The 57,671-nt window shown below is 45.7% G+C and carries 52 protein-coding genes, 2 pseudogenes and 1 other annotated feature (2 of these 55 cut by a window edge); of the genes and pseudogenes, 16 read left to right on the forward strand and 38 right to left on the reverse strand.

Features of this window, described 5'->3' with window-relative positions:
* From AC6RGY_RS12960 to AC6RGY_RS13000, 9 genes and pseudogenes are all read left to right on the forward strand, one after another.
* Positions 1–573 (forward strand): annotated as a pseudogene (locus AC6RGY_RS12960) (S8 family peptidase) (its annotated part extends 585 nt beyond the left edge of the window); the annotation flags it as partial.
* Between the two features lie 147 nt (positions 574–720).
* Positions 721–1,305: pseudogene (locus AC6RGY_RS12965) on the forward strand (pre-peptidase C-terminal domain-containing protein); the annotation flags it as partial.
* A gap of 452 nt (positions 1,306–1,757) precedes the next feature.
* Positions 1,758–3,602 carry a S8 family serine peptidase gene (locus AC6RGY_RS12970; protein ID WP_499863545.1) on the forward strand — a complete coding sequence of 615 codons (1,845 nt, stop codon included), beginning with the start codon at positions 1,758–1,760 and terminating at the stop codon, positions 3,600–3,602.
* 759 nt (positions 3,603–4,361) lie between these two features.
* Positions 4,362–5,642 (forward strand): S8 family peptidase, encoded by a 1,281-nt coding sequence (locus AC6RGY_RS12975; RefSeq protein WP_499863547.1) that lies wholly within the window; start codon positions 4,362–4,364, stop codon positions 5,640–5,642.
* A 361-nt stretch (positions 5,643–6,003) separates the two neighbouring features.
* Positions 6,004–6,924, forward strand: coding sequence for an ABC transporter ATP-binding protein (locus AC6RGY_RS12980; protein ID WP_499863897.1), 921 nt, complete (start codon positions 6,004–6,006; stop codon positions 6,922–6,924).
* Complete coding sequence (locus AC6RGY_RS12985; RefSeq protein ID WP_499863549.1) at positions 6,917–7,900, forward strand: ABC transporter permease; 984 nt, start codon at positions 6,917–6,919, stop codon at positions 7,898–7,900. The genes AC6RGY_RS12980 and AC6RGY_RS12985 overlap by 8 nt, the downstream gene beginning before the upstream one ends.
* A 167-nt stretch (positions 7,901–8,067) precedes the next feature.
* Complete coding sequence (locus AC6RGY_RS12990) at positions 8,068–8,823, forward strand: sulfotransferase domain-containing protein (protein ID WP_499863551.1); 756 nt, start codon at positions 8,068–8,070, stop codon at positions 8,821–8,823.
* A 232-nt stretch (positions 8,824–9,055) separates the two neighbouring features.
* Positions 9,056–9,529 (forward strand): DUF4912 domain-containing protein, encoded by a 474-nt coding sequence (locus AC6RGY_RS12995; RefSeq protein WP_499863553.1) that lies wholly within the window; start codon positions 9,056–9,058, stop codon positions 9,527–9,529.
* A gap of 66 nt (positions 9,530–9,595) precedes the next feature.
* Positions 9,596–12,232, forward strand: coding sequence for a 1,4-alpha-glucan branching protein domain-containing protein (locus AC6RGY_RS13000; protein WP_499863555.1), 2,637 nt, complete (start codon positions 9,596–9,598; stop codon positions 12,230–12,232).
* Between the two features lie 315 nt (positions 12,233–12,547).
* On the opposite strand, the gene AC6RGY_RS13005 is transcribed toward AC6RGY_RS13000, so the two are convergent.
* Positions 12,548–13,243 carry a class I SAM-dependent methyltransferase gene (locus AC6RGY_RS13005; protein ID WP_499863557.1) on the reverse strand — a complete coding sequence of 232 codons (696 nt, stop codon included), beginning with the start codon at positions 13,241–13,243 and terminating at the stop codon, positions 12,548–12,550.
* Positions 13,244–13,544: 301 nt separating this feature from the next.
* Here AC6RGY_RS13005 and AC6RGY_RS13010 point away from each other — a divergent pair, with 301 nt between their 5' ends.
* The gene (locus tag AC6RGY_RS13010) at positions 13,545–15,119 is read left to right on the forward strand and encodes a thiamine pyrophosphate-dependent enzyme (RefSeq protein ID WP_499863559.1); all 1,575 of its coding nucleotides are present in this window, start codon (positions 13,545–13,547) and stop codon (positions 15,117–15,119) included.
* Between the two features lie 120 nt (positions 15,120–15,239).
* On the opposite strand, the gene AC6RGY_RS13015 is transcribed toward AC6RGY_RS13010, so the two are convergent.
* From AC6RGY_RS13015 to AC6RGY_RS13025, 3 genes are all read right to left on the reverse strand, one after another.
* Complete coding sequence (locus tag AC6RGY_RS13015; RefSeq protein ID WP_499863561.1) at positions 15,240–15,605, reverse strand: cupin domain-containing protein; 366 nt, start codon at positions 15,603–15,605, stop codon at positions 15,240–15,242.
* Positions 15,606–15,713: 108 nt separating this feature from the next.
* Positions 15,714–16,004, reverse strand: a complete 291-nt coding sequence (locus AC6RGY_RS13020; protein ID WP_499863563.1) for a hypothetical protein — start codon at positions 16,002–16,004, stop codon at positions 15,714–15,716.
* A 2-nt stretch (positions 16,005–16,006) separates the two neighbouring features.
* Positions 16,007–16,303, reverse strand: coding sequence for a DUF2089 family protein (locus AC6RGY_RS13025; protein WP_499863565.1), 297 nt, complete (start codon positions 16,301–16,303; stop codon positions 16,007–16,009).
* A 397-nt stretch (positions 16,304–16,700) separates the two neighbouring features.
* Between AC6RGY_RS13025 and AC6RGY_RS13030 the strand changes: the two genes are divergently transcribed.
* On the forward strand, positions 16,701–17,462 hold the full coding sequence (locus AC6RGY_RS13030; RefSeq protein WP_499863567.1) for a sulfotransferase domain-containing protein: 762 nt from the start codon (positions 16,701–16,703) through the stop codon (positions 17,460–17,462).
* A 98-nt stretch (positions 17,463–17,560) separates the two neighbouring features.
* Here AC6RGY_RS13030 and tuf read toward each other — a convergent pair whose 3' ends face one another.
* From tuf to AC6RGY_RS13155, 25 genes are all read right to left on the reverse strand, one after another.
* Positions 17,561–18,754 carry an elongation factor Tu gene (gene tuf, locus AC6RGY_RS13035; protein ID WP_499863569.1) on the reverse strand — a complete coding sequence of 398 codons (1,194 nt, stop codon included), beginning with the start codon at positions 18,752–18,754 and terminating at the stop codon, positions 17,561–17,563.
* 69 nt (positions 18,755–18,823) lie between these two features.
* Positions 18,824–20,899, reverse strand: a complete 2,076-nt coding sequence (gene fusA, locus AC6RGY_RS13040) for an elongation factor G (RefSeq protein WP_499863571.1) — start codon at positions 20,897–20,899, stop codon at positions 18,824–18,826.
* Positions 20,900–20,938: 39 nt separating this feature from the next.
* A complete protein-coding gene (gene rpsG / locus AC6RGY_RS13045; RefSeq protein ID WP_499863573.1) occupies positions 20,939–21,409 on the reverse strand; it encodes a 30S ribosomal protein S7 in 471 nt (156 codons plus the stop codon).
* A gap of 66 nt (positions 21,410–21,475) precedes the next feature.
* Positions 21,476–21,889 carry a 30S ribosomal protein S12 gene (gene rpsL, locus AC6RGY_RS13050; protein WP_499863575.1) on the reverse strand — a complete coding sequence of 138 codons (414 nt, stop codon included), beginning with the start codon at positions 21,887–21,889 and terminating at the stop codon, positions 21,476–21,478.
* 78 nt (positions 21,890–21,967) lie between these two features.
* Positions 21,968–22,219 carry a 50S ribosomal protein L7ae-like protein gene (locus AC6RGY_RS13055; RefSeq protein WP_499863577.1) on the reverse strand — a complete coding sequence of 84 codons (252 nt, stop codon included), beginning with the start codon at positions 22,217–22,219 and terminating at the stop codon, positions 21,968–21,970.
* Between the two features lie 224 nt (positions 22,220–22,443).
* Positions 22,444–26,061, reverse strand: coding sequence for a DNA-directed RNA polymerase subunit beta' (gene rpoC, locus AC6RGY_RS13060; RefSeq protein ID WP_499863579.1), 3,618 nt, complete (start codon positions 26,059–26,061; stop codon positions 22,444–22,446).
* Between the two features lie 59 nt (positions 26,062–26,120).
* Positions 26,121–29,651, reverse strand: a complete 3,531-nt coding sequence (rpoB, locus tag AC6RGY_RS13065) for a DNA-directed RNA polymerase subunit beta (protein ID WP_499863582.1) — start codon at positions 29,649–29,651, stop codon at positions 26,121–26,123.
* Positions 29,652–29,899: 248 nt separating this feature from the next.
* Complete coding sequence (locus AC6RGY_RS13070; protein WP_499863583.1) at positions 29,900–30,502, reverse strand: class I SAM-dependent methyltransferase; 603 nt, start codon at positions 30,500–30,502, stop codon at positions 29,900–29,902.
* A 66-nt stretch (positions 30,503–30,568) separates the two neighbouring features.
* Positions 30,569–30,934: a 50S ribosomal protein L7/L12 gene (gene rplL, locus AC6RGY_RS13075; RefSeq protein WP_499863584.1), complete on the reverse strand. Its 366-nt coding sequence runs from the start codon at positions 30,932–30,934 to the stop codon at positions 30,569–30,571.
* Positions 30,935–30,996: 62 nt separating this feature from the next.
* Complete coding sequence (rplJ, locus tag AC6RGY_RS13080; protein ID WP_499863586.1) at positions 30,997–31,497, reverse strand: 50S ribosomal protein L10; 501 nt, start codon at positions 31,495–31,497, stop codon at positions 30,997–30,999.
* A gap of 29 nt (positions 31,498–31,526) precedes the next feature.
* Positions 31,527–31,657 (reverse strand) — a sequence feature (ribosomal protein L10 leader region).
* Positions 31,658–31,708: 51 nt separating this feature from the next.
* Complete coding sequence (gene rplA / locus AC6RGY_RS13085) at positions 31,709–32,407, reverse strand: 50S ribosomal protein L1 (RefSeq protein WP_499863588.1); 699 nt, start codon at positions 32,405–32,407, stop codon at positions 31,709–31,711.
* Between the two features lie 84 nt (positions 32,408–32,491).
* Positions 32,492–32,917: a 50S ribosomal protein L11 gene (rplK, locus tag AC6RGY_RS13090; protein WP_499863589.1), complete on the reverse strand. Its 426-nt coding sequence runs from the start codon at positions 32,915–32,917 to the stop codon at positions 32,492–32,494.
* Between the two features lie 114 nt (positions 32,918–33,031).
* Positions 33,032–33,565, reverse strand: a complete 534-nt coding sequence (gene nusG, locus AC6RGY_RS13095; RefSeq protein WP_499863591.1) for a transcription termination/antitermination protein NusG — start codon at positions 33,563–33,565, stop codon at positions 33,032–33,034.
* A 46-nt stretch (positions 33,566–33,611) separates the two neighbouring features.
* Complete coding sequence (secE, locus tag AC6RGY_RS13100) at positions 33,612–33,824, reverse strand: preprotein translocase subunit SecE (protein ID WP_499863592.1); 213 nt, start codon at positions 33,822–33,824, stop codon at positions 33,612–33,614.
* A 32-nt stretch (positions 33,825–33,856) separates the two neighbouring features.
* Complete coding sequence (rpmG, locus tag AC6RGY_RS13105; RefSeq protein WP_499863594.1) at positions 33,857–34,006, reverse strand: 50S ribosomal protein L33; 150 nt, start codon at positions 34,004–34,006, stop codon at positions 33,857–33,859.
* Positions 34,007–34,462: 456 nt separating this feature from the next.
* Complete coding sequence (gene sigH / locus AC6RGY_RS13110; protein WP_499863596.1) at positions 34,463–35,149, reverse strand: RNA polymerase sporulation sigma factor SigH; 687 nt, start codon at positions 35,147–35,149, stop codon at positions 34,463–34,465.
* Positions 35,150–35,225: 76 nt separating this feature from the next.
* Positions 35,226–35,729, reverse strand: a complete 504-nt coding sequence (locus tag AC6RGY_RS13115) for an NYN domain-containing protein (protein WP_499863598.1) — start codon at positions 35,727–35,729, stop codon at positions 35,226–35,228.
* Between the two features lies 1 nt (position 35,730).
* The gene (gene rlmB / locus AC6RGY_RS13120; RefSeq protein WP_499863600.1) at positions 35,731–36,474 is read right to left on the reverse strand and encodes a 23S rRNA (guanosine(2251)-2'-O)-methyltransferase RlmB; all 744 of its coding nucleotides are present in this window, start codon (positions 36,472–36,474) and stop codon (positions 35,731–35,733) included.
* Positions 36,471–36,899, reverse strand: a complete 429-nt coding sequence (locus tag AC6RGY_RS13125) for a Mini-ribonuclease 3 (RefSeq protein WP_499863602.1) — start codon at positions 36,897–36,899, stop codon at positions 36,471–36,473. Before AC6RGY_RS13125 ends, rlmB begins: the two co-directional genes overlap by 4 nt.
* 3 nt (positions 36,900–36,902) lie before the next feature.
* The gene (gene cysS, locus AC6RGY_RS13130; protein WP_499863604.1) at positions 36,903–38,300 is read right to left on the reverse strand and encodes a cysteine--tRNA ligase; all 1,398 of its coding nucleotides are present in this window, start codon (positions 38,298–38,300) and stop codon (positions 36,903–36,905) included.
* Between the two features lie 14 nt (positions 38,301–38,314).
* The gene (cysE, locus tag AC6RGY_RS13135) at positions 38,315–38,977 is read right to left on the reverse strand and encodes a serine O-acetyltransferase (RefSeq protein ID WP_499863605.1); all 663 of its coding nucleotides are present in this window, start codon (positions 38,975–38,977) and stop codon (positions 38,315–38,317) included.
* Positions 38,978–39,343: 366 nt separating this feature from the next.
* A complete protein-coding gene (gltX, locus tag AC6RGY_RS13140; RefSeq protein WP_499863608.1) occupies positions 39,344–40,813 on the reverse strand; it encodes a glutamate--tRNA ligase in 1,470 nt (489 codons plus the stop codon).
* A gap of 56 nt (positions 40,814–40,869) precedes the next feature.
* A complete protein-coding gene (gene ispF, locus AC6RGY_RS13145; protein ID WP_499863609.1) occupies positions 40,870–41,346 on the reverse strand; it encodes a 2-C-methyl-D-erythritol 2,4-cyclodiphosphate synthase in 477 nt (158 codons plus the stop codon).
* Between the two features lie 176 nt (positions 41,347–41,522).
* The gene (locus tag AC6RGY_RS13150; protein ID WP_499863612.1) at positions 41,523–42,623 is read right to left on the reverse strand and encodes a PIN/TRAM domain-containing protein; all 1,101 of its coding nucleotides are present in this window, start codon (positions 42,621–42,623) and stop codon (positions 41,523–41,525) included.
* 96 nt (positions 42,624–42,719) lie between these two features.
* Complete coding sequence (locus tag AC6RGY_RS13155; RefSeq protein WP_499863899.1) at positions 42,720–43,232, reverse strand: CarD family transcriptional regulator; 513 nt, start codon at positions 43,230–43,232, stop codon at positions 42,720–42,722.
* A gap of 200 nt (positions 43,233–43,432) precedes the next feature.
* On the opposite strand from AC6RGY_RS13155, the gene AC6RGY_RS13160 reads away from it, so the two are divergent.
* Positions 43,433–43,846, forward strand: coding sequence for a DUF1573 domain-containing protein (locus tag AC6RGY_RS13160; RefSeq protein ID WP_499863614.1), 414 nt, complete (start codon positions 43,433–43,435; stop codon positions 43,844–43,846).
* Positions 43,847–44,216: 370 nt separating this feature from the next.
* Here the strand turns inward: AC6RGY_RS13160 and pssA are convergent, their stop codons facing one another.
* The 3 genes from pssA to radA form a co-directional block, all read right to left on the reverse strand.
* A complete protein-coding gene (gene pssA / locus AC6RGY_RS13165) occupies positions 44,217–44,921 on the reverse strand; it encodes a CDP-diacylglycerol--serine O-phosphatidyltransferase (protein ID WP_499863617.1) in 705 nt (234 codons plus the stop codon).
* A gap of 166 nt (positions 44,922–45,087) precedes the next feature.
* Positions 45,088–46,173 (reverse strand): DNA integrity scanning diadenylate cyclase DisA, encoded by a 1,086-nt coding sequence (disA, locus tag AC6RGY_RS13170; RefSeq protein WP_499863619.1) that lies wholly within the window; start codon positions 46,171–46,173, stop codon positions 45,088–45,090.
* A gap of 4 nt (positions 46,174–46,177) precedes the next feature.
* The gene (gene radA / locus AC6RGY_RS13175; RefSeq protein ID WP_499863621.1) at positions 46,178–47,551 is read right to left on the reverse strand and encodes a DNA repair protein RadA; all 1,374 of its coding nucleotides are present in this window, start codon (positions 47,549–47,551) and stop codon (positions 46,178–46,180) included.
* Between the two features lie 166 nt (positions 47,552–47,717).
* Between radA and AC6RGY_RS13180 the strand changes: the two genes are divergently transcribed.
* A complete protein-coding gene (locus AC6RGY_RS13180) occupies positions 47,718–48,236 on the forward strand; it encodes a YncE family protein (RefSeq protein ID WP_499863623.1) in 519 nt (172 codons plus the stop codon).
* Between the two features lie 47 nt (positions 48,237–48,283).
* Positions 48,284–48,967 carry a beta-propeller fold lactonase family protein gene (locus tag AC6RGY_RS13185; RefSeq protein ID WP_499863901.1) on the forward strand — a complete coding sequence of 228 codons (684 nt, stop codon included), beginning with the start codon at positions 48,284–48,286 and terminating at the stop codon, positions 48,965–48,967.
* Between the two features lie 150 nt (positions 48,968–49,117).
* Here AC6RGY_RS13185 and AC6RGY_RS13190 read toward each other — a convergent pair whose 3' ends face one another.
* A complete protein-coding gene (locus tag AC6RGY_RS13190) occupies positions 49,118–49,726 on the reverse strand; it encodes a PadR family transcriptional regulator (RefSeq protein ID WP_499863625.1) in 609 nt (202 codons plus the stop codon).
* A 400-nt stretch (positions 49,727–50,126) separates the two neighbouring features.
* Here AC6RGY_RS13190 and AC6RGY_RS13195 point away from each other — a divergent pair, with 400 nt between their 5' ends.
* Entirely contained in the window at positions 50,127–51,686 is a 1,560-nt protein-coding gene (locus AC6RGY_RS13195) for a hypothetical protein (RefSeq protein ID WP_499863627.1), read from the forward strand.
* Between the two features lie 183 nt (positions 51,687–51,869).
* Positions 51,870–52,397 (forward strand): lysozyme inhibitor LprI family protein, encoded by a 528-nt coding sequence (locus tag AC6RGY_RS13200; RefSeq protein WP_499863628.1) that lies wholly within the window; start codon positions 51,870–51,872, stop codon positions 52,395–52,397.
* Positions 52,398–52,502: 105 nt separating this feature from the next.
* Here AC6RGY_RS13200 and AC6RGY_RS13205 read toward each other — a convergent pair whose 3' ends face one another.
* From AC6RGY_RS13205 to AC6RGY_RS13225, 5 genes are all read right to left on the reverse strand, one after another.
* Positions 52,503–53,471, reverse strand: coding sequence for a DMT family transporter (locus AC6RGY_RS13205; protein WP_499863630.1), 969 nt, complete (start codon positions 53,469–53,471; stop codon positions 52,503–52,505).
* A gap of 211 nt (positions 53,472–53,682) precedes the next feature.
* Positions 53,683–54,954, reverse strand: a complete 1,272-nt coding sequence (locus tag AC6RGY_RS13210; RefSeq protein ID WP_499863633.1) for a M16 family metallopeptidase — start codon at positions 54,952–54,954, stop codon at positions 53,683–53,685.
* Between the two features lie 22 nt (positions 54,955–54,976).
* Positions 54,977–56,230, reverse strand: a complete 1,254-nt coding sequence (locus AC6RGY_RS13215) for a hypothetical protein (RefSeq protein ID WP_499863636.1) — start codon at positions 56,228–56,230, stop codon at positions 54,977–54,979.
* A 91-nt stretch (positions 56,231–56,321) separates the two neighbouring features.
* Positions 56,322–57,302, reverse strand: coding sequence for a hypothetical protein (locus AC6RGY_RS13220; RefSeq protein ID WP_499863638.1), 981 nt, complete (start codon positions 57,300–57,302; stop codon positions 56,322–56,324).
* A gap of 162 nt (positions 57,303–57,464) precedes the next feature.
* Positions 57,465–57,671, reverse strand: the 3' end of a protein-coding gene (locus tag AC6RGY_RS13225; RefSeq protein ID WP_499863640.1) for an arginase family protein. Its footprint extends 885 nt past the window's final position; the window shows 207 of its 1,092 coding nt (coding positions 886–1,092); its start codon lies beyond the right edge, outside the window; it ends in the stop codon at positions 57,465–57,467.

Here is a 57,671-nt window from a genome sequence, read left to right on the forward strand (position 1 = left end):
ATGGGTGTCGCTGGCGTTGCTCCCAACGTAACCATCATGCCCGTACGCGTGCTGGATGCAGATGGGAGTGGCACCAACGAATCCGTTGCTAATGGTATCGTCTATGCCGCTGACAATGGGGCTGACATTATCAACATGAGTCTTGGTGGCCCTTCTGCCTCGCAAGCGATCGAAGAAGCGGTTGAATATGCCTCTAGCAAAGGGGTTTTCATCGTAGCAGCAGCAGGTAATGAGTCAACATCCTCTCCTTCTTATCCTGCTTACTATGAAGAGGCTCTGTCTGTAGCAGCAATCGACTCCAATAATAATATTGCCTCCTTCTCTAACTATGGAAGCTGGGTTGATGTAGCCGCACCTGGGGTAGATATTATTTCAACCCAACTAGGCGGTGGATACGTCAAGTATAGTGGAACCTCTATGGCCACCCCTCATGTGGCTGGTGTCGCTGCCCTGCTCGCTTCGGAAGGAATGTCTAGCAGTGAAATCCGTACAGCCATTGAGAGCACGGCAGATGAAATCGCAGGAACAGGTACCTACTGGGAACACGGTAGTGTAAATGCCTTATCCGCCATTGGTGGTGAAAGTGATAGCGATAATGGAGAGGACAATAGTGGCAGTGATCCCTATGAATCAAATGACAGCTTCTCCAACGCTTATGGTCCGATCGAGTCCGGCCAAACGTACAATGGACAAATCGGTAGCGCTTCAGATGAAGATTATTTCTCATTTGAAAGTGGAGCTGATGGGGATATTTCAATCAGCTTAACCAACCTTCCAAAAGACTACGACCTCTATCTATATGATGCGGATGGGAAACAATTGGATAAATCCTGGAATGGGAACACATCGGATGAATCCATTGCCTATAGTGGATCTGCCGATACCTATTATGTAAAAGTGGTAGGGTATGATGGAGCGAAGAGCACCAGTGATTCTTACGCTCTTACCGCAACATACCCAACGAAATCTTCCGGGGAGGAAGAAGGAACGTTAGAGTGGCACTATGAGTCTAAATCCTACTCAACCTCCCATCCTTATGATAACTACACTGATCAGGAAGACACGTATACCAAAGCGGGGGCAACCAAAGTCGCTCTTCATTTCAGTAAGTTAGAGACAGAAGAGGGTTACGACTATGTCTACATTAAAGATGCCAATGGAGACATTCAAGAAACGTATGACGGCAATCAAGAAGATTTCTGGGTCATCGTCGAGGGTGAAACCATTACCGCTAATCTTATCTCCGATTATTCGGTAACCGGTTATGGCTATGAAATCGATAAAGTCGGATATTACTCCGAATAAGCCCTCGGGCATAGTACAAATATCAAATCATTGAAGAAAAACTTTCATCTTCAAGATGCGCTGTAGAGCCCGTCCGGCTTTACAGCGCATCTTTTTTTATATCAGATTTGAAAAATAGGTTGATTTTTTCATTAATTTAATGTCATAATTTATAATGAGAGGTGATTATTCCGATAGGAATCCTCTGCGAAAGATCAACACAAGCAGTTTTTGGAAATTTTTTTTGCAATAGTCCTATCGTAAATCATGCGAGAGCTAGTTATCGATTCATTCAGCTCAAGCAGTTTTCTACGTAATTCGTATCGTAATTCATACCCTAACATACCTAAAACAGATGCTTATTACATACTAATTTTTCAATAAATTGCTTATGTTGATTCAAATTCGCATGGCAGGAATCTTCTATTCATATCACAATACCTCTCACTAATTTACTGTTAAAGGAGAAAAAAATGAAAAAAGCAAAATCTATTCTCTCTATTTGTACCGCTTTGGGACTAGCTATATCTTTACCATTCGGACAGTGGCAACCTGTGCAAGCCGCAGACCAAAAAAGGGTGGCCGAACAAGAAATCATTGTTAAATTTAAAGAAGAAACAACAGCTTCTAGCAAAAAACAGCTTCATCAATCTGAAGAAGCGCAAGTCGTTTCTCAGAATAAATCCTTGGACTTTGATGTTGTTCAGGTAGAGGGAGAAACGGTCGAAGAAGCATTGGAAAGCTACGCGCAGATGGAGAATGTAGAATATGCCGAGCCTATCATCCAATATCAAGCCGATTGGTCCCCCAACGATCCAATCTATCATTCCGACCAATACGGACCACAAAATATGCAAGTCCCCGCTGCTTGGGAGATTACTCGTAGCAGTAATGATGTTGTAGTAGCCGTAATCGATAGCGGTGTCCAGTATGATCATCCTGACCTCGCTGGACAAGTCATTGAAGGGTATGACTACATCGACAATGATCCAGATCCATACGATGAACACGGGCATGGTACCCATGTAGCCGGTACCGTTGCTGCCTCCACTAATAACGGTGTCGGTGTGGCCGGTGTCGCACCTGAAGCGAAAATCATGCCTGTACGCGTCCTCGATAAAACAGGCTTTGGAACAAATGAACAGGTAGCGAACGGCATTACCTATGCAGTCGACAATGGTGCCGATGTGCTCAATATGAGCTTGGGTGATCCAGAACCTTCCCAGCTCATTGAAGATGCGGTTAACTATGCCTGGGAGAAAGGCGTTGTCGTAGTCGCTTCTGCCGGTAATAAATCAACGAATGCGCCCAATTACCCAGGAATCTATGAGAATTCAATTGCGGTCGCTGCCCTCGATGAAAACGATCGCAAAGCTTCCTTCTCCAACTATGGCGATTGGGTCGACGTGGCTGCACCCGGGGTCGACATTATTTCTACTACGATGAACGACAAATACGGTCGGAAGAGTGGAACCTCCATGGCCGCACCTCATGTTGCAGGAGTCGCAGCCCTCTTGGCTTCAGAAGGTCTCACCAACTCGGAAATTCGTGAAAAGATTGAAACCACAGCTGATCACATTTCCGGGACTGGTTCTTCCTGGATTCACGGGAAGGTAAATGCCTTCAAAGCTCTCGGCGGAGATCCTTATGAGCCGAACGATACAAGAACAGAAGCATATGCTCTAACCTTTGGGAAAGCCTATGATAGTTTCATCAGTAGCAATGTCGATCAAGATTGGTACAAATTTGACATAGATGACAAAGGAACTGTTACAGCTGACCTGACCAATTTAGCTGGCGACTTTGACCTCTATCTATACGACTCCAAAGGTAGAGCCATTGCGGAATCTGAGAACAACAATCAAAAGGATGAAAAGATTACTCATTCCGTTACCAGTGCAGGAACCTATTATCTAGAAGTCGATGGCTACAGAGGCGCTATGAGTACTTCAACTCCATATTCTTTATCTGTCGAGTATACCGATGAGGGATCAGACGGCGGAGAGGACGAATGGGTTTACATTGACAAGACATATGAATCCTCTCACCCTTACAAAAACTACAATGATACTGAGGATACGTATACCAAATCCGGGGCAAGTAAAGTAGCGTTTCATTTCACCCGCTTAGAAACGGAAAAAGACTATGATTTTGTCTACATCAAAGATGCTAATGGAGAAGTTCAAGAAAAATATGATGGGAGTCAAGAGGACTTCTGGGTCATTGTCGAAGGCGATACCATTACTGCAAACCTCGTGTCGGATTTATCGGTTACCGACTACGGATATCAGATTGATAAAGTAGGGTATGTTGAGTAAGAGGCTACTGTCTATCTGAGGATGAATGCTGCTTTTGTGGAAATACCTAGCAATACACCTTCTCCCTCATCCTAGGTACCCTGGGATGAGGGTTTTTTCATAGAAAACTGTCATCGTTTGTGCCACAAGCCCCGGATGAAAGCAGTCATCAATGAGAGCTTCAGTTTCTCCCGGAGCGTAGTTGATAGGCGAAGGCATCTTCTATCGCCGCCTGATTCTTAGCTCAGAGCCTACCAAAGAGAAAGCGCTCGCCCATCTTCCAGCCATTCTTAGGAAGGGCATTCACCCTTTCTTCAACGACAGTTTTTCCACTTTGTAAAATCAAGTTTCACTAAGTGGAAACTTTCATAGAAACCTGCATTCAATTAGGTTGTCATATTCTTATCATAAGACCAATAAAACATTAATCTAGGATGAACACACTCAATATTATCTTATATTTTCCACATTACCCTTACATAAGTTCAAAAGTTAGTAATAGCGTTTTCAATTGAAAATTCATATTTAAATATAAAAATTCGCGTTAAGTATGTTTACAAATTCAATTGAGTGTATTATCATATAAAACAAGTTGAGTAAGAAGGAATATCATCCATAAAAGGCTGGGGCTATTCCCCATCTATATTCAACAGGTATCGTTGGTCGTTTTTCATTGTTACTTATCGCCGTAACGAAAAAGCGAACCGCTAAGTGGACAAGCTTAGCACGTTATCGCATTACTCGTGAAAGCGGAAAAATTTGCACTAAAGGGGTTTTTTGATGAAAGGATCTACAAAAGCTTTTTCAGTTTTGACTGCTATGGGACTTGCTATATCGTTGCCAATATCCAATATACCGATGATTGGCACCGACTCGGCACACGCTGAAACTTCTTCTTCAAATGAAATTGTTGTAAAATTTGATAATAAGACGTCTCAGTCACAAAAGATGTCCATTCACAGTGCCGAGAAAGTAGATGTCGTTGAACAAAACGAAAGCATCGATTTTGATGTCATTGAAGTAAAAGAGCAGTCTGTTGAGGAAGCCATTGCAGAGTACAGCGAAATGGATAACGTCGAGTATGCCGAACCCATTATCGAGTACAAAGCAACCTGGACACCAAATGACCCCATGTATGAATCCGGTCAATATGGACCACAAAGCATGGATGTACCTGAAGCATGGGATACAACCAAAGGTAGTAGCGATATTGTCGTAGCTGTTGTCGACACCGGCGTGCAAACCGATCATCCTGATCTTTCTGGTAAAGTAACATCAGGTTATGATTTCGTCGATGACGATAACGATGCTTCTGACGAACAAGGACATGGAACCCATGTAGCTGGTACCATTGGAGCCGCTACAAACAACGGAATTGGCGTTGCGGGTGTTGCGCCCGACGTTCAAATCATGCCAGTACGCGTCTTGGATGCTCAAGGATCTGGAACCAACCAATCCGTTGCTAACGGAATCACCTATGCAGCCGACAATGGTGCGAAAGTGATTAACCTTAGCCTTGGTGGACCTACTTCCTCTCAGTTAATTGAGGATGCTGTCGAATACGCTGCGGATAAGGGCGTGTTAGTGGTTGCAGCTGCTGGGAATGAATCCACTTCTTCTCCTTCTTACCCCGCTTACTTTGAAGGCGCACTCGCTGTAGCAGCCGTTGATTCTAATGATCAAATTGCTTCCTTCTCTAACTACGGAAGCTGGGTAGATGTAGCCGCCCCTGGCGTTGACATTCTCTCCACCGAACTCGGAGGAGACTATGTGGAGTTGAGTGGAACATCCATGGCATCTCCTCATGTTGCTGGCGTTGCTGCTCTTCTCGCATCGCAAGGAATGTCCGCCACAGAAATCCGTGAGGCCATTGAAAACACAGCTGAAGAGATCTCAGGAACCGGAAGTAAGTGGGAGCACGGTCGCGTGAATGCCCTCCAAGCACTGGGTAACACTGATTCTGTCTCAGATGAACCGGCAGAAGAAGAACCCGTTGAAGAACCAGCTAACGAAGAAGGTAATAGTTGGTACGACTGGCTCTCTCGCTGGTTTGGCTGGTAAGCAACTCACTCCACTTGGTTCCCACTTGAATCAAGTACGGGTCTCTCTTTGAAAAAGTTGATATAAAAGCATCCTGTATTCATAGGATTCTATTTGAAGCATCCCCCATTCCTCTTCACGGAGAGAACGGGGGATGCTTCATTATACAAGAAAACAAGTAACAATATTAGATTATTTTTGCTACTAACATCATTATGATATTATGATACTATCCAATCAATCTCTTAGTGAGTAAGAGAGTTATCCGGTCCATTCCCCACTTAGAAAGGATTCGCAACCCCTTTCTTGCAAAGGATTTGATCATGAATCGCATCCATATGATTAAGCGACACATCTCTAGAAGGAGGACTGAGAAATGGCCTTGCAACCGGTCTTACAACTAATTAATTTAAGAAAAACAATCGGAAATAAAAGGATTATTCATGGCCTTACCATGGATATCTACCCCGGTGAAGTATTTGGTTTCTTGGGTCCTAATGGTGCGGGGAAAACAACAACCATCCGCATGATTGTCGGCTTAATGTCCATGACTGGTGGCAATGTGATCATCAATGGGACAAGCCTCAAAAAGGATTTTGAAAAGGCCATCTCTCATGTTGGTGCCATTGTAGAAAACCCAGAGCTTTATCCCTTTTTAACCGGCCATCAAAACCTTGTCCACTATTGGCGCATGTGTCACAACGTTAATCGCCGACAAATCAACCACGTCATTCGCCTCGTCGGTTTAGAAAAGCGTATTCATGATAAGGTGAAAACCTATTCACTTGGGATGCGTCAACGCCTTGGGCTGGCACAAGCTCTCCTCCATTCCCCATCTGTCCTTATCTTGGACGAGCCGACCAACGGTTTAGATCCGGCTGGCATACGAGAAATACGAGAATACTTGCGTAAGCTCGCACGAGAAGAAAACATCGCCGTTATTGTTTCGAGTCACTTGCTGTCTGAGATGGAACTCATGTGTGACCGCATCGGTATCATTCAGAACGGCCGACTGATCGATATTAAGCAAACAAAAGAGTTTGTCGGAGAAGATGCCGAAAAAACCATTACCTTGGAAGTAGAGCCCCTTCAAGAAGCCAAATATCTCATCCATTCCCACCTACCCGGTATCAAACCGGTGTTGACGGAGCAAGGGATTCAGCTCTCCCTTCCTCGAGAACAAATTCCTGATCTCATTGCGCTTCTCGTCTCGCAACAGATCGCCATCTTTGGAGTTCATCCAACCACGAAAACGTTGGAAGAGAAATTTTTAGAAGTGACAGGAGGAGAGGGGATTGGTTAATTTTATTCAGTTGATTCAAAATGAAAACATGAAAATTTACCGCCGTGTGGGCACGCTTGTTATGATCGGCTTGCTTATTCTCGCCTCACTCGCTTTAACCCTTATAAGTAAGCACCAAGCCACTGGCTCTCTTTTTGGTGACGCATCTGAAAGTACGGCATGGAAAGAATCTCTTCAGGAAGAGAATAAACAATTGGAAAGCAGCCTCAAACAAGAAGGAGAAGACGGCCCTCCACAAGAAATTATCGAAAAGTGGAAAGAGCAAGTGGCACTTAATAAGTATCGCTTAGAGCATGATATTCCACCTGCCGACTCTACCTTTTGGGGCTTTATGAATCAATCGGCAAATTTGGTCTCTCTCATTAGTTTATTTACGGTCATCATCACTTCCATTAGTGTAGCCGGTGAGTTTTCATGGGGAACGATCAAACTACTACTCATTCGTTCAGCTTCGAGGAGTAAAATTCTTCTTTCCAAGTATATGGCAGCCTGCCTTTTGTCACTCACCTTATTGGTCATACTTTTTCTCTCTTCTTTCCTCTTTGGCTCTCTCTTCTTCGGATTTGGTGAAGTAGGAATGCCCAACTTATCCTACGTAGATGGTAAAGTAGTGGAGGAGAGCATGATCGTAAACACAGTGAAGCAGTATGGTCTGGCAAGCGCTTCTCTCCTAATGATTGTTACTCTTGCTTTTATGATCTCTACTGTCTTTCGGAGTAGTGCGGTCGCGATTGGCGTCTCCATTTTCTTACTCTTTGCTAGTGGTCCGCTTCTGCTCGTCGCCTCCACACAAGACTTAACCTTTATGAAATATTATTTATTTGCTAACACCAGCCTTCAAACCTATGTCAGTGATCAGGAGCCACTATTTGAAGGGATGACCTTATCTTTCTCGCTAGCAGTCCTGGCTGCTTACTGGGTTCTCTTTATAGCTGTTTCCTGGTTCGTCTTTAATAAACGAGATGTAGCTTCTTAAAATATAGGCAATGAAAAAGGAGCGGTTCCCTAGATGGAACCGCTCCTTTTATTTTTCACAGACCAAGTGAGTAGAACACAACTCTTGCTCTTCAATTCATATAATATAGTAATATAGTAATATAGTAATATAGTAATATAGTAATATAGGAAAAGGAGGAAACAAAAGTGAGACGTACACCCGATTTCCTCATCATTGGCGCAATGAAATGTGGGACAACGGCATTCTATCATCAACTCATCGAACATCCCTTTATTCAACCGGCTAGTACAAAAGAGCTTCATTTCTTTGATAAAAGATATAGGAAAGGGATGGAGTGGTATCTAACTCAATTTCCGCAGAGGAAACCACCGATTCTCTCTGGGGAAGCCTCTCCTCTTTATTTATTCGAGCCGTCTGTTCCTGCTAAAGTTCACTTCCATTTACCAGCTATCAAGCTCATTGTCCTCATGCGAAACCCTATAAATCGCGCCTATTCCCACTACCACTACTGGAAACGTAATTGGATGAAGGAAGCTTCATTTGAAGAGGCGCTAAACGTAGAGGAGAATACTTGGCGAGAGAAATGGGAGGCAAAGGGGGACAATCAATCTCTTACCAATGATGAACGAATTTTTTCCTGCCTTACTCGCGGAGCTTATGCAAAGCAACTTAATAGATGGATGCAATACTTCCCTAAAAAGCAATTTCTCTTTATTCGCAGCGAAGATTATTTCGATGATTCGCAAAGAATCTTAAATGAAGCATTTGACTTTCTGGATCTGCCTCCACATCTCTTATCACCTTCTTCGATTAGCCATAAAAGAAATGCCCAGAAATATCCTCCAATAAAGCCTTGTACCCGCAATCGACTAGCAGAGCATTTTACCCCCTACAATCATCAACTGAATAAACTTCTCCACCGTAATTTCAACTGGTCTTAAATGCTTTTATTTCATTTGCCTCTGGAAGGAACATTCAGCTTTGTTTGTGGGGACACATTTTGTCTTCAGCCAAAAAACCTTCATACGTCCTCCCTTCTCCATAAAAGAGGCCCCTTCCTTGTCTCATCATTCATCGGCATATAGAGAAGATAGAGACATATATTAAAACCACCATATAGTTTTTGCAACTAGCAGTAGAAAGCCGAATTAGGATGAGAAAGGAGCTGGATGAATGAAGAAGGGTGAGCAACTTCAACCGAAGAAAAAAGAAGATTGGCCATGGCTATTACCAAAGGATTATGGGACCAATCGATTACTCCTATGGCCACAAAGCCCTTCTTCCTTATATGCTTATTGGGAGTGGAACGCCTCTCGCTGGAGAATAATCCAATCATTTCTGAACAAACACCAGCGCCAAGCGGAATGGGCCGTTCGTTTGTATGAAGTGACCGAACAAGTAGAAGAGACGCCAGCTGTTCCCGTTCATGAGGACATCGTCGGTCTGACCATAAATGAATATGAATTTCAAGTAGAGCCTGCCCATCTTTATATCGCTTTTGTCGGACTCTATTATAAGGAACAGTTGATTCCAAAGTTTTCACCCTTTCTTGCTTCGCACCCAGTAAGCACACCACAAAGAGCATCGACGAAAACCCTCTCGCTTTCTGCAGATACGTACCAAAACATAAAATTAAATATTCAGTAGATTGCTCGCCTCATCTTAGCGACACTGTGAATCACCTACTACCCATCACTTGTGAGGTGACCAGATGTGAACAGCCATTTGCTTTCGTTTATCCTACATGCCCACTTGCCTTATTACTTTCCCGCGTCCCATCAACCCTATTCTGCTCTTGAGAAACAGATTTACGACACCGTCATCGACGCTCACCTTCCAATGCTGATGACATTGTCGTCGCTCCTCGAGAAAAACAACGATCTGCAGATAACCCTCTCACTTTCGCCCATGTATCTTCATTTAATAGAAAACCCTCTTTTTATACAAGAATGTAAACGAAGACTATTAAAACGTATCCAAGAGCGACAGGGGAAAAACACCGGTACGGTAACCTCCGATTCTCTCGCACGTTGGTTTGAACTTCATGCTTTTTTGAACAACCATGACTACCAACTTCTTCTCATTTATCGGTCATTGCAACAAAGCGGGCAAGTCGAATTTCTGTCATCAGCAGCCACAAATCCGTATCTCCCCTACATACAAACAGACGAAATGCTGCAAATACAGATTCATGAGGCTCTGCAAACCCACCAGCGAATTTGGAAGGAAGCACCGCGAGGCTTCCGTCTCTCTTCCTGTGGCTACAAACAAGGAATAGACGATCTTCTCCTCCAGGAAGGATTTCATTATATCGTTGGGGATCAAGCAGGAATATTAGGTATTTTTCCTGAGCCATCCTCCGCTAGGTACGCGCCTCTGGAGTTTGGTGGCTCCTTGCCTATTCTCATGGAGCAAGAAGAGATCCTGCAAGCAAGAGATCCCTGCGAGGAGAAAGATACACAGAGGAAAAAAGATAGCCATGTCCATCAACAGTGGAAAAGCCTTATCCAAGACTATATAAAAAAACAACCATCAGGAGTGAAGGATCAATACAGCCGTAATGCTTTTGCACTCCTGCCACTTGACATGAATCATAAGGATGCTCCTTTGATTCTAGAGGAAGTAAGTATAGCGCTTCAGAAAAGCAATCATTGTCTCTCCACCATTACCCCATCCAAATACGTCGCAGACCACTCCATGCAGGAAAAAGTTTGCCTCTCTCCTTCTATCAATATCCCGATAGCCGAAGAGAATATCTATCTAAATAAGCAAAACCGCTGGATTTATCCTCATCTCTATCTAGCGGAAGAACGAATGATACATTTGCTAAAATATCGATCGCAGGCGGATCAATTGGAGCAGAGGGCAATCAAGCAAGCCATGCGCGAGTTGCTTTTGGTCCAGAGTAAGGATTGGGCACTAATGATGAACAACACCGCCTTACAAGAAACAGCAAAAAGACAAGTACATGATCAGCTAGTCCGCTTTCATCAGTTGTTTGATAACATTCGTCTTCATCTGATTGATACAGATGAGCTAAGTAATTTCGAAAAGGCTACCCCACTCTTTCCAGAGATGTCCTTCACCCCAACTTATCCTTCCGAAGAAGAGCATCCTACTCCATTATTACCTATCAATAGAAACGAACCGGTTAATAATCGAAGTGTATTGATTTTATGCTGGGAGTTTCCGCCCAGAATCATCGGAGGCATGGGAACGTCTGTCTATCAATTGGCACGCCACTTAGTAAAGCAAGGGATAGAGGTTCATCTGGTCACGCACATGAGCGATGAATCTCCTTATGATGAACAAATGGAAGGCATCCATGTTTACAGGGTATCGACCATCGGAGCAGATCAAACCTTTGTTGAACATCCAGACCTCTTTTTTCATTGGGTCCTCCAACTAAATATTGCTTTACTGGAGAAGGTAGAGCAGTTACTAGCAGAGGGAAGAAAGTTTCATGTGGTACATGCAAATGAATGGATTACTTTTTTTGCAGCAGAGGAGCTCACAACACGATTTCAACTCCCGCTCGTCTATACACTCCATGGTATTCAGCACGTATATGATCGGCAAATGGGGCATCCCGTCGTCCAACATATCCAGAATATTGAGCGAGTCATCTGCCAAAAATCCACTTTAATTATGGTTTGTAGTCACTATATGAAACAAGAAGCTATGAAGGGGTTTCATGTTCCGGACCAAAGAGTACGAGTCGTCCCCAATGGGGTGATTTTACCCGACGCCTCCACTCAAGAAGAGGAGAAAAAGTGGAAGGCTTGTAAGCAGAAGTATGCACTTCCTCATGAAAAAATCATCTATTATGTAGGGAGAATTACCCCTCATAAAGGGCTTCATGTCTTAATGGAGTCTATGCCATATATTATAAATGAGTATCCAGATACTAAATTTATCCTAGTGGGCGAGGGTTCCCTAACTCCAAGCTTGAAACAGCGAGCGAAAGAACTGGGTGTAGAAAAGAACGTGTTATTCTTAGGGTTTGTAGAAAACGAAGAAAAAGAGCTCTTGTATCGACTAGCGGATGCCTTCGTACTCCCCAGTATTTATGAACCCTTTGGTATTGTCGCCTTAGAGGCCATGTCTTTTGGCGTGCCGATCATTGCTTCACATACGGGTGGGTTAAAAGAGATCGTCAGGCATGCTGAGACTGGACGAACGGTTATTACGGGACATGCGAAATCACTGGTTGATCAAATTGGCTGGGTGCTCAGTCATCCTAACGAAGCAAAAAAATTGGCGAAAGCCGCTTATGAGAATTTAGAAAACAAGTATAGCTGGGATCAAATCGCTCAACAAGTTAAAACTATGTACGAAGGAATCACCTAATGGTTTAAGCGATCCAAGTAACGGACTCAATCAGATCAAACTCGTTTCAAGTCCATGCTGAAACAGCAGGAGGAACATCTCCACCCCCATTCCATTGAAAAGGTCCGTATATAAATGTGGGGGCAAAACGATATAAAAAGATAAAGCCTGTGGTCGCTGAAGTAGATAAATCACTCACCGACCACAGGCTCTTTTTCTTTACAGACAGGAATCCTCTCTACTTACTAACATAAGGAAAGAAAAGTCTGTCTTCTTTCTCTCTGCCTCCAGTTTATTTGATTAAGACAGTTGGCTTTGTTAGAGGAAGGATAATCCTTAATCCATATTGGTACAGGTGATCGTAACAATATCAACGTCATCTAATTCAGGTATATCACTTTGAAGCTCCATTTCCTCTATGATGAATGTGCTACTCAATTCCTTTTTTAGTCCTTGAAGATTTCCATGCTGGTTCCTATCCTCTAAGCAGATATCAAGAAAATAATTGTGCAAGAGCTCTGTGTCCTTTATTACGTCAACGGTAAGTAATAGTTTTCCACCGGGCTTTAACCAACGGTGTGCATTTTCCCAAATTCTTCTTCTGCTTGTGGCTGGGATATGTTCAACAGAGCTAATCGAGTATATACAATCGAATTCATTCTCTTCAAAGTGAAGATGATTTACATCAGCGAAGTAGGATATGATGTTTGGATGCAGGGGTTGGTAATCGATAAAACCCCATTCATACCAATTTGATCGATCCTTCCCCCACTCACGCTTCTCCTCCTTAAAAAAATCAACCGTATAAACCAGTGCTCCTTGTTGAGCGAGGTAGATTGGAAGTGGAGACAGACCGGTTCCTATATCCAATACTTTCTGCTTTTCCAATGCGCCTGCCTGATGAATCAACCACACATACTCAAAGGCACGGGACGAGTGTTTGACAAAAAAGGCAAAGTAATGTCGTGATAAGAAAACCAGTTGGTCGAGTAAATGAACATCTTTCGATTGACTACGTAACCGTTCCAGCAAGGGTTCAGAAATATCTTGTCTGCCACGTGGTATAAGCCAGCACTCCCTCCAAAGGCATAATGGCTTTCTCTTTATATGCTATATATTTTTTCACTCCCATCATTATGCTTTTCTTTCGAGAGGCCTCCTCCCTGAAGCAATGGGTATGTCATCGCCTTTTTAAAGAAGATGAGGTGTCAGAACGATTCTCGCTCACATATAACATAGTATAATTCAACCTTTCTTTTAAAAATAAGATGTATATAGTATGTAAGAGCCTAACGTTATATGAATAAGAAGCAGTGAAGGACGTGAGGATATTGTGCAGATCGATGGAATACAAATAGCTGCATGGGGACTACTGGACGCTGATATTCACTCAGCATACGGCGTATATGGTTTTCCAGCGACCGCTTTGGGAGAAAGGCTTCGCAAGATGATGACCCCATTTCACTGGAATATTAATGAAAAAATTTCATTTGAGTTGGCACTAGGGGTATCTGCTGGAGGACAGCGATCCGCCGTCATTATCAAGCAAGCTGGCATGAACATCTTTTATGACTCTTTAGTAAATGCGGTTGTCCATGGCATTGGAGGTGGTTTAATTATCCTCGCTACCGATGATATTGGTTGTAAAGCCTCTACTGTAGAACAGGATTCTCGGCAATTAGCTAAAATAGCGGGCATACCCGTCTTTGATCCCAATACAGCCAAAGAAGTTCGCTCTCTTCTCCCCCAAGTTTTCACTCTATCTGAAGCGACCTCAGTCCCCGTTCTCGTACGTCTAAGCTCCCGGTTATTAGAAGACTCGCACGAGGTAAAACCGATAATACCTCCTTCAGACATTCCAGACACAAATGGAAAAAGAAAAACTTACCGTGTAAATAAAGAAATTGCCAGAGATCTTTCCAAGCTAGGCCGTATGCACCACTACGAAGTCCATACTCTCCCACAGATGGCATCGTTCATGCAACAATATCCGGTCATTACTAGCGATCAGTCAACCGTTCAGCAACAGGAGATCGGTCTCATTTCCTGTGGGGGATGTGCTCATCTTGCCGAGGAGAGTGGTCTGCCTCTCTTGCAATTAAGAGCAATCTGGCCACTCCCCACTCAGAAAATACACTCTTTTATTACTAGATATAAGAAAGTAGTAGTATTAGAGGAACCACACGCGTTCCTGGAAGATGAGTTATGTAAATGGGTGTATCAGGAACGCATGGATGTACAAATCATCGGGAGAAACAACGGGGTATTTTCAAGAAGCGGTCCTCTCCATCAAAAGCGCGTAGCAGAAGTTCTGCAGCTGTTAAAAGAAGGAAAGCATCCAGCAATAGATCTGCCGATACCTGCCTCTCGGGGCAATAAGCCTCCAGAAAACGATCCATCACGGGTTCGTGTCTATCGTGCTTTATCTGACTGGGCAAGAGAAGAGTCGATCAACGTGGTTGTTGATGTCGGTTCGTCGATGGCCCTTAGTTATCAACCATATGATGTCGCAGAATGGAGTTATGGATTAGGCTCCCCCATCGCGGTTGCTACCGGTCTCGCCTGTGTGGAAAAAGAAGTTGTTGCCGTCATTGGAGACTTTGCTTTTCTTCATTCAGGCATCGCCTCATTAATGGAAGCTGTCACAAAAGGAAGTAACCTAAAAGTCGTTATTATCCATGACTTTATTTCGCGCAGGACAGGTGGGCAAGAGAACGCGTTCGCTCTTAAGAGGAAAGGTAAAAATCCTTTATCCCTGAAAACGATTCTTTCCGCTTGTGGGATAGAGCATCTCTATCCACTTGATGTCCACTCAACTACATCAGTGAAAAAAATCAGACAAGTTTATTCATCTTTACAAGAAGGGAGCGGAGTAAGCGTCGCGCTATTTACATTGTATGATAAATAACCCGTATAATCAGGGTGATATCTCATGAAACTCACGATCCGAACTCCTCAATGACATATCTTAAGAACATGTTATTCAACTGGCCTTCGGAAAGATAACTTTTTCTATCGGCACATCATCTCAGACCTCTTCTTTCTCTCTCATGTATTTCTCCGGCTCTATATTTGGCCCTTCCATGATAATTGCCATCATCCCCGTGTCAGAGCGAGATTCATGTTGCTCTCCTTCTTGCCAAAAAACCGCCTCCCCTGCCTGTATGCGTTGCCATTCACGTTCTTTTCCCATCACCCATCCATCACCTGTCACCACAAGCAAGAGTTGCGGAACTCCTGCAGGATGATCCCCCACTCGACCTCCTGCCTCTATGTGCAAGCAACCACTCTGCATAAATCCTTCCATACGTAATACGCGTGACAACTTCGCCTTTTCGCTCTCAAATTGAGTAATGGATATACCCACTTCTTTGTCAAAACGAAATAATCTCATATTTATGACCTCCTTAAGTAATAGCAAAATTTTATGTAATAATGTAACAAATATTCCCACATTAGCAATTCAACTGCTTTTGCTCCGATCGAGATGACCGATACCGTCTTATAAATCGTGCGCTTTCATTTTTTCCAGTTCTTTATCTCTTTTTTTGGATAAAGCTTTTCTTCCTTCTTCCCATTTTGCAAAAAGAAATATAGTCCCTAAAGACCACGCCAAAAACATCCAACCACCGGAGTTTTCTTTAAACAAATCAGTCAGTATCCCATAGATAAAAAAACCCGTATAGAAGAGCGGTAAGATAGCGCCTATCAGTAGTGACCAACCTCTTCTTCCTATAAAATATTGCACCCCTAGAATAAGAATACCCAGCACAAAATGAATCCAATGTTCCACAATTATCCTTCCTTTTCTTTTTTGTATTTATCAATAATTACTTTTGCAACATCTAAACTTAAACGCTCATCAATAACGAAGTGCTTGATCATATTGATAAACTCCACATCCTCCTCGCTTTGATCCATTTGTATTTTTTCAATTAGCCGATCTAACTTCGTTCGTACAGTGGGGTAGGATACTTCATATTCCTGCGCCATTCTTTTTAATGAACCTGAGTTTAATACAAATCTCTTTATAAACTCTAGCGATTCCTTATCCAGTGATAAAACCCATGATGGTATATCATCTCTTTCCATAACACCCACCCCTTATATAACTATATTAATATACAATTTAACTTAACGCAAATAAATACTCAATATTATTTAGATATATTTAAATAATATTAAAGAAGGCTATATCCTGACCATTTGGAAGTCCTATTTAGATACCCTTGTCTTAGTATCTTCCGCCTCATTTCTAACTCTCATGGCTGGTGTCGCACACTCCTGCATTGGAGAATTAGGTTTTATCAGTACAAAGGGGAAGTCTCCATTGAATCCTCTTTGATGCTTTTTAAACGTGGATTCAATGGAATAGGAGTAGTTCGCTGAACCGCTCCTTTTTATTTTTGACAGACCAAGTTAGTAGAACAATCCTCCCACACTTTAAATTCACATAATATTACAGTCTAGCAAAAAGGAGGAAGAATAATTGCTTCGCCCACCAGAATTTTTAGTCATTGGCACAATGAAATGTGGTACTTCTGCTTTCTATCGTCATCTCACCGCTCACCCTCTCATTCAACCTGCTAGGCAGAAAGAGGTTCATTTCTTCGATGTTCAATATGAAAAAGGGTGGAAATGGTATTTAAATCGATTTCCAAAGAGAAATCACTCTATTCTCTCTGGGGAAGCTTCCCCTCTCTATCTATTCCAGCCGTCTGTACCCATAAGAATTCATCGCCATTTACCTAGTATCAAATTGATTGTCCTCATGCGAAACCCTATAGATCGAGCCTACTCCCAATATCAACATTTTAAAAACTTTGACTGGATGAAAGGCATCTCATTTAAAGAGGCGCTGGAGCTAGAGAAAAAAACGTGGTGTAAGGAATGGATAGAAAAAAAGAACAATCAATCTCTCACAGTAAATGAGCGAAGATTTTCCTATCTAACTCGTGGCTCCTATGCAATTCAATTAAAGAGATGGATGAAATATTTCCCCAAAAAGCAATTTCTCTTTATTCGTAGCGAAGATTACTTTGGTCGTTCGCAAAAGATACTAAATGAGACATTCGACTTTTTAGAGATTCCTCATCATCGCTTACCACCTAACTCCATTAAGAATGGACAAAAACAGAGGCGCTATAACCCGATGGAACCATCGATGCGCAAACAACTCGCTCAACACTTTCTTCCTTCCAACCTTCAGCTTAACAAATTATTAAAGCGCGACTTCTCTTGGGATAAGTAAGTGATATCTACACGAACAAGTGTATATCACTATTCTTGTTTTTTAATGAAAAACCCTCAAGCCGAATCGGCTTGAGGGTTTATTCACACGAGAAATGATTACTCGGTGATTTTGGTTACGGCACCAGCACCTACGGTGCGGCCACCTTCGCGGATTGCGAAGCGGGTACCATCTTCGATCGCGATGGGGTTGATCAATTCAACCGTCATTTCGATGTTGTCACCAGGCATAACCATTTCGGTACCTTCTGGCAAGTGGATTACGCCCGTTACGTCCGTCGTACGGAAGTAGAACTGTGGACGGTAACCGTTGAAGAACGGGGTGTGACGTCCACCTTCGTCTTTACCCAATACGTATACTTGTGCTTCAAACTTCGTGTGTGGGTTAACGGATCCTGGCTTGGACAATACTTGCCCACGCTGGATTTGTTCACGATCTACACCACGAAGGAGTGCGCCGATGTTGTCGCCTGCTTCAGCAGAATCCAACAACTTACGGAACATCTCAACACCGGTAACGGTGGTTTTCTTGGTTTCTTCGTTGATCCCTACGATTTCGATTTCATCACCAACTGCGATGGTACCACGCTCAACACGACCGGTTGCAACGGTACCACGACCGGTAATGGTGAATACGTCCTCAACAGGCATCAAGAATGGCTTGTCGTTGTCACGTTCTGGCGTTGGAACGTACTCGTCCACTGCTGCCATCAGTTCCAAGATTTTGTCGCCATATTCACCTTCTGGATCTTCCAATGCTTTTAGAGCAGAACCAGAAACTACTGGGATATCGTCGCCTGGGAAGTCGTATTCGGAAAGAAGTTCACGCACTTCCATCTCAACGAGTTCCAACAACTCTTCATCGTCTACCATGTCTACTTTGTTCAAGAAGACAACGATGTGTTCTACGCCTACTTGGCTGGAGAGCAGGATATGCTCACGGGTTTGTGGCATTGGACCATCTGCTGCGGATACAACCAAGATGGAACCGTCCATTTGTGCCGCACCGGTGATCATGTTTTTAACATAGTCGGCGTGACCTGGGCAGTCCACGTGTGCATAGTGACGGTTATCGGTTTCATACTCAACGTGAGAGGTTGCAATCGTGATCCCACGCTCTCTTTCTTCTGGCGCGTTATCAATGGTATCAAACGCACGTGCTTCACCTGCACCGCTACGTACAGCCAATACAGTGGTAATCGCTGCGGTCAACGTGGTTTTCCCGTGGTCAACGTGTCCGATGGTTCCTACATTCACGTGAGGCTTGGAGCGCTCAAACTTTTCTCTTGCCATAGTTAAAATCCTCCTTTAGTAGATAAAAATAGTTTTGCTCTTTATAGTAAAGGGTAAGAGCCAACAAAATCAAGATCCATTTGCAATGATCTCTTCAGAAATGCTCTTCGGCACTTCTTCATAGTGATCAAATTGCATGGAGTAGTTCCCGCGACCTTGAGTCCGCGAACGCAAGGTCGTTGCATAACCAAACATCTCAGACAGTGGCACCATTGCGTTGATGATTTGTGCACCCGCACGGGTACTCATTCCTTCAACACGACCACGACGAGAGTTCACATCTCCCATAATGTCACCCATATATTCTTCTGGTACCGTCACTTCTACTTTCATGATCGGTTCGAGAATCACCGGGTTACACTTGGATTTAGCAGCTTTAAGTGCCATCGAACCGGCAATCTTAAAGGCCATCTCCGAGGAATCCACATCATGATAAGAACCATCAACGAGTTTAGCACGGATATCTACCAATGGGTAGCCTGCGAGTACCCCGTTTTGCATGGATTCTTCAATTCCATTTTGTACAGCTGGGATGTATTCACGAGGAACAACCCCACCCACGATCTTATTGACGAATTCGAAACCGCCTTCTTCTTCTTCCGTCATCGGTTCGAATTCAACCCACACATGACCGTATTGTCCACGGCCACCGGATTGGCGTACAAACTTCCCTTCCACTTTTGCTGCAGAGCGGAAAGTTTCTCTGTATGCCACTTGTGGTTGACCAACATTGGCATCCACTTTAAACTCACGTCTCAACCGATCCACGATAATATCAAGGTGAAGTTCACCCATTCCCTTAATAATCGTTTGTCCGGTTTCTTCGTTCGTCATCGTTTTGAAGGTCGGATCTTCTTCCGCCAACTTCGCCAAGGCCATTGCCATCTTATCTTGGTCACTCTTCGTCTTCGGTTCGATCGCGATCTCAATTACGGGATCAGGGAAGATCATGGACTCCAAGATAATAGGACTTTTTTCGTCACACAAGGTATCGCCCGTACCGGTGTCTTTGAGACCAACCGCTGCAGCGATATCTCCTGCATATACCGTCTTGATCTCTTCACGAGAGTTCGCGTGCATCTGTAGGATCCGTCCCACACGTTCACGCTTCTCTTTGGTGGAGTTCAAGACATAAGAACCTGAATCTAAGGTTCCAGAGTAGACACGGAAGAAGGTAAGCTTCCCTACATAAGGATCTGTCATGATCTTAAAGGCGAGCGCCGCAAACGGTTGATCATCACCTGATTCGCGTGTTTGCTCAGTGCCATCTGGAAGTAATCCTTGGATAGCTGGTACGTCCAGCGGTGATGGCATATAATCCACAACCGCATCCAACAGAAGTTGAACGCCTTTGTTTTTGTAAGAAGAACCGCATAGAACCGGAATGATTTCCACGTTACATACGCCTTTGCGTAGAGCCGCTTTCATCTCATCAACGGTTAGCTCTTCTCCTTCCAAGTACTTCTCCATCAGCTCTTCTTGCAATTCAGCGATCGCTTCGATGAGCTGTGTGCGGTGCTCTGCTGCTAGTTCTTGATACTCTGCAGGAATCTCACGACGTTCCGTACGTGTTCCGAGATCATCCTGATAGTAGAAAGCACAGTTCTCAATGAGGTCGATAATGCCTTCGAACTCATCTTCTTTCCCGATCGGCAATTGAATTGGTACGGCATTCGCACCCAATTGATCCTTCATCTGCTCGACCGCGCCCAAGAAGTTCGCTCCGATGATATCCATCTTATTAACATAAGCGATCCGTGGGACTTGATACTTATCTGCTTGACGCCAGACAGTTTCCGATTGCGGTTCTACGCCACCTTTGGCACAGAAAACACCAACGGATCCATCCAACACACGGAGGGAACGCTCCACCTCAACAGTAAAGTCAACGTGACCAGGGGTATCAATAATGTTCACACGATGGTCTTTCCACTGAGCTGTGGTTGCCGCAGAGGTAATGGTGATCCCCCGCTCTTGCTCTTGATCCATCCAGTCCATCGTTGCGGCACCTTCGTGTACCTCACCGATTTTATGAACACGACCAGTATAGAACAATACACGCTCAGTCGTTGTTGTCTTTCCTGCATCGATGTGCGCCATGATCCCAATATTTCGTGTATCCTTCAAGGAGAAATCACGTGCCATCGAAAAATGCTCCTTTCGTCATTCACACCAGAAGTTCGCCTACCAGCGATAGTGTGCAAATGCTCGGTTTGCTTCTGCCATACGGTGTACGTCTTCTCTCTTCTTCACAGCGGAACCCGCGTTGTTAGCCGCATCCAGGATTTCTCCTGCAAGGCGTTCTTGCATGGTTTTCTCTCCACGCAGACGCGCATAGCTAACCAACCAACGAAGTCCCAAGCTGGTACGACGCTCCGGTTTCACTTCGATCGGTACTTGGTAGTTCGCACCACCTACCCGACGAGCTTTTACTTCCAAAACTGGCATAATGTTTTTCAGTGCTTGTTCAAATACTTCCATTGGATCTTGTCCGGAACGAGCACGAATCAAATCAAATGCATCATATAGAATACGCTGGGCTTTCCCTTTCTTCCCTTCCAACATCAAGCGGTTGATCAAACGGGTAACCAACTTGCTATTGTAGATTGGATCAGGTAGTACTTCCCGGCGAGGTACTGGACCTTTACGAGGCATGATTTTCCCTCCTTTTCTTTTGTATAATTATTTTTTTGCACTTGTAGGCAATAAAAAAAGCTTAACTTACTTCTTTGGACGTTTCGCACCGTACTTGGAGCGTCCTTGCATCCGGTCTTTCACACCCGAGGTATCCAAAGCACCACGTACAATGTGATAACGTACACCAGGCAAGTCTTTTACACGTCCACCACGAACCAAGACAACAGAGTGCTCTTGTAGGTTGTGACCAATCCCTGGGATATAAGCCGTTACTTCAATCCCGTTGCTCAAGCGTACACGCGCATACTTCCGCAACGCGGAGTTCGGTTTCTTCGGCGTCATCGTACCTACACGGGTGCAGACACCCCGTTTTTGTGGCGAGCTTTGATTGGTAAACTCTTTACGGTAGCTGTTGTAACCGTATTGCAATGCTGGCGCGTCCGACTTGGTCGACTTGCTTTTGCGTCCTTTACGAACCAATTGGTTAATTGTTGGCATCTTGTTCGCACCTCCCTTTTCGTTAATATATAAGTCCACAGATCCAGGCGTTTTATAAAAAAGCAGGGCAAAGATCGATCATGAATCCATAATGGCAACGGTGGCTGCTCCCACCTCAATGCCACAAGCCTTCCCTAACTTTTTCATAGAATCCACATACTCAAACTGAACCTGATGATTTTCGCACATCGAAGTGATGGCTTGCATGATATGAGCATCCGCATCTCGAGCTACGAATACTTCTTGTGCTTTCCCTTGTTCGATGGCTTTCTTGGTCTGCTTGGTTCCGATCATACGCTTCTTTGCTTGTTTCACTTTTTCATAAGACATTGAATCGCCCTCCAAAGTGGCACATCCCAAGCACACGAAGCCATATTACCACCTTGCTCAGCGGTTGTCAATAGGGAGCATAAAAACTGGAGTTTAGAGGCAGGAGGCTCGAAGTCATCCTCTAGCTTCTCACTTCCTACCTCTTGCCTCAGCATGAAGAGGGTGACAGTCTGATAAAAATCCCTCATCCATCAAGGCTCCAGCCATCATTCCTTCTAACGGAATTACTCTACACTCACCGTCTCCAGCTCAGAAACTTCTTCTGTATCCAGTTCACCCTCAACATTTAAAGCGACACTGCGGTAACGCTGCATCCCGGTACCTGCCGGAATCAGCTTCCCGATAATAACGTTCTCTTTCAGTCCCAGCAATGGATCCACTTTTCCTTTGATCGCCGCATCTGTCAAGACACGTGTCGTCTCTTGGAAAGAAGCAGCCGACAAGAAGGATTCCGTTTCCAAGGAGGCTTTGGTAATCCCCAATAGCACAGGACGACCAATCGCTGGTTCGCCTCCTGCTGTAAAGACCTTGCGATTCGCCATTTCGAACTCATACAAGTCCATGATTTGTCCAGGCAAGAGATCGGTATCACCTGCATCGGTAATACGCACCTTGCGCATCATTTGACGAATCATCACCTCGACGTGCTTATCGCTAATCTCCACCCCTTGCAGACGGTACACCTTTTGCACCTCTTGCAGGATGTATCCCTGAACGCCGTGAACACCTTTAACGCGTAAGAGTTCTTTCGGATCGACGGAGCCTTCTGTCAGCTCATCGCCCGCTTCCACCAAGTCTCCCTCTGCTACCCGTAAACGGGAACCAAATGGAACAACATAGGTACGGGTCTCCACGTCACCCTTGATCTCGATTTCACGACGATCTTTCACTTCGCGAATCTCTTCGACAACACCGGGGACTTCACTGACAGGCGCTTGCCCTTTTGGATTACGCGCTTCGAATAGCTCCTGAATACGCGGCAAACCTTGGGTGATATCGTCTCCAGCAACCCCACCGGTATGGAAGGTACGCATCGTCAGCTGCGTTCCGGGTTCCCCGATCGATTGCGCAGCGATAATACCGACAGCTTCGCCCACTTCCACCGGGGTGCCCAATGCCAAGTTGCGGCCGTAGCATTTGATACATACACCATGATGCGTCCGACACGATAGCACGGAACGGATCACCACTTCTTCGACGCCCGCATCGATGATTTGCTGTGCTTTATCTTCATCGATCAACTCGTTAGGGCCAACGATCACGTCACCCGTTTCTGGATGGCGCGTGGTCGCAAAGGCATAGCGTCCCACAATACGATCGTACAGCTCTTCAATCACTTCATTCCCATCCGAAATACGACGAACCAGCTCTCCGCGATCCGTGCCACAATCATCTTCGCGCACGACCACATCTTGCGCAACGTCAACGAGACGACGGGTTAGATAACCGGAGTCTGCTGTCCGTAGCGCCGTATCAGCCAACCCTTTACGCGCACCGTGGGTGGAAATAAAGTATTCCAATACCGTGAGTCCCTCACGGAAATTCGATTTAATTGGGAGCTCCATGATCTTACCAGACGGACTGGCCATCAGACCGCGCATCCCTGCTAACTGGGTAATCTGCGAAACGTTCCCGCGCGCACCCGAGTTCGCCATCATATAGATTGGGTTGTTCCGACCCATTTTGCCCATCAAGATATCAGTGATATCGTCTTTCACTTGACTCCAGATAGAGATGACGCGATCATACCGCTCATCATCTGTAATCAATCCACGACGATACTGCTTCAAGACGTTCTCCACGTCTTGTTCTGCCTGAACGAGCATTTCTGGTTTTTCTTCCGGCACGATAACGTCAGAAACCGACATCGTCAAACCGGCTTTTGTCGAGTAAGTGAAACCGAGTTGCTTAATCGCATCCATAATGACGGAGGTCTTCGTCGTTCCATAACGACGGAAACACTCTGCAATCACCATGCCCAAGTACTTCTTCTTCACTGCTTCTTGTAGCGGTTGTGCTTGAATCTTCTCGCGTAAGTTGGTTCCTTTTTCGTGAACGAAGTACTTATCTGGAGTACCTTCTGCCAGGTTGTACTTGCTTGGTTCGTTGATATAAGGGAACTCTTTCGGGAAGATCTCGTTGAAGATCAGTTTACCTGGAGTAGTAAGCAAGAAGGACTCTCTCTGCTTTTCGGTAAAGCAGGTTTTGTCCAGCGATTTGACCGGCACAGCCACACGCGCATGCAAGGTAGCCAACCCTTGTTGGTAGGCACTGATGGCCTCATTGGGATCTGCAAAGATAAATCCTTCGCCTGTATCCTTCTCTTTTTCAAACGTGAGATAGTAACAGCCCAATACCATATCCTGCGATGGTGTAACAACCGGCTTCCCATCTTTCGGATTCAAAATGTTTTGCGCCGCTAACATCAACAGGCGTGCTTCTGCCTGCGCTTCTGCAGACAAGGGTACGTGTACCGCCATTTGGTCCCCGTCAAAGTCGGCATTATACGCCGTACAGACGAGCGGGTGCAATTTAATCGCACGTCCTTCAACCAAGATCGGTTCAAATGCCTGGATACCCAAGCGGTGCAAGGTAGGGGCACGGTTTAGGAGCACAGGGTGCTCTTTGATAACCTCTTCCAGCACATCCCATACTTCAGGATGAACCCGCTCTACTTTGCGCTTCGCACTCTTGATATTGTGTGCTAGATCTTTTTTGACAAGCTCCCGCATCACAAACGGCTTAAACAATTCCAATGCCATTTCTTTCGGCAGACCGCATTGGTACATCTTCAAATTGGGCCCGACCACGATAACGGAACGACCGGAATAGTCCACCCGTTTCCCCAGCAGGTTTTGCCGGAAGCGGCCTTGCTTCCCTTTTAGCATATGAGAAAGCGACTTCAGCGGACGGTTGCCTGGTCCGGTAACGGGACGACCACGTCGACCATTATCAATCAGGGCATCCACCGCTTCTTGCAACATCCGCTTCTCATTTTGCACGATAATGTCCGGAGCACCCAAATCCAAGAGACGCTTCAAACGGTTGTTACGGTTAATCACCCGACGATAGAGGTCATTCAAATCGGAGGTAGCAAACCGTCCACCATCCAGTTGCACCATCGGACGAAGCTCAGGTGGAATAACCGGTAGCACATCGAGAATCATCCAATCGGGATCATTTCCCGAATGACGGAAAGCTTCTACCACTTCCAAACGCTTGATTGCGCGGTTACGGCGTTGTCCCTGTGCTGTTAATAGATCTTCACGCAACATCTCCACTTCACGCTCTAAATCAATTTCAGCAAGCAGACGCTTGATCGCTTCCGCACCCATCATCGCTGAGAAAGCCGTTCCATATTTCTCGCGGTGACTACGGTACTCTTTTTCTGAGAGCAACTGCTTTTTCTCCAGTGGTGTTTCCCCTGGATCGATCACTACATAGGAAGCGAAGTAGATCACTTCCTCAAGCGAGCGAGGAGACATATCCAGCATTAAACCCATACGGCTGGGAATCCCTTTAAAGTACCAAATGTGTGAAACCGGAGCGGCCAATTCAATATGACCCATGCGCTCACGGCGCACCTTGGCACGTGTTACTTCCACGCCACAACGATCACAGACGACGCCTTTATACCGAACACGCTTATACTTGCCACAATGACACTCCCAATCCTTGGTAGGGCCAAAGATCTTTTCGCAGAATAAGCCTTCTTTCTCCGGTTTTAAGGTACGATAGTTAATCGTTTCTGGCTTTTTCACTTCTCCCCGCGACCACGAGCGAATCTTGTTGGGGGAAGACAATCCAATCTTCATGTATTCAAAGTTATTGACGTCCAGCACAGGGCATCCCTCCCTTACGGATCAACCTGCCATCAGGAAACCGATGAAGAGATTCACCTTTAGTGACTCTCCTCATAATCGGCACCATCCTTTGGATTTGACGGCTCATCGTCTTCATCCAGTTCCTTCATTTCGATCTCCTGCTCGTCTGCCGAGAGGATTTTCACATCCATCCCTAAGCTTTGCAGTTCCTTGATCAATACCTTAAACGACTCGGGTACACCCGGTTCCGGTACATTTTCACCTTTGACAATCGACTCATACGTTTTCACACGACCAATGACATCATCCGATTTCACCGTCAGAATCTCTTGTAGTGTATAGGCGGCTCCGTAGGCTTTGAGAGCCCACACCTCCATCTCACCAAAACGCTGTCCACCAAACTGCGCTTTCCCGCCCAGTGGTTGCTGGGTTACTAGCGAGTAAGGTCCGGTGGAACGAGCATGGATCTTGTCGTCAACCATATGAGCCAGCTTGATCATATACATGACCCCGACCGTCACGCGGTTCTCAAATTCTTCACCTGTCCGCCCATCAAAGAGGTGAGTTTTCCCATCTTCAGAAAGACCCGCTTCTTTCAGCGTCGAAAAGACGTCTTCCTCCGTTGCCCCATCAAAAACAGGCGTCGCCACATGGATTCCTAGCTGTTTCGCTGCCATCCCGAGGTGTACTTCTAACACCTGTCCGATGTTCATCCGCGATGGTACCCCAAGTGGATTGAGGACAACTTGTACAGGCGTACCATCTGGCAAGAATGGCATATCCTCTTCTGGAAGGACACGAGCGATAACCCCTTTGTTACCATGACGCCCCGCCATCTTATCACCCTCAGAGATCTTCCGCTTTTGGGCGATATAACAGCGTACCAATTGATTGACGCCAGGTGGGAGTTCATCCCCGTTCTCTCTAGTAAAGACTTTGACATCTACCACAATTCCATCGGTTCCGTGTGGAACACGTAAAGAAGTGTCGCGTACTTCACGCGCTTTTTCACCAAAGATCGCATGCAAAAGACGTTCTTCTGCGGTCAATTCGGTTACGCCCTTTGGCGTTACTTTACCGACGAGAATATCGCCCGACTTGATCTCGGCACCTACGCGGATAATCCCACGCTCATCCAAGTTTTTCAGCGCATCTTCCCCTACATTCGGGATATCACGCGTGATTTCTTCTGGACCCAACTTGGTGTCGCGTGCTTCACTTTCATACTCTTCGATGTGAATCGAGGTATAAACGTCTTCTTTGACTAGTTTTTCACTTAAGAGAATCGCATCCTCGTAGTTGTACCCTTCCCACGTCATAAAGGCAACAAGGACGTTTTGACCGAGCGCCATCTCGCCCAGTTCTGTCGATGGGCCATCAGCGATAATCTCGCCTTTTTGCACCCGTTCACCCGCCCGCGCAATCGGGCGCTGATTCACACACGTCCCTTGGTTGGAGCGAATAAACTTCTGTAAACGGTATACGTCAAGATCCCCTTGCACCAATTGCCCGTCTACTTCTTCTTCATGGCGAATCCATACTTCATCCGCAACCACACGCTCAACCAATCCTGGGCGCTTGGCTAGCACACATACACCCGAATCTTTCGCGGATACATGCTCCATTCCTGTCCCGATAAATGGCGAACGCGGAATAAGGAGTGGTACGGCTTGCCGTTGCATGTTGGAGCCCATCAATGCGCGGTTGGAGTCATCATTCTCCAAGAAGGGAATACAGGCGGTTGCAACCGAAACCACTTGTTTCGGCGAAACGTCCATAAAGTCCACTTCTTCCCGAGCAATCGGCAAGTTCTCCTCTTTATAGCGAGAAATCACTTGCTCATTGATGAACTGACCCTCATCGCCTAGCATTTCATTTGCTTGGGCAATGTAATAGTTATCTTCCTCGTCCGCTGTCAGGTAGACAATCTCTTCCGTTACACGGTTCGTATCTGGATCCACCTTACGATAAGGTGTTTCGATAAATCCAAACTCATTGATCCGTGCATAAGAGGAGAGGGAGTTAATCAAGCCGATATTGGGACCCTCTGGGGTTTCAATCGGACACATACGACCGTAGTGAGAGTGGTGAACGTCACGCACTTCAAAGCCTGCGCGCTCACGCGTCAGCCCCCCAGGACCGAGTGCAGACAACCGCCGTTTATGGGTCAACTCTGCTAGCGGGTTCGTTTGATCCATAAATTGCGATAGCTGACTACTACCAAAAAACTCTTTAATGGAGGCAATAACAGGACGAATGTTAATCAGCGCTTGCGGTGTAATCGCATTTGCATCTTGAATCGACATCCGCTCACGAACCACCCGTTCCATACGCGACAACCCGATCCGGAACTGATTTTGTAGGAGCTCTCCTACGGACCGGAGGCGACGGTTTCCTAAGTGGTCGATATCATCCGTACTACCTACCCCATGTAAAAGATTAATAAAGTAGTTGATTGAAGAGATAATATCGGTTGCGGTGATATTTTTAACCGAAGAGTCAACGCCTCCATTGGAGAGCACTTTGATGACATGCCCTTCTTGTTGCGGAGATACGATCTTCACCGATTGTAGGTGAATCGCTTCAGCCTCTGTTACCCCACCACGAATATTTTTCTCTTCCCAGCCATAACCATTGTCTTCTGCTAAGTGTGGCAAGAGCTTATCTAGCACACGGCGCTCCAACACATCTCCTGCGGCGGCAATGATTTCACCGGTACTCGGATCAACAATCGATTCCGCGAGCGTCTGACCGAGAAGACGGTTTTTGATGTGCAATTTCTTGTTCATTTTATAGCGACCGACATTGGCCAAGTCATAACGTTTGGGATCGAAGAAGCGTGAGTATAAGAGACTGCGTGCATTATCTGCTGTCGGAGGTTCTCCCGGACGCAGACGCTCATAGATCTCAATCAGCGCTTTTTCCGTGTTGCCTGTGTTGTCCTTATCCAGCGTATTATGGATGTATTCGTCTTCCCCGAGCAAATCCAAGATCTCTGCATCAGAACTGAAACCTAAGGCACGTAAAAGAACCGTCACCGGTATTTTCCGTGTACGATCGATACGCACATAGATAATATCCTTGGCGTCGGTTTCATATTCGAGCCAGGCTCCACGGTTCGGGATAACGGTTGCTGTATAAGCATTCTTCCCATTCTTATCAACTTTAGCGTTGTAGTAGACGCTTGGCGAACGAACCAACTGGCTGACAATCACCCGTTCCGCCCCGTTAATAACAAATGTCCCTGTCTCGGTCATCAATGGGAAATCTCCCATGAAAACTTCTTGTTCTTTTACTTCGCCTGTTTCCTTGTTGATCAAACGCACCTTCACACGAAGCGGTGCAGAATATGTGACATCCCGTTCTTTCGATTCTTCGACCGAATACTTAGGCTCACCTAAACTATAATCGATAAACTCCAGAATCAAGTTCCCGGTAAAATCTTCAATCGGTGAAATGTCCTGAAACATTTCTCTTAAGCCTTTCTCGAGGAACCATTCGTACGACTTCTGTTGAATCTCAATCAAATTGGGCAGATCCAACACTTCATCAATTCTTGAATAGCTTCTCCGCTGGCGCCGACCATACTGGACCAGTTTACCTACCAAACAAGTTCCCCCCTCGTACCCAGTCGATTCAGAGCAATGGGTTCCTGCAAAAAAAGAAAATGGGCTATTTTTAACCACATTTTTCCGCAATAAACAACCTATTGACCTAGTCTTACCCAATGTCTGGTCGTTTATTCATTTTTCCCAAATCAGTCATGGAAAAATATCGGGATAGCAAGAAAGTTCCGAACCCCGATAGGTACCGACATTTTGGCATTATCTAAGATTAGCATAGATGGTTCTGGATGTCAACGTTTTTTCGCGCATAAAATCCAGTACCCTTTTTCCTTCGTAACAACTTCTACCTCAAGCTGCAGTCGTTCTAACTCCACCACAGCAGAAGCCGCTCCTTGCTGCTTACGAATTACAATCCATAGCTCTCCACCTGTCTTCAAGTGATCCTTCGCTTGTCGGAACAAGTCATATACCACTTGCTTGCCCGTTCGAATGGGCGGATTGGTCAAAATCACGTCGTAGTCCTTCTCTGCCACTTCAGCGAAACCATCGCTTGCAAGCACTTCTACTCGCTCAGCAACCCCATTGAGATTCGCATTTTCTGTGGCCAGTTCCACTGCTCGTTCATTGACATCCACCATCGTAACCTGGCATTGCGGACGAAAGGCCGCACAAGCAATCCCTACCGCTCCATACCCGCATCCGAGATCCAGCAAATCACCCTCACTTGGTAGATCACATGTCTCAATCAATAAGCGGCTACCATAATCCACTCCTTGTTTGGAGAAGACACCGGCACCTGCATAAAAACGAAAGACGCGCTCACCCAAGCGAGCCTCTAACAAATGCTGTTTCTTTTCTGATTCTGGTTGTTGCGAGAAATAGTGATCGCCCACGATCCATCCTCCTTATAAAACAGACCCGCCGGCACTTAAGCGACGGGTCCGACCGGCTTTGATGGACTACTTCACTTCCACTTTTGCGCCGACTTCTTCTAATTGGGATTTGATATCTTCGGCATCTTCTTTGGAAACGCCTTCTTTTACTGGGCTTGGAGCACCGTCTACCATTGCTTTTGCCTCTTTGAGACCCAAGCCGGTGATGCCACGAACCACTTTGATTACTTTGATTTTGGAAGCACCTGCGTCTGCCAAGATCACGTCGAATTCGGTTTGCTCTACTGCTGCACCTGCTTCTCCGCCGCCTCCGGCAACAGCTACTGGTGCTGCTGCGGTTACACCAAACTCTTCTTCAATTGCTTTAACTAAGTCGTTCAATTCCAAAACAGTCATGCCTTTGATCGCTTCAATGATCTCTTGATGGGACATGATGAAACCTCCTTGTTTATCATTATGATTATGCATTTAATAGAGAGCCACTAAGGTCTATCCTAAGCGGACTCTTCTTCATTTTTGTCAGCCACTGCTTGAACAGCCAACGCCATATTGCGCATCGGTGCTTGCAAGACGCTAAGCAACATGGACAAGAGCCCTTCGCGTGAAGGCATCTTCGCGAGTTCTTGAATCGCTTCTTTGCTTACCACGCGGCCTTCCACGACACCGCCTTTAATTTCTAGCGCTTCGTGTTCTTTAGCGAAGTTGTAGATGATCTTTGCTGGAGCAACCACATCTTCCGTGCTGAATGCAATTGCAGTCGGCCCGTTTAGATGCTCATCCAAGTCAGTCAACTCAAGCTTCGCCGTCGCACGACGTGTCATCGTGTTTTTCAACACCTTGTACTCCACGCCTGCTTCACGCAATTGCTTACGCAACTCGTTCGATTCCGTTACATCCAGACCGCGATAGTCGGTCAGAATGGTCGCTTGACTCGCTTCCAAAAGCGCGACAATCTCTTCGACGACTTTTTTCTTCTGCTCGATAATCTGAGACACAGGTTCCACCTCCTCGACAGTACCTTTCAATCAACATAAAAAGAGCCTTCGCAGACAGACGAAGGCCGGGAATAAATCTCTAAGGATTATCCTCCACCTCGGTAGGATATTAAGCGCGCTCTGGCACACCTACTGTCTGCGGTAGCATTCATTTTATCCGATTGTCATCAGCTTTCCTATCATACTTAATTTCTCGCATGATTGTCAAGCATTAACGAGTGACGTAACCACCCGTGTTCACTCCTACCCCAGGACCCATGGTTGAGGAAACAGAGAGATTTTTCATATACTTCCCTTTGGCTGCAGCTGGCTTCGCTTTGAGTAAAGCATCTACCAGAGCTTGCAAGTTGGCTTCCAATTGTTCGTTGTCAAAGGACACTTTTCCAATTGGGCAGTGAATGTTCCCTGCTTTATCAGCGCGGTACTCAATTTTACCCGCTTTGATTTCACCAACCGCTTTTTCTACTTCAAACGTAACGGTGCCGGTTTTCGGGTTAGGCATAAGTCCCTTTGGACCCAAAGTACGGCCCAATTTCCCTACTTGACCCATCATGTCTGGAGTAGCAACAACGACATCGAAGTCGAGCCAGCCCTGAAGTACTTTATTGACGAGATCTTCATCGCCGACGAAGTCTGCTCCTGCATTTTCTGCTTCTTTCGCTTTTTCCCCTTTTGCAAAAACCAATACACGTTTGGTTTTACCGGTTCCATGCGGAAGAACGACAGCTCCACGCACTTGCTGGTCAGCACGTTTTACATTGATGCCGAGACGAAAAGCAGCTTCCACTGTTTCGTCAAACTTCGCCGGGGCGATCTCTTTCACCAATGCCAATGCATCCGCCGGTTCATATGCTTTTTCCCGGTCTACTTTTTTCGTAACCTCTTGATACTTTTTACCTTTTTTCGCCACGTTTCTTCACTCCCTTCGTGGTCATAACGGATTTTTCCTCCCACTCGCTCGCGCTACCCGTGGCGGAAGCGGAGCGACGTACCTTTAGTCTTCGATAACGATCCCCATGCTACGAGCGGTACCTTCTACCATACGCATTGCCGCTTCCACATCTGCCGCATTCAAATCAGGCATTTTGGTTTCAGCGATTTCACGCACTTTGTCCCGCTTAACGGTCGCTACTTTATTTCGATTTGGTTCTCCAGAACCAGACTCAATCCCAGCTGCTTTCTTCAAAAGAATGGCTGCTGGTGGGGTCTTGGTGATGAAGTCAAATGAACGATCTTCAAAAACCGTGATTTCCACCGGAATAATCATCCCGGCTTGATCTGACGTGCGGGCATTAAATTCCTTACAAAAGCCCATGATATTGACCCCAGCTTGCCCGAGCGCCGGACCTACAGGCGGTGCCGGGTTGGCTTTACCGGCAGGGATCTGCAATTTGACAACTTTCATTACTTTCTTGGCCACGCCGACCAACCTCCTTCAAAAATGTGGTTCTCGCGGGTTGCACCCTCCCACTTCACGCACAAAACACTTCTTACTTTATCACAAACCTCATGCAAAAGAAAGGGACGGATTGCATCATAATTTTTCCGCTTGCTCAAAATCCAGTTCAACCGGTGTCTCGCGTCCAAACATATCGACGAGTACCTTTAGTTTTTGTCGGTCCACATCCACTTCTTCGACCTTTCCGACAAAGTCGGCAAACGGTCCCTCTTTCACTTTTACGGTTTCATTTACTGCAAAGTCAACCTTTGTTAGTGCATCTGTCAATCCCATTTGACGCAAGATGGCTTCCGCTTCATACGGCATAAGGGGAGTTGGTTTCGATCCAGCTCCAGAAGAACCAACAAAACCCGTCACACCCGGTGTATTCCGTACGACATACCATGAGTCGTCCGTCATGACCATTTCTACCAGAACATAACCCGGAAAGGTTTTTTTCATCACCGATTTTCGTTTTCCATCTTTGTGCTCCACTTCTTCTTCCATGGGCACAAGGACACGAAAGATTTTATCTTCCATTTCCATCGAGTAAACCCGCTTTTCCAGGTTGGCCTTCACTTTGTTCTCGTAGCCCGAATATGTGTGAACTACATACCAATTCTTCTCCATGAACTCAGGGCAACTGTCGCCCTGTCCCCCCTTATGACAGATTTGATCAACCCGTCACCAGCTTGGTCAATTGACTAACTCCAAGATCGATGACAGCAAAAAACAATGTAAGAAAGAGGACCGTGACGATTACAACAATGGTATAACTCGTTAATTCTTTACGAGACGGCCAGCGAACTTTTTTCAGTTCGGTTACACTTCCACTGAAAAAATTGGCTGTCCCAGTGAAGCTTTTTTTAATTCGACCGAGAATGCCCATGCTCGTCACCCCCATAACGCCTTGCGGCGAAATTATTTTGTCTCACGGTGAACCTTGTGCCCGTTGCACCGGGGGCAGAATTTTTTAAACTCCATCCGGTCCGGATGCTTCCGCTTATTCTTCTCTGTCGTATAGTTACGTTCCTTACAGTCCGTACAAGCCATCGTAACAATAACCCGCATGCGAACACCTCCTTTAGACCTCGCAAATCGCTTATTCTCATATAGAAAATACCCAAATCACTTTATCACAACGAGGAAGCAGTGTCAATGAAAGAGAGCCCGACACATCCGTCCTCTCAACTATTATGGACGAATCCTACCAGGCTCTAAACTGGCAATCTGTAAGTAGTATACACGTTTTACTTGCATCCTTAAACAACCCACTAGATTCAGGAAATCCTCCGCTTCATGCAATCGCTAATATTCTATTAATTTTCTTCGCTACAAAAGAAACAGATGTCTCATATTGCCCGTTTGTTCTAAACATCCTGTCTCAAAGGGACTAACCAGTTAGATAAAATTTTTGTACTGAGAAAAAGGAATTCTCTCTGAAGCCGTCGAAAAGTATTTTATGGTAAATGATAATGCTTTTGTGGATTTCACTTCGCGAGAGGGACCTTCCCCTTGTCTATCCCCTCACGGAGTGACTCCACGTCCTTCTAAGAAGCGTTCTACTTTCCGTTTCACGCGTTGCAGAGCGTTATCGATAGATTTGACGTGGCGTTTCAAGTCAACGGCAATCTCTTGATAGGATCGACCATCAAGATAAAGCATTAAAACTTGTCGTTCCAATTCACTTAAAATCTCGGTCATCTTGTCTTCTATATCTGCAAATTCTTCCTGGTGAATATACAAGACTTCCGGATCAGAGATGCGCCCCCCTGTTAGTACGTCCATCAGGGTTCGATCAGAATCTTCATCATAAATAGGCTTGTCCAACGATACATAGGAATTAAGTGGAATATGCTTCTGACGTGTGGCCGTTTTAATAGCGGTAATGATTTGTCTGGTAATACACAATTCAGCGAATGCTTTGAATGATGTTAATTTTTCGTCTCGATAATCTCGAATCGCTTTGTATAAACCTATCATGCCCTCTTGGATAATGTCTTCATGATCGGCCCCGATGAGAAAGTAGGAGCGAGCTTTCGCACGGACGAAGTTTCTGTATTTATGAATCAAGAATTCCAGCGCTCCAGTATCCCCTGTTCGCACACCCGCTACCAACATTTCATCGGCCATTTCCTTGTATACAGCATACTCGACTCTAGGTTCCCTTGGTGCTTGGCTTACTTGAACTTGAACGTTAACGCTCACCCTCATCCCCCCAGCCATGTATATTGGTAGCCCAAGTTAACTCTATTATATCCGAGTTGCAACAAAACCGTCAAATTTCCGCCTATTTTCTTCTTCGCCAATTCTCAAAAGTTCGGAGAATATCCTCTTCTAGGCGGTGCCCCAGCGTTCCCGGCTGTTCTCTGCGCTTTTCAATCTGCTCACTCACCTTTTTACTACTATTTTCGAGTATCTCTACCAATTCTCTCGCCGAAATACGATAGGCACCATGACCCAGAATCATCCGCTGTTCGAGGTAATCTGAAGTAGCCACATAAATCTCTTTCTTTTTATCGCGCTGTTGTCGCACCCATCGCTCGATCCATTCATCTGCTGTTTCGTGTTGTTTGGTATAGAAAATCGTCACTTGCTGCTGCTCTTCCTTTGCCTCTCCTCCTTCAGCAAGATGAGCATCAAAGACCACAATGACATGCCTGCCGGACACCGCCTGATATTCAGATAACTGTTCGATCAGGCGGTAGCGGGCTTCCTCTAAGGAAGGGCCAAAAGCCTTCTGCCCGCTGGCACCAATCACATTATATCCATCCACCACCAGCCATTCTTCCATTTCATTCACCCAGCTGGCGGCTACGTAACACTTCGTACATCAATAGCGCACCTGCCACTGATGCATTGAATGACGAACCTTTTCCTTTCATGGTAAGCCGCACCATCTGATCGCACTTCTCCTGTAGCAATCGACTGATGCCTTTCCCTTCATTACCGATCACCATCGCCACGGGCATGCGGTAATCCAACTCCTCTAAACGGCTTGGTGCATCGGCTGCGCTACCAATCAACCAAACTCCCCGCTCTTTCAGCTCGTCCGCTGTACGGTTAAGGTTTGTCACACGTGCCACCGGAACATGCTCGACTGCTCCAGCGGAAGTTTTCGCCACAGTCGGAGTCACATGGGCTGCCCGTCGCTTCGGAATAATCACACCATGTGCACCGACAGCGTCTGCCGTGCGGATCATCGAACCCAAATTGTGAGGATCCTCCACGCCATCTAAGATGAGAAAGAAAGGCTCTTCTCCTCGTTCTTCTGCAACGGCAAACAGCTCCTCTACATCCGCGTAGACAAACTCACTTGCTTCAGCTACCACCCCTTGATGGTTTTCTCCTTCTGTCAACTGATCCAAACGTTTACGCGGAACCCATTGCCAAGTGACGCCTCGCTGGCGGGCAAGCTGAAATAGTTCCTCCAGCTTCCCTTTGCCCACGCCTTCAGCGAGAAGGATCTTTTCTAATTTCCGTTCTGCCCGGAGTGCTTCTAAAACGGGTCCACGTCCAAGTATCAGGTTCTCTTTCATGTTGTCTCGCCTTCCTTCATTGCATGTAGTAAATAGTGCATCATCTCACTGAGGCGCTCGCTTTTCCCATTAAGATACCAATAACCAACCAATGCTTCTAAACCGGTACTCAAGCGATAATCGGCAACCTTCGTATTTTTAGGCGTACTGCCTGATTTGGCATTGCGCCCTCGCCGTACCACGTCTTGCTCTTTCTCTGTAAGCCTTGCTTCCAGTAGGTGTAAGCCACGTGCTTGAGCAGTAGCAGATACGTACTTCACAGCCATCCGTTGCACATCTTGCGGACGTACGACACCTAGGGCGAGCAAATGATAACGCACGTAAACTTCATATACGGCATCCCCCAAATACGCCAACAACAGCGGAGACATCTCATTCGTCGATTTCCCTACAAAAGGTTCTGTTTGTCCAATCAGACTTTCCATCACTTACCCTCGCTTCCAACGTACACCTTGCGGCGTATCTTCCAAAATAATATCGGCTTCCTTCAGCTCATCACGAATCGCATCTGCACGCTGAAAATCGCGCTTCTTGCGCGCAGCTTCCCGCTCCGCAATCTTCGTTTCCACCCATGTATCCAACTGCTCTTCTTCTTCTTTCAGAAGTCCCAGCAACTCGATCCCATAAGTGATGAAAAATGCTTCTGCCACTTCCAAAGTACCCTGCGTCACGACATCTTGGGATACCCATTCATTCGCATAACGCGCCGCTTCAAACAATACCGTGATGGCATTGGTTACGTTAAAGTCATCATCCATAGCTTCTTCGAATTCTTGCTGTAGGCGATGAAACACTTCACTCGCTTCCGCAGAAGCCACGCCAGGGATTGCCGTTTGCTTACGGTGCCGTAAGTTATAAAAAGCGGTATCCAAACGTTCCAAGCTCTGTTGTGCCTGTTCCAACGCTTCTGTGGTAAATGCGATCGGGTTACGGTAATGAGAAGAGAACAGGAAAGCACGTAAGACGCGCGGATCGTACTGTTGCCGTAGATGGTGGACCGTTTTCACATTGCCCAGCGATTTGGACATCTTCTCACTACCCATATTAATATACCCATTGTGCATCCAGTAACGGGCAAACGGCTCGCCTGTCCATGCTTCACTCTGTGCAATCTCGTTTTCATGGTGGGGAAAGCACAAGTCCAACCCACCTGCATGAATATCGATGGAGTCTCCCAGGTAGGCACGTGCCATCGCAGAGCATTCAATATGCCAACCGGGTCTACCCGCTCCCCAGGGGCTAGGCCATGCGACTTCACCGGGCTTTTCTTTTTTCCATAAAGCAAAGTCCAATGGCGTCTCTTTCCGTCTATCTACTTCGATGCGCGCACCAGACTGTAAATCGTCGAGCGATTGATGACTCAGCTTCCCGTAGTCCGCTTTACGTAGCGCACGGTAGTACACATCCCCTTCCTGTTCATAAGCAAACCCTTTATCAATCAGGACCTGAATCGCCTCAATCATACCCTCGATATGTTGCGTAGCCCGCGGATGAATATCTGCACGTTTTACTCCCAGCGCATCCATATCAGCATAGAAAGCTTCCATATAGCGCGCAGCAATAGCAGAAACCGTCGTCCCTTCGGCTGCAGCCGCTTCGATCATGCGGTCATCTACATCTGTGAAATTTTGCACATAGGTTACTTCATATCCTTTATGCTCCAAGTAACGACGGACCAGATCAAAGAAAGTAAAAGCCCGTGCATTCCCAATATGAATATAGTTGTAAACCGTCGGTCCGCACACATACATCTTCACCTTGCCTGGTGTTAAGGGGCTTAAGTCCTCTTTCTCTCGACTCATCGTGTTGTATAACTTAACCGTCATCGCTTTTCCTCCATTCATTGAACTTGTTTTTTGAGAGTAGCTACCTCTTCTCGCAACTTCTTTAGCTCCTCGCGTAGCGCATCACATGTTTCTTCTACTGGATCTGAAATATTCCCGTGTTCCAAGTCTGGCACACGCACACCATCTTGCACGACCACTCTTCCTGGAACCCCCACCACGGTAGAATTAGGAGGAATTTCCTTCAAAACCACTGAACCTGCACCAATTTTGGCATTTTCACCAATGGTCATCGAGCCCAGCACTTTCGCCCCCGAAGCAATCATCACATGATTTTTCAAAGTGGGATGACGCTTTCCCTTCTCTTTTCCTGTCCCACCTAAGGTCACTCCTTGGAATATTGTTACATAATCACCAATTTCACATGTTTCTCCAATAACGACACCCATGCCGTGGTCGATGAAGAACCCCTTACCGATTCTGGCTCCGGGATGAATTTCAATTCCTGTTAAAAAGCGCATAAACTGTGATAGCATACGTGCTAAGAGCCGGAGGTTTTTCCGGTAAAAGTAATGAGCCACTCGATGTCCCCAAATCGCATGTAGACCAGAGTAGGTAAGCACCACTTCAAAAGTGTGGCGAGCAGCTGGATCCCGGTCAAATACTGCTTGAATATCGGAACGAATCACATCCATCGCTTGACGAATTCGTCTATTCATCTGTGGTCACCCTCCTTACTTACATTAATCAAAAACGGTACAAAAAAAGTCCCTGCAGCGCATGAGCTACAGAGACGGTGATTCCCGCGGTTCCACTCTGTTTGAACCAATCCGCAAAAAGAAACATCCCATTCTCTTGGGCATCTCTTTCGCTCGGTTCCACTTTAACGCCCAGTAACAGCGGGCACTGGTTGCGCCTACGACCACCCATCAGGCGGGCTCGGGCAACATGCTCACGGGGGCATTTCCGAGAACATGAGCATACAGACACTTCCAGCCATCGGTGTCTTTCTCTGGTTGAAGCTCACATTTCGTACTCTCCCGATCAACGCACAGGGTATATTTCATTCCTTCGTCTCTTCTATTTTACCCTCTCTTGTCAAGGCAATAAATAAGGCGATCGCGTACGCGCTCTTTTCCTAAGAGAGAGATGGTTTCCCGCAAATCAGGACCATGTACTTCGCCCGTCACAGCAACACGAACAGGCATAAACAATTTCTTTCCTTTATGACCCGTCGCCTTTTGCACTTGTTTCAATGCCGTTTTAATCGTATCTGGTAAGAGGGGTTCCTCTAAGCTTTCCAACTGCTCCTTAAAGGCATGTAAGACTTCAGGCACTTGCTCTTCAGCCAATACTTCTTCTGCCTCCGCCGAATACACCGCTTCTGTGCGGAAGAACATTTCCGTCAGATCAGCAATTTGAGCGATATAATCCAATTGCTCTTGATAAAGAGCAACGACCCGAGTTACCCACTCTCTCGCTTTATCTTCCAACGGCAACTGAATGTAACCCCGTTCCTCCAGAAAAGGGAGGGATAACTCCACGATCCGTTCCAGCGAGGATTGCTTAATGTAATAATTGTTCATGTATTTCAACTTGCCCGTATCAAAAACAGCAGGGGCTTTCGATACGCGCTCCAACGAAAAGCGTTCCACTATCTCCTCTTTGGAAAATAGTTCTTCTTCTCCTTCGGGAGACCAACCCAACAGGACAATAAAGTTGATCAACGCCTCCGGTAGATAACCCAAATCGCGGTATTGATCGATAAACTGAATAATCGATTCATCCCGCTTACTCATCTTTTTGCCATCAGGGTTTAAAATCAAGGAAGCATGAGCAAACTTCGGAGGTTCCCAGTCGAGTGCCTGGTAAAGTAGAATTTGCCGAGGGGTATTGGAAAGGTGCTCTTCTCCCCGTACCACATGGCTAATCTCCATCAATGCATCATCAATGGTCACGGCAAAATTATAGGTCGGCCGGCCATCGGGACGTTGCAAGATAAAGTCACCAATCCCATCCGACTCAAAGTTTACGTGTCCACGTACCTCATCCTCTACGACAATCGTTCTTCCCTTGGGAACACGAAAACGAATGGAAGCCTGCTTTCCTTCCTGTTCGAGCTCCACTCGCTCCTCCGGTGTAAGACTGCGACACCGCTCACTATACTTCGGCGCCACACCATCGGCCAATTGCCGCTCACGGTCTTGCTCCAGCTCTTTTGCTGTACAATAGCATGGATAAGCTTGTCCTGTCTCTAGGAGTTTGTCGATATATTGCTGATAAATATCCACCCGCTCCATTGAGCGATAAGGTCCAAACGCCCCTTCACGATCAATCGACTCATCCCACTCCAGTCCCAACCAATCCAGTGCCGCCATTTGCTTTTCTGCTGCTTGTTCAACATTCCGCACTTGATCCGTATCTTCGATACGAACAACAAAATCCCCATCAAATTTTCGTGCCCATAAATAACTAAATAATGCCGTGCGTGCGCCTCCAATATGTAAGTGGCCTGTTGGACTGGGTGCATACCTCGTCCGTACTCTTTTCGTCAATCCAATCCTCTCCTTTCTATGAATCGTACGATATGGCGCGTCCATATAATTTAGGACTAATTCGCTTGCAAACAGACAACAGCCATGGCCGCAATTCCCTCTTCTCTTCCCGTAAAGCCTAACTTCTCTGATGTCGTCGCTTTCACATTAATGGCATCCGTAGAGGATGCGAGCAATTGGGCAATTCGTCCCTTCATCTCTTCAATATAAGGAGCCATCTTGGGTGCTTGTGCAATGATCGTCGCATCTAAATTGCCTAACTCCAACCCACGTGCGCGGACCATCTCCCACACAACCTCTAATAACTTTCCACTATCAGCACCTTTATACTTGGGATCGGTATCCGGAAAGTGTTTTCCAATATCTCCTTCACCCATCGCACCTAAAATCGCATCCGTAATCGCATGCAACAAAACATCCGCATCCGAGTGGCCCACTAAGCCTTGATGATGTGGAATCTTGACGCCACCTATGATCAGCGGACGCTCCTCAGAAAATTGATGTACATCAAACCCTTGTCCGATGCGAATCACTTGGAACCCACCTCTCTTCCCTAACAGATCATCGTAAAAACCTTTTTAACAAGAAGGACGCCCGGCAGGAAATTTCCCCGACACGGGCGATCACATTCACTATCCTTTTCAACTACCCAGCTAAAAATCCTAAGGGTATTATACTGCTCCTTGTTCCATTCTCGCAAGTGAATCCATCAAAGCGCTCGCTCTAATAGCTTCGGTTTGGCAAAAATCATCCGCCCTGCTGAGGTTTGCAACACACTGGTTACCAATACATCGATATCTTCACCGATGTAGTCCCGACCGCCCTCAATAACGATCATCGTGCCATCATCCAGGTATGCTACTCCTTGCCCATGTTCCTTGCCGTCTTTGATCACTTGCACGCGGATTTCTTCTCCCGGCAGAACGACAGGCTTCACGGCATTGGCGAGGTCATTAATGTTTAATACCTTGACCCCTTGTAATTCACACACCTTATTTAAGTTAAAGTCGTTGGTAACCACTTTCCCCGACAGCACCTTAGCCAGCTTGACTAGTTTACTATCCACTTCCGAAATCTCTTCAAAATCCCCTTCATAAATGAGAACCTTCGTCTCCAATTCCTTCTGGATTTTGTTCAGAATATCTAAGCCACGGCGACCACGGTTTCGCTTCAGAACATCGGAGGAGTCTGCGATATGTTGCAATTCCTCTAGCACAAAAGCGGGAATAACCAGTGTTCCTTCCAAGAAACCGGTGCGGCAGATATCGGCAATGCGACCATCGATAATCACACTGGTATCCAGAATTTTGGGTTCAACCTCTCTACTACGCGTATCCTTCTCTTTCTTCGAGCGATCCCGCGCTTGCTTCCCGATTGTAAAAACGGAGAGCAACTCATCTCGCTTACTATAGCCAACCCGAAAACCGAGATATCCAAGGATCCCTGAGATGAGTAGGGGCAACACCACATCAAACCCTGGGATTGGAATACGGGTAAGCGAAGACTCCAAAAGAGAGGCTACAATAAGACCAAATATTAATCCGAAAGCACCAAATAATATATCTGTAGCCGGAATCTTAACGAGTCGCTCTTCGCTCCAACGAATCCATCGAACTACGTAATTGGACAGGCGCAGGGTCACGAAATAAAAGAGGATCGCCCCGATGACGACACCAACATATTCAGGTGCAGGAACTTCGCCAAAATTGAGCGGGGTATCTCTTAAAATCTGAAACAATGATGGACCCAATGTATAACCGAGCATCGCACCGACTAGGGCAAAAGCTAACTGGACAAATCGTTTCAACATTGGGGGCCTCACCTCCTCTTACCCTTCATTATAGACAACCTCTCTATAGAAAAAACCACATTTGTATATTTTTTTACCAATACCCACACCTTGCTTCTATTTCTTGCTGGTGGGTTCTGTATTAGCCGAAAAGGATTCATCCAATAGATGAAAGGCTTCTTCTTCTTCAATCTCTTTCGCCAAGACGAGCTCACTAATCAAGATTTGACGTGCGTTCTCTAACATTTTACGCTCCCCGGTCGAGAGCCCTTTTTCTCGATCACGCAACATCAATCCACGAACCACCTCAGCCAAATCATAGAGCTCCCCGCTCTTCATTTTATCTAAATTGGCACGATAGCGGCGATTCCAGTTTGTGGTGATATCGCTCTCTTGTTGTTTTAAACGCTCAAAGACTTCCCCAACGGTTTCTTCGTCTACGACCTCTCGCAATCCGATGCTATCTACATTAGCCATCGGAATCATCACCTTCATCTCCCCAACGGGAAGACGCATGACATAATACTTCTTTCGCTCACCCAAGATTTCTTTTTCCTCGATGGACTCAATGACTCCGGCTCCATGCATAGGATAGACGACTCGATCACCGACATTAAACAAGAAACCCACCTCCATTAGGGGCAATATCTCATTTCCATTTTATCACAAGCGAAGATCGGTTGTCAATTTTTAAATAAACAATATTAGCATAGGTCATAAGGTAGCGTCAACCATTATTTTAACCTACATGTGAAAAATTGACACCCAATAGCCTGACCGCTATAATAAATTTGTAGAGAATTTTCTGCTCTTAGGAAAGGACGGTCGGAATGGATAGTAAGCAAATAGAGACGGAACAGGTCATCGATCAGTTCCAACATCAAGTCTCCGATCTGTTACTTCGCCATCGCAGTCTCCTCGATGTCGTCTCCAAGTACCAAGAAACGAATGCGCGTACAAACCGTGCCGTCATGAAGGCGGTCACTGACTGTGGATGCATCCAAATCCAAGCCGAACGTCAACCTTATAGCCAAGATGCCACTGTGCAGGAGTGTAAAGAGGGTTTCACTTCTCACTTGTCTGGTGAATTGTGCGCCCATTGCCGTGACATTCTTAAGTCAGAAATGGGTAAGAACTTGTTCTATTTAGTTGCCATGTGCAATTTATTCGAGCTCTCATTAAGCGAAGTCATAGCTGATGAGCAGGAAAGCTTAAATACCTTAGGTGTATTTCACCTTCGCTAAGCCTCCTCACCTTTATAAACGTTGTTTTTAAAAAAATGTTCGATTGAAAAAAATCCCAGGAGATAGCTCCTGGGATTTTCTTTGTGAAAACTGTTTCTATTCGGTTGCTCTATCAGCTTCCACTGATTTGTTGATTAAATTTTCATCCGTCTTCCGTTAATGAAAATGGATTGTCTACACACCTCGAGAGGAAAACAACCCGCCCAGGAGCGATTGATTCTCTCGACACATAGGTTGTTAGGCGGTGGCCTCTCTCATCGCTGCCTGATCCACGGCTCAGAGTCTCTCAGAAAGAAACCGCTCGCCCATCTTCCATTAACCCTGCGAGGTGTCTTTCACCTTTTCACCAGTAGAGGACTTCTCCCTCTATCTATCCCTCTTCAACAGCCTTTTCTTTACGACGCCTTCTTCTTTTCATGGAGTGTCTCACACCATATACAGCATAGAGAGCCAGAGGAACAAATATCAACTTCGGTAGCAACTCCGGAAAGCGCGCAGCTAACGCCGCAAATAGTAGGATGACCAAAGGAGCAATCCAATACGTTTTTTTAGGGATACCAAGCCGTTTAAAGTTTGGGTACTTAATGTTACTAATCATAAGAAAAGATAAAAACAATGTCCCCATCACCAACACTGCGGGGGAAGCAACCGTATCTTTGTACAACGCCATCGTTGCCAATATTCCACCAGCCGCCGTGATCGGTAGCCCGATAAAGTAACCGGGTATACCTGGATGTACGTTAAATCGAGCAAGACGTAGTGCTCCACAAATCGGAAAAATCGCCGTCAAGATCCATCCAAAGGATCCCAGTTCTTGAAAAGCAGCAAGGTACATAATGATAGCAGGGGCAATGCCAAATGAGACAATATCAGATAATGAGTCCAGCTCTTTCCCAAATTCACTCTGGGTATTTAGTAACCTCGCTACCCTGCCATCCAGTCCATCCAAGAACATGCCAATGATAACCATAATCGCTCCATAGCGCCATTCTCCTTGGCACGCCAGGATCATGGCCATCACCCCTAAGAACAGATTCCCAACGGTAAGGATGCTCGGTAACGCTCGCGCCAACATGATTGTAAGCCTCCTAAAATAAAATAGGGCGTATCCAAACGGGGGATCAGCCCTTGACGATCGTCATTTATGCAGAGAATATAAAGTAGTAGTCAAATTGAAATACAAAGTGAAACGATCGTACAGAGTTACCGTCAGAATATCAATGTTTATATTCTAGGTTATTTTAGATATGTCTGTCAATGAATACTTGCTCTTGAATACGCTTTAATCCCTCTTTTATTGTACGGGCACGCACTTCTCCAATTCCATCTACTTCATCCAATTCTTCAATCGTCGCCATCATGATTCGTGGCAACGTTTCAAAGCGATCAATCAAATTATGAATGATGTTGTGTGGAAGCCGCGGGATCTTGTTTAGGATCCGGTACCCACGCGGAGAGACCGTTTCCTCCGGGATGTTGGTCCCAAAGGGAAAGCCCAATGCTCTCACAATTTGCCCATGGTCTAAGAGTTCATCCTGTGAGAGTTGCTTCAATCGACTCAATACACCGCCCGGAGTCGGTTCTCCTGGTTCAAAACAGTAGTCATGGATTAAGTACACCGTCTCTTCTTCCATATTGGCTACCAATTCGTCCAGCTGCATTTTGATCAAGCGGCCCTCCGTCCCTAACTCATGAATATAGCTTTCAATCTCTCCTTTAATACGTAAGACCATCTCAATTCGTTGAATGACCATCGCTACTTCATTTAATGTCACCAATTCCTCAAATTCAAGTGCACTTAAATTGGTTGTAGATTGATCTAGTACTGATTTGTACTTATCAAGGGTTTGAATCGCTTGATTCGCTTTGGTAAGAATAACGCCAATATCTTTTAGTGTGTAGCGGAAATTCCCTTGATAAAGGGTAATGATACTACGCCGTTGAGAGATGGATATGACCAGCTTTTCCGTCTGCCTAGCCGTACGCTGAGCTGTGCGGTGACGAATACCCGTCTCAGTAGAAGGTATGGAAGAGTTGGGAACCAGCTGTGCATTCGCATACAAAATTCGCCGCCCATCGTTACTGAGGATAATGGCTCCATCCATCTTCGCCAACTCATACAGATGAGCTGGAGTAAAGGGAGAGTCGATATGAAAGCCACCATCCACCAGCTCACTTACGCATTCATCATACCCCATCACAATCAATGCACCCGTCTTTGCACCTAGTACATTGTCCAATCCTTCACGACAAGGAGTTCCTGGTGCAACCAATCGTAAGATATCGCTCACAAACGTATTACGCCGCTCAACCGCTTCTTCTTTCACCCTGTCACCCTCCTAATCCCACATCCAATGCTTCTTCTACGGTGTTTACGCCAATGATTTGGATATCAGCAGGTGGGTCCCAGCCACGTTGATCCTTCGCAGGAATAATCGCACGCTTAAAGCCCATTTGCTTCGCTTCCGCCATCCGCTGTTCCATACGCGCCACACTTCGCACTTCGCCTGTTAGCCCCACTTCGCCAATAAAGATATCTTTTGCTCCCGTTGGTCGATTGCGAAAGCTGGACGCGATACTGACAGCCACCGCCAGGTCGAGCGCCGGTTCATCCAATCGCATACCGCCCACGATATTAACATATGTATCCTGATTTTGCAGAAACATTTCCAATCTCTTTTCTAACACTGCCAAAATCATCGCCATGCGTTGGTGATCTACCCCTGCCGCCATCCGTTTGGGAGAGGGAAAGCTGGTCGGAGCAACCAGTGCTTGTAACTCGACTAACACAGGACGTGTCCCTTCCATACTTGCCGCTACAGCAGATCCCGCAATGCCATGTGGCCGTTGTGACAAGAACATCTCGGAAGGATTGGACACCTCCACTAGCCCTTGCGTCCGCATCTCAAACAATCCAATCTCATTGGTTGAGCCGAACCGATTTTTAACAGCGCGCAACACACGATACGTTTGGTGCCGCTCTCCTTCGAAATAGAGGACACAATCTACCATATGCTCCAACAGTCGCGGGCCAGCGATGGCTCCCGCCTTGGTCACATGGCCAACGATCATGATGGCAATGCCCCGCTCTTTTGCTAGTCGCATCAGTCTTCCTGTGCACTCTCTCACTTGTGCGACACTGCCAGGTGCCGAGGTGACATCCGGTTGATAGATCGTCTGAATGGAGTCGATGACCACCATGTGTGGCTTTTCTTCTTCCACCATTTTTTCAATGAAATCCAAATCTGTTTCTGCCGCTACCCACAGATTTTCATCCAGTGCCCCTAATCGTTCCGCTCTCAGACGTGTCTGCTCGGTCGATTCCTCTCCCGATACATAGAGAACCGATGTCTTTTTCTGAGCTAATCGATACGACGCCTGTAAGAGCAACGTCGATTTGCCAATGCCCGGATCCCCACCAACTAAAATCAGAGACCCCGGGACCAGCCCTCCACCGAGCACGCGATTTAATTCATTGATTCCCATATCGCATCGGGCTTCCTGCGACCGTTCCACCGTGGTGATAGGAATCGCTTTCGCAGATTGAAAAGGCGTGCTTCTGCGCCCTCTCCCATCCGATTTCCCGGTAATGGTCTGTTCTTCTACGAGCGTGTTCCAAGTATTACACCCTGGACACCTTCCCATCCACTTCGCCGTTTCGTATCCGCACTCTTGACAGGCAAACTTTGTCTTTGTTTTCGCCACGCCGTGTTTCTCCTTTTTCTGGTTGTTCGCTTGCTTCCATTATATCAGATCATGTGATCGTAGGCGAAAAAGTGCACAATAAACCAAAATATTTGCCGTTCTTATTTTATAGATAACGAAATATATTTAATGAATATAACAATGCATTCGGAGGGAAGTGTTTACTATGAAAGCAAAAAGGAGTGAACAAAACTCGCAAAAGCAAATAATAAGAAACAAGCGCCAAATATTTGGAAAGAAAACAAGAGTGGCCCCTCATGTAACGGAAAAGAAGACCTCTGATCGAAAACACGTTCCTACATCTTCTAACTGTGACGAGTTACGGCGACAATTACTGGCCTGTATTGGTCAAGTCGTTCTTATTTTTATAGATGGATGCTCTCCCGAAGAGGCAATAGAAGGACGCATCAACCGCGTTGGCGAAGAGACCGTTACCCTCCTCTTAACGGACGGTGGCATCAAGGTCATCGTCATTTGTCGAATCAGTGCCTTTGAACCCATCTTGTTTGGTTATTTCACCAATTTTGGTGATAATACGGTTTCTGTAGTCAATACCAATCGTGATACGGTCACGACGACCATCCCGGTAAAAAAACAGCCTGATGGCGTCGCAATTGATCCCATTCGTCCACGCGCTTACGTAGCCAATACAGAGACAATTCTGTCTCTATTCTCAATACGATAAGTAATACGGAAATCGATCTCGTCTCGGTAGGAGACGGACCAGTTGGGATTGCCGTTCTTCCAGATGGAAGCAAAGCCTATGTAGCCAACTTCGGTGGTTCCACTGTCACCATCATCAACCTAATGGACCTAACCACGACGGAGGTATCCGTCGGTTTAAACCCATTTGATGTCACCTTTAATCCTGATGGAAGCAAAGCATTTGTCGCGGTAACCATTAGTAACCTCATCACGATTCTCGACACACAGACAAACTCGGTGATAGATATTATCCCCATCACCAATGGTGAATTCCCACGTGATCTTGCCGTAACACCAAACGGACGAAAATTATATGTCACCAATCGCGGAAGAGGTGAAGCGAGTACAGTAACGGTCATTGATATCCTCACCAGTACCATTATTGATGGGATTGAGGTAGGTATCCGCCCCAATGGAGTGGCCATTACACCGAATGGAACAAAAGTGTTTGTCACCAACATTTCAAGTGACAATGTATCGGTGATCAATCCAGCCGATGATACCGTGATTACCACCATTGATGTGGGAGATGGACCCACCGATGTTTCGATCACGGCTGATGGAAGCAAAGCGTATGTCACCAATTTTAATGGAGGAACCGTGTCCGTTATCAATGTGGCTACAGATTCCGTTATCACAACCGTCCCTACCGGTGAACAGACGAGTGACGGCGCAATCACACCCAGTTGCGTTCCGATCGATCCCATATAGCGTAAGCTACATTGCCATCTAGCCTAACTTCGTTTCCGTTAAGCGGTAAAGTTCATTTAACATCCACACAGCAGAAAACGACTACCTTCTTAGCTGTACGCTCTCGTCTGAAACGTGACCATGACAGCCTTATTAAAAATAGACTTTCCTTCAATCTTCTCCCAAAGACTTTTTCCTCCTGGCATCCGCTTGTTGAAACAACCCTTCCGGATCTTGTCTGGGTGGGGAAGGCGCTTTTTGCAGTTGGTCAATCATCCGTTCATGCCACTTCATATCTAATCGTAAGCGATCAATCAGGTAATCCATACTTATCCCGCCCACCTCACCAATCGCCGACTTCCCATTGTGTGACCACTCCTCGAAATGCCTCACCATCGCTTCCGTCTCCCGTCGTCTAAGTTCAATATGTTCCATAAGTGTCTCACGATCGTCAGGTAATACAGTGTCCCAAAAGCTTAATTTCATAGACAATTCATCGCGAATTTCCGGCGGTGCGGGTGGTTGCATCAGCCAATGGGAAAGCTTATTCCAACCCTCTTCCGTCAACTCATAGATCTTGACCTTTCTCCCCTCCTCTTGTCGTTGCTTCGTCTGTATTAATCCCTCTTCCTCAAGTTTTTTCAGTTTCGGATAAATACTCCCATAACTAACGCGTCCCCAACCATACTCTCTTCCACTCACCTCAACCTCGGATTTGATTCCATAACCTGAATTGGGTAACCAGCTAAGTACGCCTAAAATAATGTGTTCCACTGACATCAAAATCGATCCTTTCGATATATTGTACCGAAATATTATCTCTTATTTCGAGTTACTGTCAAATAGTCCCGTTTTATAAGTAACAGTGAGGAATATCTCGATCCTAGTTTGTAAGCCTTTGCTTTTTGTATGATTCTTGTAAACTCTTAATATTTCTAAAAATAGCAATTAAAATGTGTAAACGAGTAATTAGGTGGGTAACAAATACTTAAGGGCTAAAACAATATCAAACCTAAACTTGTATACCTCTAGAATCGAAACAGGCTCACATCATACATGTAAATCCACTACCTAAAACCAAAAAATATTTATCATTTATTAAGAACATTCAATTTTGTATAGAGATAGGACTGGTTGAGTTGGTTTGATAAATCTCTTCTCCCGAAGGAGTTCTGGTAAAGTGTATTTAGGAAAGAAATTGAGCATGCTCATTCTATCCTTTCTGATCGTGTTGCCGTTGTTCCCTTCCTCGACAGAAGCTGCAAATTCAGTAGAAACCGTTGAACTATGGATGGCCTTTTCTGAAGAAAGACAGGACACGCTTACAAGAGCAGGGGATAATTTCTATAGGGGATATGAAAACAAAAAGCACATTGGAAATGTATTGAAAGAACCTCACCCCGTATTCGAAACCATTCCTCTCTATTTCGAAATGTACGGGGAAAATAAATTGAAAAGTACAACGGTTCCTTGGGCGAAAGAAGGCGCCAGAGAACTGATTGGCTATATTTTCAAAGATAAGCACCCAGGCACAGTAGCGTTGTGGTTAACAAATTCCCCAAGTAAAGGGGACTGGCGTACACAAGTAGGAAGTAACTTTGAAAGTGGATATGACTGGACACACAATGGTCAACGAGGTCGTCTCCTTGGATATGTTTATCCTGCAGAAGCGGAAATGGTTGATTTGTTGTTAGGTTATCATAGTGATTACGATGACACATGGACTGTAACCGATCGTGGCTTGCTGGATCGTCATGAATTTGACTTTATCGCTAATGGTCCCATTGGAAAAATTCTTTCTCAGCCTGATCCGAATAAAGAGACGGCTCCTTTGTATCAGAATATATACAACCCCATACAGATGTTCCCGTATTGGAAGAACATCACCAACACAATGGCAGAAGACCCTAATAAGTTCCCTAACCTGCAGAGGACACTTCTCGGTCATATCTATAAGTACAAGGAAAAAGGAACCGTCCCCCTTTGGAAATGTTACAGTGGGGACCGTGATGATCGTCGGACACAAGTAGGAAGGACACAATTTGATGCAGGTTGTGAATCCGGATATCGTCAAGATGGTTTGCTCGGATGGGTTTATCCCAATAATTTAGAAATCGTCAAGGTGGAGCCTCTCCAAAACCATCCAACAAAAGTGGACGATGAGCTCACCATTGTAAATGAAGGCTTTATATTCCCCAACAATGGAAGCGGAACGATGACAGATACATTGAACACAAGTGAATGGGAGAGAACGACTGTATCTACCCATTGGTCGGAAACCAACTATTTAGAGAAGACCTTATCCATTTCAGTTGGATCCGACATTATCAGTGCTTTTTCTCCTTCTATAAGTTTAGAGTTCACTGAGGGTCACGAATGGGAGGTAGGAGGAAGCAATCAAGAAAGTGGACAAAACACAAGTGGTAATCAAATCTCTGTGAGTATTGATGCTTTTACTGCAGAAGTGGGGAACATCAAGATAGAAAGAAGCACCTATGAGCTACCGGTGAAAATCACCTACAAAATTCCTTCAACAGGTGAGACTTATACGAAGCAGGCAACCATCGAAGCAAACGCGACAGAATCAAAATCAATCGCAACGAAAGAAAAAGTGGGAAGTTATGATGAATCCGGTCAGTTTCATTGGAGATCCCCCGCTATGAAAGAGGAGTATCAAAAATATGAAGAATGTTTTGTTGAGGCTGATGTGAGCCTTTGTGAAGTAATAAGAGATCAATAAAAAAACAGCCCCTAGGGGCTGTTTTTTTATTGAAACCAATCTAGATATACTCCTTCTCATCCAATTGATCCGACATCATTGAAAAGCCAAGCACGAATCCTTTTTTTAAAGTCATAAGTCTGATATCATATTAGTAAAAATATTTCAAAGGAATAGATCGATCTAAAAAGGAGTTGAAGGATCTTGAGTAAATGGATAATCATCATTTCCACTTTTCTTCTCGTGGTCAGTTGTAGTAATGACTTGTCAACAGAAAAGGAACCAGAGGTAAACAGCCAGGATAGTAGTAAGAAAATTTCCGATAAAGAGAATAGTGAAGATCATAACGATACGAGCGCTGAGGACAAAAGCAACGTAGAAAAATATCAAACCCTACTTACCCAGGCAAACAGCAGCGTCAAGGAGCTAGATACGCAACTGCAAAAAGCTGATACCCAATTAGAGATGAACGAGCTACAAGCTGAAATACATAAGAAATGGGACGATGCCTTAAACGAGATATACCAAGAACTCAAACGCCAACTTCCTGACAGTGATTTTAATCAGTTAAAAGAAGAACAAAAAAAATGGCTCGTAAAGAGAGATCAACTAGCTGAAGAAGAAGCCTCCACCTATAAGGACGGGTCACTAGAAACATTTCAACTCTTGAAGACAAAGTCACGAGTAACTAAAGAAAGATGTTATGAATTAGTGGAAGACTATATGAAATAAGGCACTCGTTTATCTCACAAATCCATTAAAACAACGAAACAAAACGGGGTAGGGTTATCAAACTTCAACATAGTCGCATTGTATCCTGTCATCGTGAACGATAGATCACTCTCCGACACCATCCTCTTCTTTATACTCCAATGGACTATCCAGCGCTACTCTCTTCTCCTTTCTCTTACTCAGCGGTTGAGGGAATAGCAAAGCGCATGCGATCCCTATGAAAGTGAGGAAGATCCCCCCTGTTTGCATCCCCGTAGGGCGGAAGTCCGTAATGACCATGTCCAGTATGATCGCTACAGCAGGATCTAGAAACAACAATGCAGAAGTTGTGCGCGTAGGTAGAAAACGAATACTGCGGAAAAATAGATAGTACACCAGGCCCGTATAGATCAACCCCATCACTACCACTGCTGTCCAATTAGGAATAGACAAGGAGCTAAATGCAGAATAACGAACAAAAGGGGCTAAAAGAAAAATCCCTAAAAACATTTGACAAAAGGAAACGGCATAAGGACTTAATCGCTTGATTCCCTTTCCCAACAAGGTGAGAATGGAGTAAAAAAGCGCAGCTAACAATGCCCACACAAACCCATCTGAGAGGAGTTTGGCGATGGATATCCCTTCATCGATCTCCATCACGAAGAGAGTCCCTACAAAGCAGAGCAGGATAGAGCCTATGGATAGGATCGTTAGATGTTCATGGAAAATGAAACTCCCTAGCAAGAGTACAAAAACAGGTGCCAGGTAGTATATCGAGACCGTCAGTGTAACTGGCATCGTTTCGAAACTAAGAAACAAGAAAATCCAGTTCAAAACCAATACAACGCCACCGATCCCGATACGGAACCCCTCACTTGCGTTCCATTGTTCTCGTTTATATTGACCTGTAACCAGCCAAGCCCCACCCAAGAAAATTGAACCAATTACGCAACGGATAAAGACGAGCTCCAAGGAAGGCAGCTGTGTCTCGTTAGCTACAAAGCCAATGGAACCAAAGATGGACATAACGGTAGCTAATCCCGCGACAGCCAGCCATTTTTGACTCGGTGTAACAGGAGGCGTGTTTGTTTTCATATGTACTCTCCTACTGAAATTCAATATCGTCGCTTTCCTTTCCTGATGCGAATGGAGAGGAAGCTACTTTCATCATATAATGAAAATCAATTCTAGAAAGATAAAGAAAATCCTGTTTCACATGACTGATCACAAGACGAGCAAATGCCCACGTTCTACCCAAGAACGTGGGCTGGTCTTATCTCCTTTTCCTAACCTCATTTCCTCTCCCTCATCCCCTCGAAATCACGACCATGCTCTTTTCCTTACAATCCAGTTGCACTTTAAACCACTCGTCCACTTCTTCCTTTGTTACTGCTTGAATAGCGGCAACGCGCTGGTATTCACTCATCCCCTGCACGATAGATTGCGCGAAGAGGATACTAAAATGACGCAAATCATCCGTCGCCATCAATACGCGACCAGCTTGTTTGGCTTTGGATTTTTCTAAGTATTTCGGATCCACTCCCTGTTCCTGCGCTCCTTCAATGGCTTCGTATACTTCATTTGATACGGCCGCTGGATTGGTCGTATATCCACCGATCGCACAATAGGCAAGTCCTGCGTATGACTTTCTTTCCCACGCAAAGTGTTCTCCAATCATCCCTTTTTGCATGAGTCGCTGATAAAATGGGGTCTCTCGCCCCAGTACCGACTCCAATGCCACTTCAGTCACTGCCAAATAATGAAGTAACTCTTCCCCTCCCGCCGGTACTTCCTTCTGCCGAAAACCGATCTTCATGAGAGGAAGTGGTACCGGCATCTGATGGTGCAGTAGGGGCTGCGGTTTCTCCTGTTCCTCTAAACTAAGGCGTTGACAAGAGGAAAAGTCCACCTCTATCTCACCTTCTTCCCTCTCCTGAATATAAGCCTGAAATTCCTCTTCCACTTTTCCCATCACCAACAACACCTGATTCTCCGGTCGGTAAAAGTGGGCGAAGCCATCCCTGAGTAGTTGAGGAGTCATCTCATTTAGACTGGCTACTGTTCCCGCGATATCAACTGTGAGCGGATGTTCCTTTGGAAACAATGCTTGTAAAAGTAAATGTTGCAGAATCCATTCATGATTATCTTCGTACGTTTGAAGCTCTCGCTCAATTACACCACGCTCTCTTATGATTTCTTCTTCTGTAAACACGATATCCCGCTCCCATTCCCACTGTAGAGAGGATTCGATCACACGAGAAGATTCCCGTGTACAAGCCACTTGAAAAATTGTTAGCAACTGCGAAGTAGTGGCATGCGCCTCCCCCTCATCGAACACCGAGGGGTGAAAAAAACGGTGATACACCAGATGCTCTAGAAAATGAGCCGTTCCAAAAGGAATGGAAATATGCTTTCCGTTCAGCATCCTCACCTCTCGATCCAGCGATCCAAAGGCAACCACGTGCGAGAGATACGTGCGTTTACACCCTGGCCTTGGTAGGAAAATCACCCGCTGTCCGTTCACTAACCGAAAAGTTTCCATCTGCCACATGTCAATTACAGAAGAAAACGTAGACATGGACTGCCTCCTCTCCACTCTCTCATTGATGAATCGATCCTATCTGCAAGCGACTGGCTACTTGCCAACAGTCGGTTACCTTAAGTTGCTCTAAAACCTGATCCGCTTCCTTCTCATCCTGATCCATTCCACGAAGACAGCCATGCAGGTGAACATCCACACATACATAGGGCAAGTCCCTACCATAGTCGATATAGTGTTGCACGGACCGGATGGATTTCCTCCATGAAGAAGAGGACCATCTGCCCATTTTCATGTCACCAAGAACATCCATAATACAGGAGATCGCTCGCTTCTGCTCCGTTGTTCTCACATCGGTCCGTATCCAAAATATCTCCCATAACGGATCATGTTCACAAGAAATAGAGTAGACCAACCGCTCCTCTACTCGCAGACGAAATCGCAACTGTCTACGTAAGTTTTCTATAACAACCAAAAGGGGCAAATAATCGTCATCAGCAAAGCAAATACCTGTCCATACCATAAACGTGATAGAAGATAGTCCGGACGTTGAAGAGGCGCTTTCTCCTGTAAGACGAAAGGTTTTGGCAGGCTGAGGGAGAGGTGTCTCTTCATCTGACATACCCCATTCCCGTATCCTTTGCCCATCGCTATCTTTTGCTATCAATCTTTCAGTCGAAAGACGAGTCGCACCATAATGTTCCTGCCACTCCTTCACGCATCCCGCTCCAACCACGTGCAGATGGAACACCGCTATCCTCTGCAACTGCAACACGATCTCTTCCATTCTGGTTGGCGTCAACGTCATTAATTTCTCCATCTCCCCCCACCTTCTCAAAGAGAGTGCTTCTCCCCCTTCCATATGAGACAAGCATTGCTCAGAGGCCTTCAGTTTGGGGTCTTGTCCCTCTAATTGGATCTTGCTGGCATGGATTTGTACCGCTCGGCGAAAAAGCTCGCCTTCTTTCCATTGAGCCGAATTCGGCCTCCACACCAGATCCGTCAACAAATGAAGGGCTTCCACTCCCAGTAACCGCTCAGTCATCAAGTACCGCTCATGTGGCACCACTATCTTGAGCTGTATCACTGGCAGGCGCCCCTTCCTCTTTACCTCTCCCTCGATTGTCGCACCATATATTCCACTCAGTCTCCGACTATTCTTCTCCTCATTTAGTAATAGCTCAGGCAGTAAGGCAAACGCGGTCTCATCCACCTCCATCGGCTTGGGGATGGACAGCGTCAAATAGTGTGCAGCTAGAAAAGGGGCCTCCTGTACATGAAAATTGACACCCGCTTTTTCCTCACTTGTAAACATATCTCTCTCCCCCTCCGATCGTGATCCTCCTTTATCCCCCTCATCCACATACCTTTTAATGGAATTTGAACCCCACTATCCTTATCTACTCTCACATCGATAGCGCATATACCTCACCGGTACGTACATCCAATCCCACGAAATCCTCTTCTCCTTTGCTCGCTACCCAGTCAATGCGAACGTCTTCTTCTTTCTCTTGCTCCACAACCGATTCATCCCACGCGACTACCTGTTGGTGATGGCGATCCCAGAAACGCCATTGCCACGGATGTTGCACTAACTCCGTGCGTAAAATCGAGAAGGCGTAATCACATGCAGGTTGAATGCTCGGTTCGATCAACTGCGGAGGATGAAAAACAATACGCGAACGAAAATCATCCGTCATTGACATGACCACCAAGGACGCTTTTTTTTGCGCTCGTGCCAAAATGCGAAAAATCCCACTTCTTGTTTGAATCATCGAGGTAATCCACCGGGTGCGTAAATCCACATGATCACTGTTAACGCCCGTTTGGCCATCCAATTTCAAACAAAAAGATCCTCCTTGTTTAAGGTGATGGTACAACTTAATTCCTACGAGTCGATCTTGCGCATTCATAAGCTGAATATTACGTAATTCCCGCAACTTCTCCCATTGATGAAAGCGTTTTTCCCATTGATATTGTTCTTCATCCACCACCTGATAAAAGGGTTGCTTCCAATCCCTTAGCAAGGATCGTCCATGCGCAATCGCTTCTAGATGGTGACGTACAAACCCCGTATGCCAGGTTAAGAAGGCTCCTCCCTCTTCGAGAATTTGACGGCGATGCTCCACTCCCACAATCTCATCCCATCCTTCAAATAAAGTGGGATGCTCTCGCATTTGCTCTAGCATGCGCGCAAATGCAAGATAATCAAGCCATATCTCTTCCGGATCGTACCGATTCTCGTTGCCAAGTGGCAATAATTCTTTGCTGATATTCATGAGTGCCAAGAAATACCCCAGTCGAAGCTCTCTGCCTTCTCTTTTTTGCTCGAAAATTTCTTCTTCTACCCTTTCACGCTGTTGAGAAAATAACTGCTCTAAATCCATGCTTTCACCCCTTTTCTTTCAAGACTCTCTCCTCTTTGCGAGATGGAAACTTTCATGAACAAGTCGTCCGAACGAGAAGAATAGGGAGAAGTCTCCCGCTTTCCTCCTCGCATTGACGGCTTTCTTTATCTAGAAAGCCTCGAGGTTATCGGAAGGGGAATATCATTTTGTCTCCTCCTTCTTTTCACCCTTCTTCTGTTTAGAAATACCATCCAACAGATGAGCAAATACCTGCACAGCCATCTCATAGGCTAGCGGAATTTTTCCCTCCACTAGTTCTCCCTGTCCTTCCACCATATCCACCCCAATCAGCCTTGACGGGATGCGAAATACTTCTGCTAAGCATTTTCGGACTCTCTCCCATGTCGG

The organism is Mechercharimyces mesophilus, assembly GCF_059818345.1.

What these genes read in the sequence shown, in the direction of transcription:
- AC6RGY_RS12970 (WP_499863545.1), top strand. Translation starts at nt 1,758, where the DNA reads ATGAAAAAAGCAAAATCTATTCTCTCTATTTGTACCGCTTTGGGACTA.
- AC6RGY_RS12975 (WP_499863547.1), top strand. Translation starts at nt 4,362, where the DNA reads ATGAAAGGATCTACAAAAGCTTTTTCAGTTTTGACTGCTATGGGACTT.
- AC6RGY_RS12995 (WP_499863553.1), top strand. Translation starts at nt 9,056, where the DNA reads ATGAAGAAGGGTGAGCAACTTCAACCGAAGAAAAAAGAAGATTGGCCA.
- AC6RGY_RS13015 (WP_499863561.1), bottom strand. Translation starts at nt 15,605, where the DNA reads ATGAGATTATTTCGTTTTGACAAAGAAGTGGGTATATCCATTACTCAA.
- AC6RGY_RS13025 (WP_499863565.1), bottom strand. Translation starts at nt 16,303, where the DNA reads ATGGAAAGAGATGATATACCATCATGGGTTTTATCACTGGATAAGGAA.
- tuf (WP_499863569.1), bottom strand. Translation starts at nt 18,754, where the DNA reads ATGGCAAGAGAAAAGTTTGAGCGCTCCAAGCCTCACGTGAATGTAGGA.
- fusA (WP_499863571.1), bottom strand. Translation starts at nt 20,899, where the DNA reads ATGGCACGTGATTTCTCCTTGAAGGATACACGAAATATTGGGATCATG.
- rpsG (WP_499863573.1), bottom strand. Translation starts at nt 21,409, where the DNA reads ATGCCTCGTAAAGGTCCAGTACCTCGCCGGGAAGTACTACCTGATCCA.
- rpsL (WP_499863575.1), bottom strand. Translation starts at nt 21,889, where the DNA reads ATGCCAACAATTAACCAATTGGTTCGTAAAGGACGCAAAAGCAAGTCG.
- AC6RGY_RS13055 (WP_499863577.1), bottom strand. Translation starts at nt 22,219, where the DNA reads ATGTCTTATGAAAAAGTGAAACAAGCAAAGAAGCGTATGATCGGAACC.
- rplL (WP_499863584.1), bottom strand. Translation starts at nt 30,934, where the DNA reads ATGTCCCATCAAGAGATCATTGAAGCGATCAAAGGCATGACTGTTTTG.
- nusG (WP_499863591.1), bottom strand. Translation starts at nt 33,565, where the DNA reads ATGGAGAAGAATTGGTATGTAGTTCACACATATTCGGGCTACGAGAAC.
- secE (WP_499863592.1), bottom strand. Translation starts at nt 33,824, where the DNA reads ATGGGCATTCTCGGTCGAATTAAAAAAAGCTTCACTGGGACAGCCAAT.
- rpmG (WP_499863594.1), bottom strand. Translation starts at nt 34,006, where the DNA reads ATGCGGGTTATTGTTACGATGGCTTGTACGGACTGTAAGGAACGTAAC.
- sigH (WP_499863596.1), bottom strand. Translation starts at nt 35,149, where the DNA reads ATGAGGGTGAGCGTTAACGTTCAAGTTCAAGTAAGCCAAGCACCAAGG.
- AC6RGY_RS13115 (WP_499863598.1), bottom strand. Translation starts at nt 35,729, where the DNA reads ATGGAAGAATGGCTGGTGGTGGATGGATATAATGTGATTGGTGCCAGC.
- rlmB (WP_499863600.1), bottom strand. Translation starts at nt 36,474, where the DNA reads ATGAAAGAGAACCTGATACTTGGACGTGGACCCGTTTTAGAAGCACTC.
- AC6RGY_RS13125 (WP_499863602.1), bottom strand. Translation starts at nt 36,899, where the DNA reads ATGGAAAGTCTGATTGGACAAACAGAACCTTTTGTAGGGAAATCGACG.
- cysS (WP_499863604.1), bottom strand. Translation starts at nt 38,300, where the DNA reads ATGACGGTTAAGTTATACAACACGATGAGTCGAGAGAAAGAGGACTTA.
- cysE (WP_499863605.1), bottom strand. Translation starts at nt 38,977, where the DNA reads ATGAATAGACGAATTCGTCAAGCGATGGATGTGATTCGTTCCGATATT.
- AC6RGY_RS13150 (WP_499863612.1), bottom strand. Translation starts at nt 42,623, where the DNA reads ATGTTGAAACGATTTGTCCAGTTAGCTTTTGCCCTAGTCGGTGCGATG.
- AC6RGY_RS13160 (WP_499863614.1), top strand. Translation starts at nt 43,433, where the DNA reads ATGGATAGTAAGCAAATAGAGACGGAACAGGTCATCGATCAGTTCCAA.
- pssA (WP_499863617.1), bottom strand. Translation starts at nt 44,921, where the DNA reads ATGTTGGCGCGAGCGTTACCGAGCATCCTTACCGTTGGGAATCTGTTC.
- AC6RGY_RS13180 (WP_499863623.1), top strand. Translation starts at nt 47,718, where the DNA reads ATGAAAGCAAAAAGGAGTGAACAAAACTCGCAAAAGCAAATAATAAGA.
- AC6RGY_RS13190 (WP_499863625.1), bottom strand. Translation starts at nt 49,726, where the DNA reads ATGTCAGTGGAACACATTATTTTAGGCGTACTTAGCTGGTTACCCAAT.
- AC6RGY_RS13205 (WP_499863630.1), bottom strand. Translation starts at nt 53,471, where the DNA reads ATGAAAACAAACACGCCTCCTGTTACACCGAGTCAAAAATGGCTGGCT.
- AC6RGY_RS13210 (WP_499863633.1), bottom strand. Translation starts at nt 54,954, where the DNA reads ATGTCTACGTTTTCTTCTGTAATTGACATGTGGCAGATGGAAACTTTT.
- AC6RGY_RS13215 (WP_499863636.1), bottom strand. Translation starts at nt 56,230, where the DNA reads ATGTTTACAAGTGAGGAAAAAGCGGGTGTCAATTTTCATGTACAGGAG.
- AC6RGY_RS13220 (WP_499863638.1), bottom strand. Translation starts at nt 57,302, where the DNA reads ATGGATTTAGAGCAGTTATTTTCTCAACAGCGTGAAAGGGTAGAAGAA.